The following is a 43,263-nucleotide window of genomic DNA, read 5'->3' on the forward strand; positions in this document are numbered from 1 at the left end:
GTTCGGCGGAGCGTTTCGGCTGCTCGCAGCAACGCGACGGCTTCCTGGTCGGAGGTGGTGCCGGCGGTCGCTGTCACCATTCCGGTGTGTTCGGACAGCGCGTCGAGGACAGTCAGCAGGCCGGGTGCGGCTGACTCCAGATGAACCTGCGTGGTCGCATCCAGCAGTCCCGACCTGACAGGGTGCCCCGCCGGATTCGCGGCATCGGCCGACGCTTCGGGAGGGGAGGCGGCAACGCTGACGCCAGCGCTGGTGCCGAAGTCAGCCGGCGCCTCGGGAGCGGCGTCATTCTCAGGTGCGGCCGGCGCCTCGGGAGCGGCGCTGCCTCCGGGTGGGGTGGGGACATCGTCGGGGATCGGTCTGCTGGGAGGTTCGGCCTTGGCGACCAGCGCGGCCAGAACCTGCTTGACGTTATCGGGATCGATCAGGGTCATGGGGGAACCTCCGATGCTCGTACCCCAACCCTATCAACAATAGAACACGAATAGAACAGTAATGCGGATAAAGTTGTCCCAATTTCCATGCGGCATTCTGTTGGTCGAATCAGCTGAATGATGAGCGGGGCCGGGTGGTAGGGGAAAACCACCCGACCCCGAGTCTTGGTGTCGGTGCTGACTCGTCGTCAGCTCCTATTCAGCAGAAGTTTCAGTCCGGCCGCACGCTTCGGGCCGGACCGCACGCCTCAGTTCGAACGCATTGCGAGGCCAGGCCGGATACCACGTCTCAGCCTCACGCTGCGGCGGAACGGGCTGCTCGCCGGCGTCTGGCGCCGACGAAAGTGAGAATCAGGGGGAGCAGTGAACCGAGCAGAACGATGACTCCGACTGCAATTCCTGCGTCCATCCAGAACTCAGCCGGGAAGAGGCGGATGAGCGCGTCGTCCAGGTAGAACTGCCACGTTCCCTCCTCGAAGAAGAGGGCATGGAAGCCGGTGAAGAACTGGTCCCAGCCGGTGAAAGCGAGCACTCCTGCCGCGATCGCAGCGAGCAGCGTGAGAATGGCTCCGAAGCGGATGCCGTGACGAATGCCCGGACCGGTGCGCCGGGACAGGTAAAGGGCGAACACGATGCCGACGATTGCCGCGATGATCGCGACCAGGTACAGCAGTGTCACGAGCGATTTCACATCAGCCATGTGGGAGATCTCTTCCGGGCCGAACACCGGAACACCGTTGGGCAGCACGACATCGGAGAGGTACCGGCTCGAGTCGAGGTTGTTCAGATAGTCGACGACATAGGAGCCATAGTGGAGGCGGTCCTCCGGAGTGAATCCGTAGTTGTCGGCGGGGAACCCCGGTCTGTAGAAGTACTCGAATTTGAGGAAGAATCCGGACGCCACTGCTCGGACCGCGAGTGCTGCGAGCACGAAGGGCATGGCCAATGTGATCCAGATGGTCCCGATGACGTCGAGGACCCCGAATCCGCGCGACTCCGGCACATCCACGTCCCTCGACTTCTCGGACCGGGAAGGCGCCGAGGTGCGAGCGGCACTGCCGGACGCCGCTGGACTCGCAGCAGGACCGGTGCCGCTGAGCATCGCCCATTCCTCATCGGAGAGCATTGCCGGCTTGGCGCTGGTCTGGGCCGCTGCCGGCGAGGCGCCGGAGGGATGGACCTCGCGCGTCGGCTCGGGTTCGTCATGAAGGGGGTCGAAGGCCTGAGTGTCCTCGAGGTGCGAACCGGAGGCAGAGTCACCGGACCGAGCCGCCGCGTTCGGTTCGGAGCCCGAACTCAAGCGCCGCGACATCAGGTCATCGGTGTTCTTCGGTTCATCAGTAGCCACGCCTCCATTGTTCGCCCCATCCAAGTGCGGGCGGGGGACCGACACGCGGATGCGGCGAACTCGCGGGCGGGGAGCGACGGTCGGAGCAGACCGCGGTCAGCCGTTCGAAGCTCACCCGAACAGCACTGCCACGACGAGAATCGTCGGCACCGACAGCACGGTGGTGATGAAGACAGCATCCCGAGCCAGGCGTTCGGACTGGTTGTATTCCAGCGAGTAGATGTACACGTTCTGAGCCGTCGGCAGGGCGGAGGTGACGACGATCCCCATCAGATCGAGTCCTGAGTACCCCAGCAGCGGACCGCCGACCACCCAGGCGATGAGCGGCTGCGCGATCAGCTTGAGCGTGGTGATCATCGTCAGCTGCGAGCGGGCGCCCGGCACCGGCAGCTGCCAGCCGTCCTTGAGCGAGATGCCGAATGCCAGCAGCGCGCCCGGAACCGCAATCGCGGCGAGCATGCTCACCGGCTCGTGCACCACGCCGGGCAGCCGGATGCCCGTCAGTGAGGATGCGACGCCGATCGCCGCGCCGATCACGATCGGATTGCGCAGCACCACCACGACCGCCTTCCACCATTCGCCGCCCGCTCCTGGCCGGGTCGAGTCGAGGAGCGCCATGCTGACCGGCGCGAGCACGATGAGCTGGAACAGCAGCACGGGAGCGACGTAGCTCAGGTCGCCGAGCACATAGGTGGCGATGGGGATGCCGAGGTTGCCGATGTTGACGTAGCTCACCGACATCGCGCTGATCGTCGATTCGCCCAGGCTGCGCCTGCGCACTGCCTTGGTGAGGACGAATGCCGCGATCCCGACGAGCAGGGCTGAGCCGCCGGTGGCCACCAGCGCCGACGAGAAGATCATTCCGATCTCGGTCTCCGCCAGGGTGATGTAGAGCAGCGCGGGAGTGGCCGCGTAGAACACGAGCTTGGCGATGACCTGCTGCCCGGTAGGACCGAGCACGCCCGTGCGACCGAGGATGAATCCCGTGAGTATGACGACGCTGATGACGCCGAAACCCTCGAGAACTCCGATCACTGTGCCCTGTCCCTTCCCTGCCCCCGCCCCTTCTCTGCCCCGTCCAAGAGTAGACCTGCGACGGCGACCGCCTGCGCCCGCCGTCGCCCTGCCGGTTGCAGAGGCGACCGAGGGCCCCGACTGCAGCGCCCGACCGTCCTCGTGGAAATCCGTGCCCGCCCCTGCCGGTACCCTGGTGGGGACATGAGCGAGCATCGAAAGACCCGGTCATCCTCCCGCCGGAATCCGCGCAGCAGGGGTCGCGACCCGCGCAGGCGTGACACGGCGCAGCGCACGGCCCGCCTGCAGGAGGCACGGCGTTCGGTTCGACCGACGATCACCTACCCGCCGCAGCTGCCGGTCAGCGAGCAGCGGGATGCCATCGCGGAGGCGATCCGCGACAACCAGGTCGTCGTCATCGCCGGTGAGACCGGGTCCGGCAAGACCACTCAGATCCCGAAGATCTGCCTGGAGCTCGGCCTCGGAATCGACGGACTCATCGGCCACACCCAGCCGCGCCGGATCGCGGCCCGCGCTGTTGCCGGCCGGCTGGCCGAGGAACTCGACCAGGAGCTGGGGGAGGGCATCGGCTACCAGGTGCGCTTCACCTCGCAGGTCGCCGACAGCACGCGCGTCAAGGTGATGACCGACGGCATCCTGCTGGCGGAGCTGCAGCACGACAAGTTCCTGAGCGACTACGAAGTCCTCATCATCGACGAGGCTCACGAACGCAGCCTCAACATCGACTTCCTGTTGGGCTTCCTCGCCCGGCTGCTGCGCAAGCGCAGCGATCTCAAGGTGATCATCACCTCGGCGACGATCGATCCGGAATCATTCGCCGCCCACTTCGATGACGCTCCCGTCATCCGCGTCTCCGGGCGGACCTACCCCGTCGAGGTCCGCTACCGCCCACTGGACCCGGACGCAGGGGAGGCAGACGACGACTCGGACGGACCCGGCGACGACGGCGCCTATGAAGCCGGCGCGATGGACCAGACCGAGGGGATCCTCGCAGCATTCGACGAGCTCGCCGCGGAGGAGCCGGGCGACATCCTCGTCTTCCTGTCGGGAGAGCGCGAGATCCGCGACACCGCCGAGGCGCTCACCGGACACCTCAGCAGGCGCGGCGGCCGCCATGCGCAGTGGGAGATCGTGCCGCTGTTCGCCCGGCTCTCGGCAGGCGAACAGCAGCGAGTGTTCGCCCCGCACTCCCGGCCTCGCGTGGTGCTGGCCACCAACGTCGCGGAGACCTCCTTGACGGTGCCGGGCATCAAGTACGTCATCGATGCCGGCACGGCGCGGATCTCCCGCTACTCCAACCGCACCAAGGTCCAGCGGCTGCCCATCGAGCGCATCTCGCAGGCAAGCGCGAACCAGCGCAAGGGCCGTTGCGGACGAACCAGCGACGGCATCTGCATCCGCCTGTACTCGGAGGAGGACTTCGAATCCCGGCCCGAGTACACCGACCCGGAGATCCTGCGGACGAACCTCGCCAGTGTCATCCTGCAGATGAGCGCGCTCGGATTCGCCGAGCGGGAATCCGATATCAGCGCCTTCCCCTTCCTCACTCCGCCCGACCCCAAAGCGGTTCGCGACGGTCGCGTGCTCCTGGGCGAACTCGGCGCGCTGCAGACCGACGAGGGCCGGATCCGGCTGACCGGAATCGGGCGCAAGCTCTCCCGGCTGCCCATCGACCCGCGGCTGGCCCGCATGCTGCTCGCCGGGGCAGAGGCCGGATGCGGCGGAGAGTTGGCGGTCATCGTCGCCGGGCTGTCCATCCAGGATCCCCGGGAGCGCCCCACCGAAGTCCGTGCGGAGGCGGACGCCCAGCACGCGCGCTTCCGGCACGACACGAGTGACTTCCTGGCCCTGCTCAACCTGTGGAACTACCTCAGCGACTCCGCTGCGGCTCTTTCCTCGTCGAAGTTCCGCCGCCAGTGCAAGTCCGAATTCATCAACTTCGTGCGGGTGCGCGAATGGCAGGACCTCGTCGGCCAGCTGCGCTCGCTGCTGGGCAACACCGGCGTCCACATCGAGCGGGCGAGTTGGCGGCCGCTCGATGCGGACACGGAGGCAGCCGGGTCCCGGCGTAGCCAACAGCGCCGCGGACAGGGCGGGAAGAAGGCTGCGCTGTACGACGACGAGGCCGTCCAGATCCACCGGGCTCTGCTGACCGGCCTCCTGTCGATGATCGGCGTGCGCACGGCCGACGGCCGCGAGTACCAGGGAGCTCGCGGGACCCGGTTCGCGATCTTCCCCGGCTCGGGGCTGTTCAAGACCAGGCCCGAGGTCGTGATGTCGGCCGAGCTCGTGGAGACCTCCCGGCTGTGGGCCAGGACCGTGGCTGCAGTCGAGCCCGAGTGGGTCGTCGAGGCCGCAGGACCCCTGGCAGTGCGGCAGCACAGCGAGCCCCACTGGTCGCAGAAGACCGGCTCGGCCATGGCCTACGAGAAGGTCTCCCTCTACGGTGTCGCCCTGATCTCCGACCGTCGGGTGGGCTACGGGAAGATCGACCCCGAAGTCTCCCGCGAACTCTTCATCCGCCATGCGCTGATCGACGGTGAGTGGCGCGACCGGCATGCCTTCCTGGCGCGCAACGCCGCCGCCGTGGCGGAGGCGGAGGACCTCGCATCGCGGATCCGCAACCGCCGGCTGCTGGCCGAGGACGAAGTGCTGTTCGACTTCTACGACTCCCGGCTGCCGGAGACGATCGTCTCCGGGGCCCATTTCAACAGCTGGTGGAAGAAGAAGCGGCAGCACGAGCCCGAGTACCTCGACATCCAGGTCGATGCTCTTCTGAGCGAGGATTCGGCGGAGCTCGCCTCGCAGGCAGCCGAGGACTTCCCGCTGGAATGGCCGCTGCCCGACGGCAGCGCCGCGGTTCTGCGGTACGCCTATGCCCCCGGCTCGAACGCCGACGGCGTGACGGTGGAGATCCCGGCCGAATCGCTGCCCGCGGTGGAGTTCGACGAGTTCACCTGGCAGGTGCCCGGTCTGCGCCATGAGCTCGTCACCGCCCTCATCCGGTCGCTGCCCAAGGCGAAGCGCAGATATTTCGTCCCGGCCCCGGACGTCGCCGCCGAGGTGCTCGCCGGCCTGACGCCGTATGAGGGCAGGCTTCCCGAGGTGCTCGCCGCCGAACTCACCGCGCGTGCCGGGGGAGGGGAGCTCACCGACCTGGTCCCGATCACGATCTCCGCCGACGACTTCGACCTCGGCCGCCTCCCGTCCCATCTGGTCATGGAGTTCGCCGTGCGGCAGGGGAACTCGTTGAGCCGTCCCACGACGGATGTGGGGGCTCTGCTGGAGACGACCCCCGCCCCGAAGCCGGTCGAACGCGCGCAGCGCTCGGGCGGTTTCCAGCCCCGCGAGCGCATCACCAGCTGGGACTTCGTGCTCGACCTCGAACCGGTCGGCACGGGCGGCAGCACGCAGGTGTATCCGGGACTCCGGGACGACGCGGACTCCGTCGCACTCACCGCCTGGCCCGATGAGACTCGAGCACGCCTCGGCACCCGCAACGGCCTGCTGCGGCTGCTCGCGCTGTCGCTTGCCGACCGGACCGACTACGTCGCCGACCACCTGTCGAACTCCGAGAAGCTCGTGATCGCCGGCAACGCGCAGGGCCGACCGGACATCCTCCAGTCGTGTGCACGCGTCGCGGTCGACAGCCTCGTCGGCGCTGAGGTCGAGGTGCGCACTCCGGAGCAGTTCTCCCGGCTGCGCGCTGAGGTGGACGCGCAATTCATCCCCGCATGCACCTCGGCGGTGGGTCTGGCCGTCGGCATCTTCGAACGGGCTGAGAGAGTGCGCAGGTCAGTGTCGAAGGCCTCGTCACTGGTCCTGCTGCAGAATCTCACCGAGCTCAAGGAGTGGCTGGGAGACCTGCTCGCCGCGGATTTCCTGACCACCACTCCCGCTGCCCACCTGCACCGCATCCCGGTCTACCTCGATGCGGCACTGTTTCGAGTCGAGAAGATGCAGGAGTCGCCCACGCGCGACAAGCAGCTGATGGATCGAGTGCACGTGATCAGCGCGAAGGTCGACAAGGCGCTGGAGGCGCGGTTCCGCGAAACCCGCGGGCTGCCGATCGGGCGGCGGTCCATGATCCTGCCCCCGGAGTGGTCAGCGCTGCTGTGGGACATCGAGGAGCTGCGGGTGAGCCTGTTCGCCCAGCACCTGGGAACCAGCCATCCGGTCAGCGAGCAGCGGATCGCGAAAGCACTCGCTCGCCTCTGACGGGGGCTTCCGGTCACGGGCAGGTCCGTCCGGGGCGTGGCACCTCGTCACGGCAGCTCGTCACGGCGGTGCTCATGGCAGCTCGTCACGACGGCGCGTCAGATGGGCGATCTCGGCGGTATTGCCGGCCAGCTCGATGGCACGGTCGTACGCCGCACGCGCTGCCTCGCAGCGGTCCAGCCGACGCAGCAGGTCCGCGCGAGTGGCGTGATAGGCGTGATACCCGCCCAGGGAGTCCTTGAGGCGCTCGACAGCCGCCAACGCCACCGCGGGATCGTCGCGCTCTGCGATGGCGACGGCTCGGTTCAGGGCGATGATCGGCGACGGGTCGAGCCGGACGAGCCGGTCGTAGAGCCCGACGACCAGCGACCAGTCGGTGTCCTCTGCCCTGCGCGCGGAGGTGTGCACCGCGTTGATCGCGGCGAGGAGCTGATAGCGGCCGGGTGCCGTCCCGGTGGCCAGGCGCTCTCTGACCAGTCGGTGCCCCTCGGCGAGCAGCGCTGCGTCCCACGCTCCCCGGTTCTGCTCGTCGAGTGTGATCAGCTCGCCATCGGCGGTGACGCGAGCGGCGCGGCGCGCCTCGGTGAGCAGCATCAGAGCCAGCAGGCCGATGACCTCGCCATCCTCCGGCAGCAGAGTCCGCACCAAGCGGGTGAGCCGGATCGCCTCGGCGGTCAGGTCAGGGCGCACCGGGTCGGCGTCGCACCCGGTGGCCAGGTACCCCTCGTTGAAGACGAGGAACAGCACGGCGAGCACGCCGGAGACGCGGGCCGGGAGATCCGCCGCCGACGGCACCCGATACGGGATGCGGGCCGTCTTGATCTTGGACTTCGCACGGGTGATCCGCTGCCCCATGGTGCTCTCCTGCACCAGGAATGCGCGGGAGATCTCCGGCACGGTCAGGCCGGCGACCAGACGCAGAGTCAGTGCCACCCGCGCCTCCATCGACAGCGCGGAGTGACAGCAGGTGAAGATCAGCCGGAGCCGATCATCATCGATCGCTCCCAACGGCTGGGCGGGAACGTCCTCGAACAGCATCTGGGCCTCCGCCTGCTTGTCGCCGCGCTTGGCCTCGCGCCGGATCCGATCGATGGCCTTCCGGTAGGCCGTGGTGGTCAGCCAGGCTCCCGGATTGGGAGGCACGCTGTCGGCAGGCCACCGTTCGACGGCCGCCGCGAACGCCTCGGCCGCGGAATCCTCGGCGAGATCGAGATCACCGAGGCGTCGCGCCAGAGTGGCAACCACCCGGGCCCATTCGTCATGGAAGACCTGGGTGATCGCCTGCTGGACGTCGCCTCTGCTCACAGGAACGGCCGCACCTCGAGTTTCCGGTTGCAGACCTTCGATCCCTCGGTCGCGAGCGCCAGCGCCTCGTCGAGATCCGCGGCTTCCAGGATCCAGAATCCGGCGAGATGCTCTTTGGATTCGAGGAACGGACCATCGGTGATCAGAGGTTCGTCGCCCCGGTTGTCGACGACGGTGGCCGAGCTCGGATCTGCGAGGCCGCCCGCGAATATCCAGTTCCCCGCCTCCCTCAGCCGATCGTTGAACTCGTGGATGGCTGCCATCTCCTCGTCGGTGGCGAGCCCGGCGGTGTCGTCGATCACGGAAACCAGGTAATGCATCCCACATCATCTCCTGTGGCTGGGGACTCCCGCGGGCGGGCGTCCGCTGTTCTGGTCAAGAACACCCTTCCCCCAATCCGACCTCACCCCCCACTCCTGCCGCAAGACCGGATTCAGCCATGCAAGGCGGGCCGGTAGGCGAGCTCGTGACCGGATTCACCATGCAGGAAGGGCTGGTAGGTGAGCTCCTGGATGTGCCCGTCGAACGTCCGGCTGGCGAGCAGCTCGAGATCGAAGTCGTCCGCACCCCGGAAGATCGGCTCGGTTCCGGTCCGGCCGGAAACCACTGGGAAGATCGTCACCTGGAGGCGGTCGACGAGACCGGCGGCCATCAGCGACCGGTTCATCGACAGGCTGCCGTGCGAACGCAAGGGCACCTCGGACTGCTCCTTGAGCGAAGCGACGACGTCGACGGCGTCGCCATTCGCGCAGGTTGCATTCGGCCACGCGAGCGGTCCGGCAAGTGTGGTCGACACCACCGTTGCCGGCAGATCCAGCATCGCGGTGACCCAGGGATCGCCCGTGCCCGTGTCCTCCGGGTGCGAACCCCGCATCTGCACGAACTTCCGGAAGGTGGCGGATCCGAAGACCATCCGGGTTGCTCCGCCGTACATGGACAGACGGTGGGCGAGCAGTTCGGGGCCCTGCTTGCCCCAGTAGCCGCCCCAACCGCCGCCGCTGTAGGAGCCGAAGCCGTCGAGGGTGGAGAAGACGTCGAAGGTGTAGGTCGCAGTCATGGGAATCTCCTCGTGAAGGTCATGGGGTGTGAAGGTCAAATGGGTGTGTCAGTGCAGGTGGAGGATCTCGAGGCCCTCACCGGCCTTCTTCGCCGGCGTTCGCCTCGGACATGGCAGGCGCGTAGCGGGGACGTCCGTGGGGCCGGAAGACGTGCAGCGCGATGCCGTTCGCGGTGGATCGCGACGCGACGAGGTCGAGCGCCATATCCGGCCCGGTGTCGGGAAACAGGCGGGCGCCCTGTCCGACCACCACCGGGTAGATGAGCAGGGTGATCTCGTCGACCAGCTGGTGGGCGAGCAGCCAGCGCACCACGCTGAGGCTGCCGTGCACCTGCAGCTCGCCCCCCGGCGCGGCTTTCAGCCCTCGGACGGCGGCCAGCGTGTCACCGGACAGGACCGTGGTGCCCTCCCACTGCGGGTGGGCCAGGGTGTTCGATACGACATACTTCGGACGCCTGTTCAGCGCGGAGCTGATCGGGTTGTCGCCCTCGTTCGTTCCCCACGTGCCCGATCCCCAGGAGCCGGCGAACACGTCGTAGGTCCTGCGCCCGAGCAGGAACGCGTCGGCACGCTGGTAGAGCTGTCCGAGGTACGCCTCGGTTTCCTCGTCGAACAGCGGCATCGCCCATCCGCCGCGTTCGAATCCGCCGCGACGGTCTTCGTCCGGGCCGCCGAGGCCCTGCATGACTCCGTCGACAGTGACATTCGTGATGGTCGTGAGCTTCATGATTGGCATCCCCTTCCAGGCGGCATCGTTGATGGCCGCTCTCACCATTGCTACGAATGCTTCACTGCAGATCCGACAAGGTGTCCGGAAAATCTGTTCAGGAGGTTTCCGCATGCAGAAGGTGTACGCAAAGAGACACCACCCGGAGGGGTTCGGGAAGGCGACGAGGGGACCGGTCGGAATCGTCCGGCGAGCGGCGACGTGCTCCGCGCTCCGCCGGTGACTTCCGGAACACGCTCCGGACGGTGACTTCCGGAACACGCTCCGGACGGTGACTTCCGGATCACGCTCCGACGGCTGACTCCCGATTCACGCTCCGCCGGTGAAACCGAACAGCACCCAGCTCAGCGGCAATAGGCCCGCGCAGCCGACCGTGGCCAGCGCCGAGCCGATCCGCCACCGCCAGCCGGATCGCCGGAATCCGATCCACAGACACACGAGCGTGCCGACGAGGCCCACGAACCCGGCGATGGCCATCAGCACGAGACCGATCACTGTCCCGGTGTCGGTCCCCAATGCCACGACGTAGAACCCGATCTGACCGATGAGCAGCGAGAATTCGATCGACAGCCACAGCAGCGGGAGCGCGGCAAGTGCTGCCAGGATGAGCGGCAGACGCCGCAGCCACCGGTCCGCGCGCTTCGGATCGCCGGCAGCCCGCGAGTACTCCTCTTCGTCCTCCATCACGCTCCAGAGTAGCGTCACAGCCCTGCTGGAGAGTCGTTCAGATCACGTCTGAGCCGGGGAATGAACCTCCATGGAGCGGCGTTGTCCGAAGCTGACGCTCATCGAACGCGTGCTTCCCATCCCCGATCCGCTTGCCGCAAATCATGTGTGCCCGCGCGTCTTCGATAGCTCCCACTCTGCCCATCCGGTGGCTGCCTCAGGTCTGAGAGCCGAGCAGCCGCGGCTCGAAGCAGAGCGCTGCTGCCGCGTCGCGGAGCAGATCAACCCATGCCGAGCATCGGCATTCATCAGCTGCGCTTCCGCAGCAGAACTGCACCAGGAAATTGGAGACCACCATGGCCCGAGCACGCTCCAGCGAGGTGATGACCGCTACGTCCGTCGAAGCCCGCACCCCACTCCTCACCGAACTGCCCGTGGATTCCGAGGCGCCCCGACTGCTCGGGGAGACCTCGACGACTGCCGAGTCGCCCGAGCTGGGCGAGCCGACGCCTCGGGCCGCCGATTCCCGGATCACCCCGCGGAAGACGCGGGCCGCCATCGCCAGATCCGTTGTCGCCCGACGGACGGTCGGTGCGATGAGAGCCGCTGTCGGTGCGCCTGCGGCCAGGCGCACGGTCGGCGCGGTCAAGGCCGCGCTGGGCAAGCGCGCCACGGCGACAGCCGGAGAGCCGATGAGCATGCGCGCTGCCGTGCCGGCGATCTTCGCACTGGCGCTCGGCGGCTTCGGGATCGGCGTCGCAGAGTTCGCCACGATGGGGCTGCTGCCCTACATCGCTGACGACTTCGGCGTGTCCATGACCCAGGCGAGCCATTCGGTGACGCTCTACGCGCTCGGCGTGGTCGTCGGCGCACCGCTCATCACCGCTCTGGCAGCAAAGATGGAGCGCAAATCGCTGCTGCTGGGCCTCGCCGCGCTCTTCGTCATCGGCAGCATCGTCTCGACCGCAGCGCCGACGCTCGAGCTGATGCTGGCCGCGCGGTTCCTCAACGGACTGCCGCACGGCGCGTTCCTGGGGATCGCGGGAATCGTCGCTGCAGGACTGGTGCCGGAGAACCGCAGGGCCACCGCGCTGGCAGGGGTGTCGCTCGGACTCCCGGTGGCCAACATCCTCGGCGTTCCCGCGGCCGCTGCGCTGGGTGCGACCATGGGCTGGCGCGCGGCTTTCGCGATGATCGCGGTGGCGGGCGTCATCACCCTGCTCGCGGTATTCGTCCTCGTCCCGAACATCAGCGCTCCCAAGCAGACGGCCTCGACCCGCAGCGAGCTCAGCACCCTCAAACGTCCGCAGGTGGTCATCACCCTCGTTGCCGGTGCCATCGGGTTCGGCGGAGTGTTCGCCGTGTACACCTTCATCGCTCCGACCATGACCGAGGTCGCGGGGCTGTCGGCGACCCTGATCCCGTGGGTGCTGGTGTGCTACGGCGTCGGCCAGACGCTCGGTGCGATCATCGCCGGGCCACTCGTGGACAAGTCGATCGAGAAGTCGGCGCTGGCAGGCATCATCGGCGTCGGGGTCGTGCTGCTGATCCTCGGCTCCTTCACCCACGTCGGGACGATCGCCGTGTGCTGCGTCCTGTTCATGGGACTTGTCGGGTCCATCTTCACCACTGCCCTGCAGGCGCGGCTGCTGCGGGAGAGCCGCGACGCCCCGTCGCTCAGCGCTGCGATGAACCATGGGTCCTTCAACTTCGCCAATGCCTTGGGCGCGTTCCTCGGGGGAGTCGTGATCGAGTCCACGCTGGGCTACCGTGCGCCGGCGCTGCTCGGAGTCGGTCTCACCCTCGTGGGCCTGACAGTGATGAGCATCGGCGTCGTGACCCGCAGGCGCTCGACGACCCGCACCGTCATTCCGCTCGATGGCTGAGGCAGGGGTGCGGAGCCGCGCCGGCCGGCCGCACGGTAGACTGTTTCGGTGACTTCCGGGGCAGACATCAGCGCACAGACCGTTCGAGAAGAGGCAGCGCGCAGGCGCACCTTCGCAGTCATCTCCCATCCCGACGCCGGAAAGTCGACCCTGACCGAGGCGCTCGCGCTCCACGCGCGGGTGATCGGGCAGGCGGGCGCAACTCACGGCAAGGCGGGGCGGCGATCGACTGTCTCCGACTGGATGAAGATGGAGCAGGACCGCGGCATCTCGATCTCCTCGGCGGCCCTCCAGTTCGAGTACCGCGATGCAGTCATCAACCTCCTCGACACCCCCGGTCACGCGGACTTCTCCGAGGACACCTATCGGGTGCTGTCGGCCGTGGACTGCGCCGTCATGCTCGTCGACGCCGCGAAAGGCCTCGAGGTGCAGACCATGAAGCTGTTCGAGGTCTGCCGTCACCGCAAGATCCCGATCATCACCGTCATCAACAAGTGGGACCGCCCGGGCAACGACGCGCTCGCCCTGATGGACGAGGTGTTCGAGCGCACCGGGCTGACCCCGACCCCGCTCACCTGGCCGGTCGGCCAGTCCGGCGATTTCCGCGGCGTGCTCAACCGCGCGGACAGCACCTACACCAAGTTCACCCGCACCGACGGCGGTGCCACCATCGCCGGCGAGGAGACGATGGCCGCCGCTGCCGCCGAGGCGCTCGAGGGCACCGCATGGACCGACGCCGTCGAGGAGAGCGACCTGCTCGACCTCGAGGACCAGAACCATGATCAGGACGCATTCCTCGCCGGCCGGACCACCCCGGTGATGTTCGCCTCGGCAGTCCTCAACTTCGGAGTCCACAAACTCCTCGACACCCTCGTCGACATCGCTCCCGCCGCCGAGGCGCGCCTCGACAAGAATGACCAGCCGCGCCCCGTCGACGCCCCGTTCTCCGGGTTCGTGTTCAAGGTGCAGGCGGGCATGGACGCGAACCACCGCGACCGGCTCGCCTACATCCGGGTGTGCTCGGGCGTGTTCGAGCGCGGCATGGTGGTCACCCACGCAGCCACCGGCAAGCCCTTCGCCACGAAGTACGCGCAGCAGGTCTTCGGTCGCGACCGGGAAGTCATCGACACCGCCTTCCCCGGCGATGTGGTGGGGCTCGTCAACGCCTCGGCGCTGCGCGTCGGGGATTCGCTGTACCTTGACGAGAAGGTGGAGTTCCCGGAGATCCCGACCTTCTCGCCGGAGCATTTCATGGTCATCCGGGCGAAGGACTCCTCGAAGTACAAGCAGTTCAGACGCGGGATCCAGCAGCTCGATCACGAAGGCGTCGTGCAGGTGCTCCGCTCAGATCTGCGCGGCGACCAGGCGCCGGTGCTCGGTGCCGTCGGGCCGATGCAGTTCGAGGTCGCCGAGGATCGGATGGAAGGCGAGTTCAATGCGCCGTGTCGGATGGAACGGCTCGCCTACACGATCGCCCGGCGCACCACCCCGGAATGCGTTCCGACGCTGGCCAGGGAGCGCTCGGTCGAAGTCCTGTCGCGTTCCGACGGGGAGCTGCTGGCGCTGTTCTCCGATCGCTGGCGGTTGCAGGGAGTGCAGCGCGAGCACCCGGACCTCGTGCTCGAGCCGCTCGTGGTGTCGTGAGTCCGAGCCGGGTGCTTTGGCTCCCGGATACTGGCCGGTTTACGATAGGTAGTCGTGCCTGATGCCTTGCCGGAGAAACTGACGTTTCGAGTCCGGCCCTATTGTTCAGGTTCTAGAAGGAGAGATCGACCAAGTGGGAAATAATCCGATCCGCGTCGCCATTGCCGGGCTGGGCAATTGCGCGACGTCGTTGATTCAGGGCGTCGAATACTACAAGGACGCCGCCGTCGATGAGAAGATTCCCGGCCTCATGCACGTGAACTTCGGCGACTACCACGTGGGCGATCTCGACTTCGTCGCCGCATTCGACGTCGACGCCAAGAAGGTCGGGCTCGACATCGCGGACGCTCTCGCCGCAGGGCAGAACAACACCATCACGATCGCCGAGGTGCCCGCCACCGGTGTCGAGGTGCAGCGCGGCCCCACGCTGGACGGCCTCGGCAGGTACTACCGCGAGACGATCGAGGAGTCCGCCGCGGAACCTGTCGATGTGGCAGCGGTGCTGAGCGAGCGCGAGGTCGACGTGCTCGTGTGCTACCTCCCCGTCGGCTCCCAGGAGGCCACGGAATACTACGCGCAGGCCGCACTCGACGCGAAGGTCGCCTTCGTGAACGCGCTTCCCGTCTTCATCGCCGGCACCAAGGAGTGGGACGACAAGTTCCGCGCCGCGGGCGTGCCGATCGTCGGCGACGACATCAAGAGCCAGATCGGCGCGACCATCACCCACCGGGTCATGGCCAAGCTCTTCGAGGACCGCGGAGTCGTTCTCGACCGCACGTATCAGCTCAACGTCGGCGGGAACATGGACTTCAAGAACATGCTCGAGCGGGAACGGCTGGAGTCGAAGAAGATCTCCAAGACGCAGGCTGTCACCTCGAACACCACTGCGCGCCTTGCCGCGCGGGACGTCCACATCGGCCCCAGCGACTACGTCGAATGGCTGGACGACCGCAAATGGGCGTTCGTGCGCCTGGAGGGCCGGAACTTCGGCGATGCCCCGGTCTCGCTCGAGTACAAGCTCGAGGTGTGGGATTCGCCGAACTCGGCGGGCGTCATCATCGACGCCGTCCGGGCGGCCAAGATCGGCCTCGATCGCGGCATCGGGGGAGCGCTGATCTCCGCGTCCTCGTACTTCATGAAGTCCCCGCCGGAGCAGTGCTCCGACGAGTCCGCGCATGAGGCTGTCGAGGCATTCATCCGCGGAAATCTCGAGCGCTGACCTGCGCCGACCCTTCGGGGGCGGGTACACTTCTTCGGCGGTGACCACTCGTGGTCGCCGTGAAGGCTGACCGCTCCCGACCCCCGAAGGATCCCCATGTCCCCCTCGAGCCGGCGCACTGTCACCGCGCCGAAAACCGATGATCTCAACTGGCTGATGCGGGCCCTGGTCTTCATCGAGAAGGCCGGCAACAAGCTCCCGCACCCGTTCTGGCTCTTCCTGGGCCTCGCCGCCCTCGTGATGATCCTGTCCTGGTTCCTCGCCGAGGCCGGGGTGTCGGCGGTGAATCCCGCTGACGGCGACACGGTCACCGTCGTCAACCTCCTCTCCCAGGAGAGCCTGCGGGAGATCGTCTCCAACGTCGTCACGAACTATGTGACCTTCCCTGCCCTCGGCCTCGTGCTCGTCGTGCTGTTCGGCGTCGCCGTCGCCGAGCGCTCGGGCCTGATCCCCACGCTCATGCGCTCGGCGCTGACGAATGTCTCGCCGCGCTGGATCACCCTCATCGTCGCCCTGGTGGGGGCGGCAGGCTCGATGGCCTCCGATGCGGCCTACATGATCGTCATCCCGCTGGGCGGGCTGGCGTTCAAGGCGGTGGGCCGCAACCCGGTGATCGGCATCGCGGTCGCCTACGCCGCCACCTCCGGTGGCTACTCCGCAGCCCCCTTCGTCAATTCTCTCGATGCCATCCTCGGCGGCATCTCCACCGCGGCCGCCCACATCATCGACGAGAGCTACACCGTCACCCCGGTGGCGAATCTCTACTTCAACTTCGTGTCGATGTTCGCGGTTGCGCTGGCCGTCACCCTGGTCACCGAGCTGCTGCTGACCAAGCGCGGAGACCAGCTGGAGCTCACCGAGGAAGATGTGCCCGAGGGGCAGGACGCCGATCTCAGCCAGCGGGTGACGCCGGTGGAGAAGCGCGGCATGATCGTCGCCCTCATCACCCTTCTCGCATGCGTCGCGCTCATCGTCGCCCTGGCCTGGCCCGCGAACTCCTTCCTGCGCGATGCCGAAGGCGGTTTCGGGCCGGAGTCGGGGCTGATGGCCGGCATCGCGGCGATCATCGGCTTCGGCTTCTTCGTCATCGGCATCTCCTACGGTGTGGCCACCGGCTCCATCCGCAGCGCAAACGACATCCCGGAGATGATGGTCAAGGGCGTGGCGCCGTTCGTGACGGTGCTCGTGCTGTTCTTCGCCGCGGCGCAGTTCCTGGCGCTGTTCCGGATGTCCGCCCTCGGTGAGATCCTCGCGATCAAGGGCGCCGAGCTGTTCCAGAGCCTCGGGGCGAGCTCGCTGGTGATCCTGCTCGGCGCCTGGCTGCTGGTCGCCCTCGGCGCCCTCTTCATCACCTCGGGATCGGGACTGTGGACGCTGATGGCGCCGGTGCTGGTGCCGATGCTCATGCTGCTGGGCATCTCGCCCGAGACCACCCAGGCGGTCTACCGGATCGGTGATTCGACGACCAACATCATCTCGCCGATGAGCCCGTACTTCGTCATGGTGCTCGGCTTCCTCCAGCGGTACAAGAAGGACGCGGGAATCGGCACCCTGCTGTCCCTGACGATCCCGCTCTCGATCGGCATGTTCGTCATCTGGGGCATGCTCTTCTTCGCGTGGTGGGCGCTCGGGATCCCCTGGGGTCCCGGTGCCGAGATCAGCTACAGCCTGCCCTGAATCGACAGGCACGGTGGCACCGGGCGGCACGACGGTGGCACCGGGGCGGCGGAGAGATCCGCCGCCCCGGTGCGTGTGCAGGGAGGGACGCGGTGCGAGCCGGACAGCGGCGAAATGGTCGGTAACGGTTCGGAGTCGGGTGCCTCGTGAAGGTGATTTGTCAGCTTCCGCCGATAGGATTGTTCGCAGTCACCACTCCATTCGAAAGGAACTCGATGAGCAACCCGCTTGTCCGCCGAGGTCTCGAGCAGGGGATCCAGGCCGGGCGCTCTCAGCCCCCGACCCCCTCGGCTCAGGAACTCGACCAGATGTACCGGATGCCGGCCGCGCAGCCGCGCATCCCGCAGTCCGAGCGCGTGATGACCTACGACGACGTGCTCATGAAGACGGCGGCATGCTTCGGCGTGCTGCTCGTGGGAGCGCTCGTCGGCTGGTTCGTTCCCGTGCTGGCTCTTCCCGCGGCGCTGGTGGCGCTGGTGCTGGGTCTCGTCAACGCCTTCAAGAAGGAGCCCAGCCCCGGCCTGATCCTGGCCTACGCCGCGATCGAGGGCGTGTTCCTCGGCGGCATCTCCGGCATCTTCGAGGCGTCCTTCCCGGGAATCGTGGTGCAGGCCGTGCTGGCCACGCTGTGTGTATTCGGGCTGATGTTCGCGCTGTTCAAGTTCAAGGTCATCCGGATGAGCGCGCGATTCACCAAGTTCCTCATGCTCGCCGTCGGCGGGTACGCGATCTTCTCGATCGTGAACTTCTTCTTCGCGATGTTCACCGGCTCCGGCGGCGCCCGCAGTGTTGAGATCACCTTGTTCGGGATCACCATGCCGCTGGGTGTCGTCATCGGCATCGTCGCAGTGGTGCTCGCCTCGTTCACGCTGGTCGCCGACTTCCAGATGATCGAGCAGGGAGTGCAGCACCGGATCCCGGAGAGGTACTCCTGGACCTGCGCGTTCTCTCTCATGGTCACGCTCGTGTGGCTCTACATCGAGATCCTGCGACTGCTGTCGTACTTCAGGAACGACTGAGACCATGAATGACACCCTGGCGGCGGATCTCCATGCGGAGGTCCGCCGTCTGCGCATTCGCGTGGCGGGCTTCGACTCCGCCGCCCTCGATCTGCGGACTTCGCGGAGCCGCACGCGGCGCGCGGCGATCCGCAGCGCACTTGCCAGACTCTCGGACGCCGGGGCCGGGAGCAGGCTCGTGCCCGAGCTGGAGGACCGGGTGCTCGCCGACCAGCTCGTCGTCCTCCTCACCGACTGCTCTCCCGAGTACGGAGCGACCGAGGCGATGACGAAGCAGGCACTTGCCATCGCCCGTGACCTGCGGGTGGAGCTGGGCTGAGCTGTGCCGCGGAGGCGGTCCCGGCCCGACGGGTCCCGGCCCGACGGGTGCCGGCCGGACGGGTCCCGACCGGACGGGACCCGGGCCAAGAATTCGAGTGCAAGTCCTCGCCGTTCGGCGTGAGATAGGTCTCACCGACCGAGATAAGCGTCAGCTCTGACTGGTTTGCGAGTACTGTGGGCATGGTCACAGCGAACAGGAGGAGGGGCGGGCGCCGTGCACAACGGGCAGCGACTGTGGTCCAAGGACTTCATCCTCGCGCTCGGCGTGGCCAGCTTCCTCTCGTTCGTCTTCTATCTGCTCATCACCACGATGGCCGAGTATGCAGCGGTCCGCTTCGGCGCCTCCGACATGCTCGCCGGCTTCGCTGCCAGCGCCTTCGTGGTCGGAGCCCTGGCCGCCCGGATCGTCACCGGGGTGTTCCTCGACGTCGTCGGCCGCTATCGGGTCCTCATCGTGGGCGTGGGCGCTTCGGTGGCGGCCACGCTGCTGTACCTTCCGGTGGACGGGCTCTGGACCCTCATCGCGGTGCGCATTCTCCACGGCATCACCTTCGGCACCGGACACACCGCCATCATGGCGTCCGTCCAGAGCATCATCCCGGAAGCGCGGCGCGCGGAGGGCACTGGATACTTCTCGACCTCGACCACGCTGGCGGCCGCGCTGGGGCCGTTCCTCGCTCTCTTCCTCATCCGCGACCACGGTTATGAGTGGCTGTTCATCGCCTCGGCGAGCTTCTCCCTCATCGGCTTCATCGGCCTGCTGTTCCTGCGGATCCCCGAGAGCGCCTCCGGCGTCGGGAGGCGGGTGAGCCGCAGATCCTTCCGGCCGTCCAACCTCCTCGATCCCGCAGGGCTGCGGATCGGGTCGATCATGTTCCTGGCCGGTATCGCCTACTCCTCGATCATGGCGTTCCTCACGGGTTACACAGCCTCGCTCGGGATGGCCGATGCGGCCCCCTACTTCTTCCTCTCCTTCGCAGTCTTCTCGCTGGCTGCGCGCCTGACCCTGGGACGAGTCCAGGACCGATTCGGTGACAACGTCGTGATCTACCCGCTCTTCAGCGCCTTCTTCACGGCGATGATGCTGGTGATGTTCGCCCAGTCGCCCTGGATGATCGCGGCGGCAGGGGTCTTCGCAGGCGTCGGCTTCGGTTCGCTGATGTCGAGCACTCAGGCGATCACGATCTCCGCCGCCGGACCGGCTCGGGTGGGAGTGGCGACCTCGACGTACTTCCTCATGATGGACCTCGGGTTCGGACTCGGGCCGGTGGTCCTGGGCAAGATCGTCGGCCGCTTCTCCTACGAGGCGATGTACGCGTTCGCCGCGAGCGTGGTGGTCATCGCCGGGCTGCTCTACTTCCTCGTCCACGGGAGGTCGGCGGGTCGGCGGCGGTGAGCTGCCGGTAGGATGGTCCGGTCGTGGCGTCCGAACCGGTCGTCCGCACCTGCCCCACACCGTTTGCCGGAGGAAGGACACTGTGGAGACGTCGCGACTGTGGACCAGGGACTTCGTGCTCGCCTTCGGCATCAACCTGGCGATGTCCCTGACCTTCTACCTCCTCATGACCTCGATGGCCGGCTACGCCATCGACCGCTTCGGGGCCGGGGAGACGGTCGCGGGCCTGGCATCGAGCGCCTACATCATCGGCGCCCTCATCGCCCGCATCTTCGCCGGAAAATTCCTCGACTTCGTCGGCCGCAAGCGCATGACCCTGATCTCGCTCGTGGTGTTCGTGCTCGCCGCCATCGCCTACATCCCGCTCGCGGATGTGTGGTCGGTGATCGCGGTTCGATTCATCCACGGACTCGCGTTCGGCGCGGGCAACACGGCGGTCCAGGCCTCGGTGCAGATGCTGATTCCGCAGACCCGCCGCGCAGAGGGCACCGGTTACTTCGGCACCTCGACCTCACTGGCGACGGCCGTCGGCCCGTTCCTGGCGGTCTACCTCACGCAGCACTTCGGCTATTCCGCGATGTTCTGGGCCTCGGCGGCCTTCTCGGTGTTCGGCTTGGTGCTGGCGCTGTTCATCCGGCTGCCGGAGCGCACGCCCAGCGCGGATGAGCAGGCCGCGAAGTGGCAGCTGAAGCTGTCGTCGATCATCGACTATCGGGCGCTGCGGATCTCCTCGATCATGCTGCTGGCCGGACTCGCCTACGCCAATGTCCTGGCCTTTCTGACCACCTGGGCCACCGAGCTGGGGGTCCCGGAGGCGGCGAGCTGGTTCTTCATCCTGTTTGCCGTCGTCATGCTCGCTTCGCGGCTGTTCGTGGGACGGATCCAGGACCGGCGGGGCGACAACGTGGTGATGTACCCGATCTTCTTCCTCTTCGCACTGAGCTTCGTCATCATCGCGCTCGCTGAGAGCGGCTGGGCGATCGTGCTGGCGGCGGTCCCGATGGGTCTGGGATTCGGCTCCCTCTTCCCCTGCACGCAGGCGATCGCAGTCAACGTCACATCTCGCGAGCGGATCGGCCTGGCGATCTCGACCTTCTTCATCATGCTCGACCTCGGCACGGGGCTCGGGCCCGTCCTGCTGGGAGCGATCGTCCCCCTGGTCGGGCTGCAGGGCCTGTACCTGACGTGTGCAGGACTGGTGGTGCTCGCGGGGGCGGTGTACCACGGAGTTCACGGCAGGGTTCAGAGCAGGCCCTGAACCGTACCGCAGCCCTGCCGGCAACTCGGGATGGGCGACAGCGTGACCGGTGGGCGATGCCGGCTCCGGAGCTCAGAGGCGGTGACGCCAGCTGCCGCGCACCGTGCGGCGGTGCGAGCGGGCGGGAGCAGCGAACCGGCGCCTCGGCTGCGCGCTCTGCTGCGAGGCGGACGCCTGGACCAGCCGCAGCGCCACCAGCGCCGCGACGACTGCTGCCCGGGCGAGCTCGCGTTCGCGCTCCGGGCTCAGCGGCTCCGACGCCGAGGTGCTCGTCACCTCGACGTCGAACTCCGGGATCGCTTCCAGGCCCGGTTCCGCCGAGCGGTCCAGCTCCGGCGAGCGGCCCGGTTCCGGCGAGTGGCCCGGCTCCGGCGAGTGGCCCGGCTCCGGAAAGTGGCCCGGTTCCGTCGAGCGGTGCAGCGACGCGGCCCCGTTCTGCGCCGAAGGGGGAGTGCTCTGCTCGGTCACAGCGGGATGTTCCCGTGCTTGCGGGAGGGCGCATCGACGTGCTTGTTCGCCAGCGCGCGCAGTCCGCGCACGATCCGCTCCCGGGTCTCGCTCGGCCTGATCACCGCATCGATGTACCCTTCCTCGGCAGCGAGGTACGGGTTGAGCAGAGCGTCCTCGTACTCCTGGATGAGCTCGTCGCGCAGTGCGTCCACGTCCTCGCCCGCCTCGCCGGCGGCCTTGAGCCTCCGCCGGTAGACGATATTGGCGGCGCCCTGCGCCCCCATCACTGCGATCTGCGCGCTCGGCCACGCGAAGTTGAGATCCGCGCCGAGCTGCTTGGATCCCATCACGCAGTACGCACCGCCGTAGGCCTTGCGGGTGATCACCGTGATGAGCGGGACGGTTGCTTCGCCGTAGGCGTAGATGAGCTTGGCGCCGCGGCGGATGATGCCGCTGAATTCCTGGTCGGTGCCGGGCAGGAAGCCGGGGACATCGACGAAGGTCAGGATCGGCAGGTTGAAGGCGTCGCAGAAGCGGACGAACCGCGCCGCCTTCTCCGAGGCATCGATGTCCAGGGTTCCGGCCAGCTGCATCGGCTGATTGGCGATGATGCCCACCGCGGTGCCCTCGACCCGGCCGAAGCCGGTGATGACGTTGGGGGCGAACAGCTCGGAGGTCTCCAGGAACTCGCCCTCGTCGAGCACCCGGGTGACGACGTCGAGGATGTCGTAGGGCTGGGAGGGGGAGTCCGGCATCAGCGTGTCGAGCGCCTCGTCGTCGTGGTCGACGGTGAGATCGGCGGGCGCATGGACCTGCGGTGCCTCGTCCAGGCTGTTCTGCGGCAGGAAGGAGAGCAGATCGCGCACATAGTTGAGCGCATCGGACTCATCGGCGGCGAGGTAGTGGGCATTGCCGCTGACCGAGTTGTTGGTGCGGCCGCCGCCGAGCTCCTCGTGGCCGACGTCCTCACCGGTGACGGTCTTGATGACGTCGGGACCGGTGATGTACATGTGCGAAGTGCCGTCCACCATGATCGTGAAGTCGGTCAGCGCCGGGGAGTACACGGCACCGCCGGCCGACGGTCCCATGATCAGGCTGATCTGGGGGATCACACCGGACGAGGCGACATTCAGGCGGAAGATCTCCGCGAACAGCGCGATCGAGCCGACGCCCTCCTGGATCCGGGCGCCGCCGGAGTCGTTGATGCCGACGATCGGGCAGCCGAGCCTGAGCGCGAGCTCCTGCACCTTGACGATCTTGCGACCATTGGCCTCCGCCAGCGACCCGCCGAGCACGGTGAAGTCGTGGGCGAAGACGGCGACGGTGCGGCCGTCGATGGTGCCGAGTCCGCACACCACCCCGTCCCCGTCGGGACGGTTGGCCTGCATCCCGAACTGCGTGTTGTGGTGGCGGACGAATTCGTCGATCTCCTGGAAGGAGTCGTCGTCGAGCAGCTGGTCGATCCGCTCGCGGGCGGTCTGCTTGCCTCGGTTGTGCTGATTGGCCACTGCCCGCTCGTTCCCGGCGTGGGCGGCACGCCGGCGCTCCTCGAAGGCGGCGATGCGTTCGGCGGTAGTCCGCGGCACCGCGGGCACAGTCGTATCACTCATGTTCACTAGCGTATCGGCAGGTGGATCGCGTTGTGTGGAGGCGCCAAAACGCACTACGGTGATCTGGTGCACAGCCAACCTGCTCGCCCCGACTTCGACCTCTCCCGCTTCCAGGACGAATCCCGCCGGCGCGGAGTCTCCGTGCCGTCCATCGAGTGGCCTCCGGAGCTCGGGTCGACGAACGACGAACTCGCCGCCAGACTGGAGTCGTCCCCGGGTGAGGTGGCCGAGTACGCGGTGATCGGAACCGACTTCCAATCCGGGGGACACGGACGCCTGGGCAGGCCCTGGACGGTGCCGCCGCGCGCCTCGCTGACCTTCTCCGTGCCGGTGCGCGTCCCACCGGGCTTCCCTGTCGACCGCCTGGGCTGGCTGCCGATCACTGCCGGATGGTGCGTTGCCGAGACGCTCCGCGAGCACGAGATCGCCGCCGGGGTCAAGTGGCCCAACGACGTCCTCGTCGACGGGAAGAAGATCTGCGGCATCCTGACCCGAGCCTGCCCCACTCCCGGTGGACTCGTCGTGATCATCGGAATCGGGGTCAACGTCGCGTTCACCGCAGACGAGCTCCCGGTGCCGACTGCGACCTCCCTGTCGCTGCTCGGCGCCGAGGTGCGCCGCGAAGAGCTCCTCGCATCCCTGCTGAGCCGCCTGCAGCCGGCGATCGCCGAGGTGCTCGCCGCCGGTGATCTCGTCCACACCACGGCCACCGCCCGCCGCGTACGGGAGACGATGGTGACCCTGGGCTCCTCCGTGCGGGTCGAGCTGCCCGGCGGGCAGGAACTCGTGGGCCGCGCCCGTGACCTCGATCCTGCGGGCAACCTCGTGGTCGAGACGGCCGATGGCGAGCATCGCATCACCGCGGGAGATGTCATCCATGCGAGGTCGGCATGACCGACTTCGAGGACTGGCAGCCAGCTGTTCCCGGCGATATGCCGGAGCCTGACCCGGAGCCTGACCCGAAACCCAGGTCGGAACCGGAACCGGAACCGGAGCCGGAGTCTGAACCGGAGCCGGAGCCTGAGCCTGAGCCGGCACCCAGGTCGGAGCCGGACTCGGTGGCGGAACCCGAGCTCGGGCTGGAACCGGTGCCGGTGCTCGAGAAGTCGGCGCCTGGATTCGAGCCGGCACAGGAATCAGAGCCGCCGCGAGCGACTCCGGACCACGCGCCGGCAGCCGACCAGCCTGCGGCTGAGGACGCGGGCGGCCCGGAGTCGGGTATCGACAGCGAAACGGACGCCGGCCTCGCGACCGGCCCGGACGCTGATGTGGACGCCGAGGCGGGCACGGACGCCTCGGACTTCTTCCGCGCGCTGAAGGCGGAGAAGCCGCGGGCCGAGGGTGCGCCGAAGACCGAAGGGGTCCGGTTCCTCGACGAGTACGAGGTCGGCGAACGGGAACGCGCCGAGATCGAGGACACGATCTACGAACTCCGTTCGGCGGCGCAGCGGCTCGAGGAGCGGCTGCTCGGCGGCAAGCGCGTGCTCACCCGCAGGGAGGTCGCCGGACTGGCAGAGGTGTCGACGCTTTCGGCCCGCAAGCTGTGGCGGTCACTCGGATTCCCTCGGGTGCCCGAGGGTGAGGCCGCCTTCACCGTCGCCGACGTCAGGGCGCTGCGCGAGGTCGCCCGCGTGGTGGCCACGGATCTGCTCGACGAGCAGACGGTCCTGTCCCTGATGCGCGCGACCGGCCAGACGACGGATCGCCTGGTGGTCTGGCAGATGGAGACGCTCGTCGAATATCTGGCCGAGGCGCAGGGCCTGGAGGATTCCGACGCCCGGCGCGTGGCGCTCGACCTCTTCGAGCAGATTCTCGACCCACTCGAGGAAGTCCTCGTCTACGCCTGGAAACGCAACCTGGCGGGAGCGCTGGGCCGGCTGAACGTCAATGTCACCAGCGGCCTGGCGATCGAGAACCGGCAGGGCTGGTTCGACTCGTCGATGCCGCTGGCCCGCGCGGTCGGCTTCGTCGACCTTGTGTCCTACACCCGGCTGTCGCAGCAGATGGAGCCCAAGCAGCTGGCCTTCATGGTCAAGCGGTTCCAGGACCTCGCCTACAACATCGTCGCGACCGGGGGCGGTCGGGTGATCAAGACCGTCGGGGACGAGGTGTTCTTCGCCGCGGAGACGCCGCACGCCGGCGCCGAGATCGCACTGACCCTGCAGGAGGAGATCCGAGAGGATGTGCAGCTGCCGAAGGCGCGCGTCGGGTTCGCCTGGGGGAAGGTGCTCTCACGGCTCGGCGACATCTTCGGCTCGACGGTCAACCTCGCGGCCCGGCTGACCGCCGTCGCCGACCCGGGAACAGTGGTCACGGACTCGGAGACTGCGAATGTCATCCAGCGGACCGACGCCTACGAATTCACGGAGCGCCGCACCATCACCCTGCAGGGACTCGGCGAGATCTCCGTGATGGAGATGGACCGCGGCACTGCGGAGCCGCTGCCCCTCGACTTCTCCGACTGAGCCGCGGCCCCTCGACTTCTCCGACTCAGCGACGCCTGTCTCCCGGTCTCCCTGCCTCTCTGCAGCTCCGTCCTCAGAAGAGGGATTCCACCTCGCCGTCGTCGTCCCGGGAGACGATCACTGCGGCGTCCTCGTCGTCGGTGCGGGCCCGCGCGATCGCCTCCTTCTCGGCTTCGAGGTCATCAGCCGTCGCCCGAGGCGCGTGCGCCGGGAGTCCGGTGCCCGCGCCGAACTCCGTCGGCGCCTCGGCGGCCGAGGCGCCGGCCGGCTCCCCTGCGGAGGCAGCGGCTTGGGCTGCTGCCGCCTCGGAGGCGGTGGCGTCGGCGCCGCGGGCGTGGGGGAGCGCGCCGACGGTCTCGATCCTGGCGTCGAGCGGCGTGCCGGTGCCGTCGCGGCGGCCGAACTCCTCGGGCAGCCTGCGGGCCGCTCCGTTCGCGGACGCCGCCTGCGGGCTGGGGCCGGTATGGGCGAGGGTGAGCTCGGTCTCGTCCTTGAGGAATCGATGCGCCCGGACTCCTGCAGTCGCTCGTCCCTTGACGGGGAACTCGCTCAGCGGCGTGAGCTTGATCGAGGATGCGGGGTCGCCGGAGAAGTTCACTCCGCCAGCGATCGTGACCACGGTGTTGTCCTCGCCCGGATCGACGAGATCGAACGCGATGACTCGTGCGTCAGCGCCCAGCTTGATCCCGGCGACGCCGCCGGCTCCCCACCCCTGAGCACGGACGAGGCCGGCGCTGTAGGTGAGGAGCTGCCCGTTGGAGGCCACGAACACGGCCTGCGCCGCATCGATGTCGGGCAGCTGGCCGAGACCCACCACGGTGTCCTTGGGCTTGAGCCTGATGACGTCCCAGGAGTCGCGGTTGGTCGGGGCTTCGGCCCCGGCCACGCGCTTGATGACCCCTTCGGCGGTGCCGAGCACGAATTCGGCACCCGGATCGACGAGGCCGAGCACCTGCTCACCGGCGTCGAGAGTGACGAACTCGCCGATCCGGACTCCGCCCGCGAGTCCGGGTCGGGTGGCCTGGGGCGGCAGTGCGGGCAGCGCCACCACGTCGATCTTGATCATGCGGCCCTTGTTCGTCACGGCGCCCAGCATCCCGCGGGAGGTGGTCGCCACCTGTGAGCGCATGGCGTCGTGCGACACTCGGCGGCCATTCACGGGCAGGACGGACAGGGCATTAGTGCGGGCGATGCGGCCCGAGGTGGACAGCAGCACCCAGCACGGTTCGTCGGCGATCGTGAGCTCGGCCTGGCCTGCCTTCTTCCCGCGGGACGCGAACACCTTGTGCGAGCCCTCGACGAGCGCGGTCCGCCGAGGCGAGTCGAGCGCCTCGGCGGCCTGTCCGAGCTCCTCGGAGACGAGGGCACGCAGCTTCGCCTCGTCCGCGAGGATGCTCTCGAGGTGGGCGATGCGCTCGCGCAGCTCGTCGCGCTCGGCCTCGAGCTCCAGCCGGGAGAACTTCGTCAGCCGCCGCAGCTGGAGGTCGAGGATGTAGGTGGCCTGCACCTCGGTGAGCTCGAAGACGTCCATCAGCCGGGTGCGGGCGGTGGCGGCGTCGTCGGAGGTCCGGATCAGCTGGATGACCTCGTCGATGTCGAGGATCGCCAGCAGCAGGCCCTCGACGAGGTGCAGCCGGTCCTGCGCCTTGCGCAGCTGGAACGCGGTCCGGCGGCGCACCACGTCGAGGCGATGGGCGACGTAGACCTCGAGCAGCTCCTTGAGCCCGAGGGTGCGCGGCTGGCCGTCGACGAGGCACACGTTGTTGATGCCGAACGACTCCTCCATCGGGGTGAGCCGGTAGAGCTCCTCGAGGACCGCCTCGGGGTCGAAGCCGTTCTTGATGCCGATGACCAGGCGCAGCCCGTGCTTGCGGTCGGAGAAATCGTCGATCGAGGCGATTCCGCTGAGCTTCTTCGCCCCGACCATGTCCTTGACCTTCTCGATGACCTTCTCCGGGCCGACGAGGTAGGGCAGTTCGGTGACCACGATGCCCTTGCGGCGGGCAGTGAGGTTCTCGAACTTCACCGTGGCCCGGGTCCGGAAGCTGCCGCGCCCGTTCTGGTAGGCATCGCGGATGCCGGCCAGCCCGATGATGCGCCCACCGGACGGCAGATCCGGGCCGGGCACGAAGCGCATGAGCTCCGAGAGCTCTGCACCCGGGTGCTCGATCAGATGACGAGCAGCGGAGATGACCTCACCCGGGTTGTGCGGGGGCATGTTGGTGGCCATGCCGACGGCGATTCCCGAGGCGCCGTTGATGAGGAGATTCGGAAACGCCGCCGGGAGGACCTCCGGCTGGGTGAGGGTGTTGTCGTAGTTCGGGACGAAGTCGACGACGTCCTCTTCGAGCCCGGCGATCATCGCCATCGACGCGGCCGTGAGCTTGGCCTCCGTGTACCGTGGCGCGGCCGGTCCGTCGTCGAGGCTGCCGAAGTTGCCGTGACCGTCGACGAGCGGGACGCGCATGATGAAGTCCTGGCTCAGCCGGACCAGCGCGTCGTAGATCGCCGTGTCGCCGTGCGGGTGGAGCTTGCCCATCACGTCGCCGACGATGCGGGAGGACTTCACGTGACCGCGCTCGGGTCGCAGGCCCATCTCGCCCATCTGGTGGATGATGCGCCGCTGCACCGGCTTGAGGCCGTCCCTGGCGTCCGGGAGCGCGCGGGCGTAGATCACCGAGTACGCATATTCGAGGAAGGAGGTCTCCATCTCCTCGGAGACGTCGATGTCGACGATCTGACCTGCAACCGGATCTGCCATGGAACTCCTCAAACAGCGAAAACGACAGGCCTATCGTATCGGCAAGTCCGGCCCGCCCCCGGAATTCAGCGGTTCCCGGAGGTGCGAGGCGCGGTTCACGGGAGGTGCGGCGGTGCGGAACGCAGGCTCGTCCCATTGCGTGCGAACAATTCTGCTTGTGTATGACCTGCTGAGGTCGTACTGACCGCAGAAAGTCGCACGGTGCGAGCATACGGAGCGGGCACCGCGTGTCCGGGTTGCGGTCGTCGTGCGACCCGGCCGCGGGCTACGGATGGTCACAGGGCGGGATCGCGGCAGGTGCTGTCCACAGGCACACCGGGGTGACCCCTTCGGCACCGGCGGATCGGCGATCGTAGAGGCGTGTTCAACGTGTTCTCTCGGTCCCAGGTCCTCGCTTCCGGTATTGACGACGCAGCCCTCCAGGCAACTATCGGCTGCTGCATCGAGCGCCTCGCAGCGGGCATCTATGTTGTGATCCGGGTGTGCGGACGGGGACCGCACCGGCGGTTCCAGTACTTCCTCGACGATGATCCGCTCGTGGAAACCGGAGAACTCACCCGATGGGAACGCGATCGCTTCCGGCACCTCGGGTGGCTCACGAGCACCACCCGGCCTCGCGAGACCGACGTCATCAGCCACAGATCTGCCGCGATGGTGCACGGCCTGCCGTTGCTGTCCACCCGGCTTCCTGTGATCGAAGTGAGCAATCCGCAGGCAAAGGGAACCACGGCAGGCCTGCGCAGGCGCCTCCGCGCGATCCCGGAACCCGACAGAGCGCAGTGGTCGATTCGCGAAGCACTTTCCGTGACGACTCCCGCCAGGACCGCTGCTGACCTCATGCGGGATTGCGGCTGGCAGTCCGGCATCATCGCGGCTGAGCATTTCGTCGGCTCACCCGAATCGGGCCCGGCCTCCCGACGCGCGGCGTTCCCTCTGCCCTCTGAGGTGCGTACCGTCCGAAAAGCCCAGCTGGCAGCCGTGATCGACCGGATGCCTGACGGTCGGGGCTCACGACGTATGGCGGCGATTGTCGACTACAGCGACGGACTCTCCGAATCCCCTGCTGAGAGCTTGGCCGTCCTCGGCCTGTGTCATCTGGGAATTCGCGATCTCGAACAGCAAGCGCGCCTGTTCGGACCTGACGGCCGGTTCGTTGCGAGAGTCGATTTCCTGATCGAGCGCTTGGGGCTGGTGCTCGAGGTGGACGGTGACGCGAAGTACCTCGCCGATCACAGCAGCCGATGGGTCGATCGCAGGGTGTTCGACCGCGAGAAGGATCGGGAGAATGCGATTCGCTTCCTCGGCTTCCGGGTGGTGAGGCTGCGGTGGAAGGACGTCGTGGAGCCGGCGAACTTCTCGGCCGCGATGCGCAGGGCGGGAGTGCTGCCCTCCGGCATCCCTCGCTGAACCCGGACGGTGCGAGCTCGTGAAGAGGAGTGCGACTCATTTCGGTCGGACAGACCCGAGAAAGTCGCACACTGGCCGGGTTCGGCCGTGTGCGGGGCCGGACGCTCAGCCCAGGCTCATGCGGCGGCGCTGGGAGTCGATCCGGTCGGGTTCGGCGACGAGCTCGACCTTGACGCTGAGCAGGTGGGCGTCGTCCTCGGTCACCATGATCGGCCGGATCTCGATGTCGCGGACGGACGGGAACGAGTCGACCAGCGTCGACAGTCGCAGGATGACGTCCTCGGCCGGCTCGACGTTCATCACCGGCAGCCCCTTGTACCCGAACAGCCGTGGCGAGGCTCGCAGCGAGCGCACCATCCGCCTGGCATCGACATCGGTCAACGGCGCGACGCGATGGGACACGTCGTCGAGCAGCTCCGAGGTGTCACCTGCAAGCGAGAAGGAGACCATCGGTCCCAGCAGCGGGTCCTCGCCGGCCCGGATCACGCAGGCCAGCCCCGGAGGCGCCATCGGCTGCACATCGATGCCGTGGTCGTCCTCCGGTCCCAGATAGGTGCCGATCACCTCGGCGATGCCCTGCCAGTCCTCGCGGAGCTCGGCCTCGTCGTCGATGTTCAGGCGCACGCCACCGAGCTCCATGCGGTGGCGCAACCGCTTGTGCACGGCTTTGAGAGCCACTGGGTAGCCGAGGCGGTCAGCCGCCGCGAGCGCCTCGTCGACGGTGTGGGAGGTGAGGTAGGGCAGGAAGCGGATGCCGTAGCTCTCCAGCAGCGCGCGCGAGTCGTCCCGGCCCAGCAGGACCCGCTCGCCCGGCGGAACCCCTTCGAGGTTGCGTTCGATGATCTCCCGGGCCCTGCGCGGCTCGACGTCGTCGAACTCCGGGTAGCGGCCGCGGTCGGACCTGCGCCACATGGCGTATTCGGTGGTCCGCGCGAGCGCCCACACCGCATCCTCTGGTCCGACGTAGCTCGGCACCGGGTGGGCGCGGCGACCGCCCTCCTCATCCCTCGTGTAGGCGGTGAGCTCGTCCTTGACGCCGTGCACTCCCAGGAAGCAGGCGACGGTCGTCTTGCCCGACTTCGCCGCCTCCTCGGCGAGGACCGCTGCGATCTCCTGCTCGCCGGCTCCGGCCGAGGGCGTGAAGGTGACGACCACGCTGTCGACCATCGGGTCGGAGTACATCTCCGCCAGCCGGCTCCCGAACTCCTCGGCGGCGACCTCGGGGTGCATGGACACCGGTGCGGTCTCGACACGCAGCCCCTCGGAGCGGGCGCGCTGCACGACCAGGGTCGACAGCGCGGCCGAATTGCCGATGACGCCGAGGCGCCGGCCGGCGGGCATGGGCTGCGAGGAGAACACCTGGGCGACGTCGAAGAGCTGGTGGATGGTGTCGGCCCGGATCACTCCGGCCTGGGTGAGCACCTGGTCCAGCGCGGTGCTCGAGAGGCTGGACACCCTCACCTGGTGACCGGGCGGGAGCTCGCGGCCGGTGAAGGGCGACTTGATGACGATCACCGGCTTGACCGAGGAGACGCGGCGGGCGATCCGGGTGAACTTGCGGGGGTTGCCGATCGACTCCAGATACAGGCCGACGGTCGCTGTCGCCGGGTCCTCCTCCCAGTACTGGAGCAGGTCGTTGCCGGACAGGTCGGCGCGGTTGCCCGCCGACACGAAGGTCGAGATGCCCAGTCCGCGGGTCTTGGCGGCGGCGAGCAGCGCGGTGCCGAGTGCACCCGATTGGCTGAACAGGCCCAAGGTGCCCGCGTCGGGCAGGAACGGGGCGAGCGAGGCGTTGAGGGACACCTCGGGCGCGGTGTTGGCCAGACCGAAGGAGTTCGGACCGACAACCCGCATGCCATTTGCCCGGGCGGTGGCGACCATCTCCCGCTGCAGCTCGAGCCCGTGCTCGCCGGTCTCGGCGAAGCCGGAGGAGATCACCACGACCGATTTCACGCCGTGCGCCGCGCAGTCCCGGACGACGTCGATGCAGGATTCGGCCGGCACCGCGATGACGGCCAGGTCCACCGGCTCGGCGATGTCCTCCAACGATTTCACCGTCGGGAAGCCGGCCACGGCGTCCGCCTCGGGGTGGACCACGGAGATGGTGCCGGCGAACTGCGCGGCGGTGAGATTGCGCAGCAGCAGGTTTCCGGTCGAGCTGCGCTTGCGGCTCGCACCGATCACGACCACGGAGCTCGGGTGGAGGATCGAACGGACGCTCAGCGCCTCTGCGCGGTGCTCGCGGGCCTCCTGCACCTGGATGGACTTCTCGGTCGGATCGATGTCGAAGCGGACTGCGACCACCCCGTCGTCGAACTCGCGGGAGATCTCGTACCCGGCGGCGGCGAAGACCTGAAGCATCGAGCGGTTCTGAGGCAGCACCTCGGCGGTGAAGACGCGGATGCCGCGCTCCCGAGCGGCGGCGGCGAGATGCTCGAGGAAGATCGACCCGATGCCGCGTCCCTGGTGGTCGTCCGCGATGTTGAAGGCGACCTCGGCCGACTCCTCGTCGAGCCGGTCGTAGCGGGCGACGCCGATGATCTCCTCGCCGATCGTCATCACGAACGCGACCCGCGAGTCGTAGTCCACCGTCACGAAGCGGTCGAGGTCCTTCTTCGGGATCACCGGCAGGGGAGCGAAGAACCGCAGATAGATCGACTCCGGGGACTGCTTCTTGTGCATCGTCTGGATGGCGTCGGAATCGGAGGGGAGGATCGGGCGGAGGTGCGCCGTCGCACCATCCCGCAAGACGACGTCGGCTTCCCAGTACGCAGGATAGTGTTCCATGACTCCCAGCATATGGGCTCGGCCCGAGCCGAGTGCGGAGCAGGCGGGTGCGAATCGGCTGTGTCCGCGGTCTGCGGCACAATGGGACCATGTCACTTCCGCATTCACTCGTCACCGATCTGCAGGCTGCCGGCTACTACCCGCAGCTGGCGGGGAGCATGCTCGTCGAGTCGCTGTTCGACGAGGAGGTCGTCTCCCACCTCGTCCACATGGACACCCATGTGGACCTCGACTCGATCCACCGGCACGTCACCGCCTTCATCGTGACTCCGACGCGGCTCCTGCTGACCCACGTGGATGATGAGCCGGACTACGCGCCGGGACAGCGGCCGCGCGGGATGACCTCGACCGAGGACATCCCGCTGGAGCGGCTGCGGACTGTGCTGATCGGCCGCACCTACGAGAACCCGGCGCAGTTCCGCCCCGGCGACCGGCCCGTGGAGGTCTCCATGACGCTCGGCTGGGGCTCGGTGCGCCGGATCGAGGCGTTCCCGGAAACCTGCGGCGACCCGGACTGCGAGGGCGATCACGGCTACGGCGGGAGTCTGTACTCGGAGGACGTCACCCTGCGCGTGTCGGCGCAGGCGGAGGGCCAGAAGGCCGTGGACCAGGCCGAGGAATTCGCGCTGCGGCTGCGGCGGGCAGTGTTCGAGGCCCGCCGTCAGGCGGTGCGCTGATGCACGCGGAAGCCCCCGACTACCGGGAATCGGCCCTGCTGTCGGACCTCGTGCCCGCGGCCGCCCTGAGCCTGGGCGCGGGGCAGATCCTCGACGCCGGTGCCGGCCGGCGGGCCGCCCGACTGGCGTTGGACTCCGAACTCCGCGTGGCGGTCGTGGCGCTCATCGACGGGATGGGCGCACGGCTCCTGCGGGACCGGGCGGCACACGCGCCGTTCCTGCGCTCCCTGCTCCCCGAATCCCTGCCCATGAGCGCAGGCTTCCCCTCGACGACGGCGAATTCGCTGTCCTCACTGGGGACCGGAATGCTGCCCGGCGCCCACGGAGTCGTGGGCTACCGCCTGCTCGACCCGGAACGCAGCATCGTGTTCAACCAGCTGACCGGTGACCCGGATGTGGACCCGGAGGTCTGGGTGCCGGACGCCACCCTGTTCGAGCGCCTGACCGACGCCGGGGTCGACGTCGTCAACCTCGGTGAGCCGAAGTTCGCCGGCCGCGGACTCAATCAGTCTTCTCTGCGCGGCGGGCGCTTCCTGGGGTCGACCACCTTGGAGGAGCGGGTCGGCCACGCGCTCGAGGAGATCCGCTGGCCCGGGCGCAGGCTGATCTATCTGTACTGGGGCAACCTCGACAAGACCGGCCACGTTCGTGGAGTCGACTCCTGGGAGTGGCTGGAGGAGCTCGAACACCTCGACGGCAGGCTCGAATCGCTCGCACAGGCGATCGGCCCCGACACCGGGCTGTTCATCACCGCAGACCACGGAATGGTCGACGTCCCGCACGAGAACCGGCTGGACCTCGCGGAGGAGCCGGCCCTGCGTGCGGGGGTCGCGGCCATCGGCGGTGAGCCGCGCGCCGTCCACGTCTACACGGAACCGGGTGCGGCCGGTGAGGTCGCGACGGCCTACCGCGAGGTGCTCGGCGAGCGTGCGCTCGTGCTGGAGCGGGAGGAGGCGATCCGCAGCGGCTTCTTCGGCCCGGTTCGACAGCGCAATCTGGCGCGCATCGGTGACGTGCTGGCGATCTGCGCCGAGGGGTTCGGCATCGTCGACTCGACCTCGGATTCGCCGGCGGCGCTGTCGCTGCTCGGACACCACGGCGGCATCACCGAGCGGGAGCTCGACATTCCCCTGCTGCGCGTCGGGGGCTGAGGCCGGCACTCGCCGCCGTCGCGCGCCGGCGGCAGTGCGCCGGCGGCAGTGCGCCGGCACGGGGTTGCCCCTCAGCCGCCCAGGTTGATGATCTCGCGGCGCTGCGGCGGCCGTCGGGGAGTGACCCGGTAGATCACCAGGCGGTACATGAAGTACCGGAAGATGTTGCCCAGTCCCACGCCGATGACGTTGGCCGAGATGTTGTCGGCGAGTGCGGAGCGGAATCCGAGCACGTAGTGGGAGAACCACAGGCACCCCATCGCGATGAGGAGGCCGCCGGCGTTGACGAGGAAGAACCACAGAGCTTCTTTTCCGGCCGACTGGTTGCGACCGTCGCGGAACGTCCAGTAGCGAGACCCCAGCCAGGACACGGTCGTCGCGACCGTGACGGAGATGACCTTCGCCCACAGCGGTCCGATGCCGACCACTTCGAGCCGGAGCAGATTGAAGAGCAGGAAGTCGACGATGAAGGCGACGGTGCCGACGGCGGAGAACTTGGCGACTCGCACAGCCTCCTTGCGAACTCCCATGTGTCACCTATCGCCGTCGGACATCGGGGTGGACCGCCGGGTGGATCATCGGGCCGGTCCAGTTGCCAACGGTACCGGAACGCAACTGGATGTCAGCTGGGAGACGGATGACACCGGAATCCTGCTCAGCCCCCGGACCCAAGGCGCGCGCCGCCCGCTCGGCTCGCTAAGGTGAGAGGGTGAGTTTTCCCAGAATCGGCGTCATCGGCGGCGGCCAGCTGGCGCGCATGATGGCCCCCGCAGCCGAAGCCCTCGGTGTCGGCTTCCATGTCCTCGCGGAGACCGCGGACTCCTCCGCCGCACAGGTGGCGGGCGAGGTCACGGTCGGCGACTACACGGACCTGGCCACCCTCGAGGCGTTCGCCCGCACCGTCGACGTCATCACCTTCGACCACGAACACGTGCCACCGGTGCACCTGCGCACCCTGCAGGACGCAGGTCACACAGTCCGGCCGGGTCCCGACGCGCTCATCCACGCCCAGGACAAGCTCGTCATGCGCCGCCGGCTGGACGAGCTGGGCCTGCCGAATCCGCGCTGGGCCGAAGTCCGCTCGAATGCCCAGCTGCAGGAGTTCGGCGACCGGATCGGTTTTCCCGTGATCCTCAAGACCCCGCGCGGGGGCTACGACGGCCACGGTGTGCGCGTCGTCGACCGCAACGAGGACGCCGGCGACTGGCTGGACCAGCACGCCTCGCTGCTCGCCGAGGAGCTCATCGACTTCCGGCGCGAACTCGCCGTCATGGTGGGGCGCTCGCCGATGGGACAGACCGCGGTGTGGCCGGTCGTGGCGACCTATCAGCAGAACGGCGTGTGCAAGGAGGCCGTGGCCCCTGCACCTGATCTGGAACCGGAGCTCGCGAAGCGGATCACGGCCGATGTGCTGACAGTGGCCGGGGCACTCGGCGTCACCGGCGTGATGGCGATGGAGATGTTCGAGACCGCCGACGGCTACGTGGTCAACGAGCTGGCGATGCGACCCCATAACACGGGGCACTGGACCCAGGACGGCTCCATCACCTCTCAGTTCGAACAGCATCTGCGCGCGGTTCTCGATCTGCCGCTGGGCGACCCGGCAGCCCGCACGCCGGCGACGGCGATGGTCAACGTGCTCGGCGCGGACCAGGACGACCTCTATCACCCCTATCTGCACGTGATGGCGCATGATCCGCAGGCCAAAGTCCACATGTACGGCAAGTCGGTGCGTCCGGGCCGGAAGCTCGGCCATGTCAACGTCGCCGGAACGGATGCAGAGGACGTGCTGCGGCGAGCCCGCCATGCCGCCGACTTCATCGCCGGCGTCGACACCGACCCCGAGCCCGACCGAAAGGACCGCTCATGACCACTCCCGTCGTCGGAATCGTGATGGGGTCGGACTCCGACTGGCCGACCATGGAGGCAGCAGCCGAGGTGCTCGACGAGTTCGGCATCGGGTACACCGCCGAGGTGGTCTCCGCCCATCGCATGCCCCACGACATGATCGAGTGGGGCACCACCGCCGCCGACCGCGGTCTGCAGGTCGTCATCGCCGGCGCCGGGGGAGCGGCGCACCTGCCCGGGATGATCGCCTCGGTGACCTCGCTGCCGGTCATCGGGGTGCCGGTGGCGCTGCGCCACCTCGAGGGCATGGACTCCCTGCTCTCGATCGTGCAGATGCCCGGCGGGGTGCCGGTGGCGACGGTCTCGATCGGCGGTGCGAAGAACGCGGGCCTGCTGGCGGCGCGCATTCTGGGAGCGGGCGGAGATTCCGAGGGACAGCGCCTCCGCACGGCGATGGACGACTATCGTGAGAGTCTGCGGTCCGTCGCTGAGGCCAAAGGCCGCGCACTCAGCGAACGACTGCGCGCCGACGAGAGCTGACGGCCGAGGATCTGACCCAGCGAGCGTTGAACAGCGAGCGCTGAACAGCGAGACCCGACACACCCTGCTGGAACATCGAACACGTGCGAAGGAGAACAATGTTCGACCTCTACAAGCCGAGCGAGGACCACGAGGAGCTGCGAGCAGCAGTGCGCGGGGTCGTCGAGGACAAGATCGCGCCGCACGCGGCCAGCGTGGACGCCGAGTCCCGCTACCCGCGGGAGGCCCATGATGCGCTCGTCGCGACGGACTTCTTCGCCGCCCATATCCCGGAGGAGTACGGGGGAGTGGGGGCGGACGCGCTCGCCGTGGCCATCATCATCGAGGAAGTCGCCCGTGGGTGCATGTCGTCCTCGCTGATCCCGGCCGTCAACAAGCTCGGCTCGATGCCGGTGCAGCTCGCCGCCAGCGAGGAGATCAAGCGGAAGTACTTCCCGCGCGTCGCCTCCGGGGAGTGCGGCTTCTCCTACGGACTGTCGGAGCGCGAGGCCGGATCCGACACCGCGGGGATGAAGACGCGAGCGGTCCGCGACGGGGACGACTGGGTGCTCAACGGCGTCAAGACCTGGATCACGAACGCAGGGGAGAGCGAGTTCTACACGGTCATGGCCGTGACGGATCCGGACGGTCCCCGGGGCAACAACATCACCGCCTTCGTCGTCGAGAAGTCCGACGAGGGGTTCAGCTTCGGCGAGAAGGAGCGCAAGCTCGGCGTCAAGGGCAGCCCCACCCGGGAGCTGTTCTTCGAGGACTGCCGGATCCCCGGCGATCGAGTGGTCGGTGAGATCGGCGGCGGACTGAAGCTGGCGCTGCAGACGCTTGATCACACTCGTGTCACGATCGCCGCCCAGGCGGTCGGCGTGGCGCAGGGTGCGCTGGACTATGCGATCGGCTACATCAAGGAGCGCCGCCAGTTCGGCAAGGCGATCGCAGATTTCCAGGCGATCCAGTTCATGGTCGCCGACATGGGGATGAAGCTGGAGGCGGCCCGGCAGCTGACGTACGTCGCGGCCGCGAAGAGCGAGCGCAGTGATCCGGATCTGGGCTACTTCGGTGCGGCGGCCAAGGCCTTCGCCTCGGATGTGGCGATGGAGATCACGACGGACGCGGTCCAGCTGCTCGGCGGTGCCGGGTATGTGCAGGACCATCCGGTCGAGCGGATGATGCGCGATGCCAAGATCACCCAGATCTACGAGGGCACGAACCAGGTCCAGCGCCTCGTGATGGGCCGCAAGCTGCTCGCATGACACGCAGGCCGCTCGCGTGACACGCAGGCCGCTCGCGTGACACGCAGGCGGCTCGCGTGTCGCAGGCCGCTCGGGTGACACCCCTGCCCACGGGCTGGGAAGAATCTGCGGGGATCCTCGGGCCCGGGTGAGTCGCCTCGGGAAGGCCGTTGCCCGGTCGTATCCTGGGGACTCCATCGCCTGAGCAGAAGCACCGGGCGGATGCCGACAGAGAGGCCGAGGTGACCGAGCGCCGTACTCCCAAGTACACCGACCCGATCCGGTATCCGCAGTATGCGAGCCAGCAGACCCGCAACCTCCGCGCGTGGGTGCTGCTCGTCGCGACCGTGCTGCTGCCCGGATCGGTGCAGTCCCTGTTCGGTGTCCGACGGTGGGCCCGCTTCGCCCTGTCACTCACCCTGGTGAGCTGGGGGGCGATCGCGCTCATGGCGGTCGCCGCCCTGCTGCGGCGGCAGGTTGTCTTCACCCTCGCGACGAACCCCATCGTCCTGACGCTGCTCACGCTCTGGCTGCTGGTGTTCACGGTGACGTGGGTGCTGTGCTTCCTCGACACTTTGCGCAGGATCCGGGTTGTCGGCCTGACGCCGCGGACCCGGCTCGGCGTCCTCGGAGCGGGCATGGCGTGCGTGCTGGTGGTCGCCGGGGGGCTGAGCTGGGGGACTGTGACCGCCAACAGCCAGCGGCAGCTCATGAGCGAGCTGTTCGCGGGCGGACTGGCCCAGCGGCCGGCAGACGGCCGATACAACATCGCCCTGCTCGGTTCGGATGCCGGCAAGGGGCGCGAGGGCATCAGGCCCGACAGCATCTCGCTGGTGTCGATCGATGCCCGGACGGGCGAGACGATCATCATCGGCCTGCCCCGCAACCTGCAGAACGTGCCGTTCCCGGAGGACTCACCGCTGCACAGCGAATACCCCAGCGGATTCTCCTGTGGGGACGAATGCCTGATCAACTCGGTGTACCAGCTCGGCGAACAGCACGCCGACGCGTATGACGACGGCGCTCCGGCCGGTGCCCTGGCCATGAAGGATGCCGTCGCGGGAGTGACCGGGATGAAGGTCCACTACTACGCGATGATCGATCTCAAGGGCTTCGAGAGCCTCATCGACGCGATGGGCGGCATCGACATCGTCTCCGGGAAGCGAGTCCCGATCTCCGCTCCGATCGACAAGTCGACCGGCAGGCACGGGCCGGTGCGCGGATGGATCGAACCGGGGGAGCAGCACCTGGACGGGTTCCACGCCCTCTGGTTCGCCCGCTCGCGCGAATTCTCCAGCGACTACGAGCGCATGGTGCGCCAGCGCTGCGTCCAGGAGGCGATGCTCGCGCAGCTGGATCCCGCGACCGTGCTCGTGCGCTATCAGGCGATCGCCAAGGCGGCCCCGGACGTGGTCTCCACCGACATCCCCCAGCTCCAGGTCGACCGCTTCGTCGAGCTCGCGCTCAAGGCGAAATCGCAGCGCATCGAGTCGATGAATCTCACTCCTCCCGAGGTGATCCCGGCCGATCCGGACTACCCCCGGGTCCACGAGCTCATCGACGAGCGGATCACGGCTCTCGAGGAGGAGGACGCCGAGGCGGCGGCCCCCACCCGGCACCTCGACGGCGGGAACTCCTCCCCGCTGCCCGTGCAGCTCCTGGCCGCCCCGGCCCCGGCCCCGGAGCTCGGGCCTGGCGCAGGACAGGCCGATGCGCAGTACAGTCGTGCGCATCCAGCCGTACCGACGCCTGTGCTGCGACCTCTGGCGCAGCCCGCGCCCGAGGAAGTCGAAACCGACCGCGAGATCTGCTACGTGCCGTAGCGGGACCAAGATCGCATACGGGAACATCCGCAATTCAGCAAAACATTTCTATCGGCGTGTCGCCGCGAGAATCCGGGGAACGACATTCGTGTAAGTCTGTTCGTCTTGCGGATGGCCAGCGTGACACGCCGAAATGTGTGTAACAATTCTGAGATGTTGAGGTGATTCGGCATCTTCCCAATGACGAGTTCAACTCATGAAGCCTAACTTCCCTGTCTTCCTCGAAAAGGCTGAAATATGAGATTCGCAATGCCATTAGTGGCGTCATGCGCTGCTGCGGTGATGGTGTCGACCCTCGGGGTCACCATTCCGGCGGCAGCCTCGGGCGCACCAACGGTGACCCCCGACATCGAAGAACGTGACCTGACCTCCGTGGACGAAGACGGTCTGGAAGCTCCGGGCGCGCGCTCCGCGTCGCCTGCCACAGCCCAGACCACCAATCAGAGCACGACCAACCTGCCGAATCTGCTGCGGTCGCCCGATGCGCTCACCGCGCTCGGCACCGCGCCGATCGGGACCTTCGAGAAGGGCTCCAGCGTCCTCAGGCCGCTGAGCCTGGCGGAGACTCCTGATCAGGACGCGGAAGCCGAGCCGGGGGCCAGCGACTCCGCTCCAGGAGAAAGCGAGTCCGCCCCGGCACCCGATGAAGCCGAGTCGACGGAATCTGCGGCTCCGGACATGTCCGGCGGCGTCAAGGAGAAGACCGAGGACGGCATCAATATCGCCGCGATCTCGGACGTGCTCGACGTCCCCGACTCCCGCTCCTCCGTGGTGGGCGTGACCTTCGCGAACAGCGAATCGGTCACCATCGAGGTCCGGACCAAGTCGGCGTCCGGCTGGTCCGACTGGTACCACCTCGAAGAGGACAACCCCGGCGACGGCACGCCGGGCACGGAGCCCTTCGTCGTCAGCAGCGCCACCGATGTCCAGATCCGCGTACTCGGAGACGAAGCTCCCGAGGACACGCGCCTCATGGTCATCGACCCGAAGCACTCGGCGGCGGACGCGAAGGCCGTCGAGGACAACGCTCCTGTCGCCCCGCCGAGCACCGGCGGAGCCGAACCGGTGGGTGCTCAGCCCGCGGCGGCCGGCACCCAGCCGCTCGCCGTACAGCCGACAGGCGCCTCGGCGACCGCGGGATCCGGGTTCGTCCCCGGCTCGGCGAGCGTGGAGAACAGCTCGGTCAAGAAGGTTGCGAAGCCGGCGATCGCCAGCCGCAAGTCCTGGGGCGCGAACGAGAGCCTGCGCAAGGGCTCGCCGGACTACGCCTCGAAGGTCAAGGCGGCAGTCGTGCACCATACGGCCGGCTCGAACAGCTACAGCGCCGGCGACGTGCCGGGCATCCTGCGCGGCATCTACAGCTACCACACCAAGGGCCGCGGCTGGTCAGACATCGGCTACAACGTGCTCGCCGACAAGTTCGGCCGTCTCTGGGAGGGCCGCGCAGGCGGTCTCGACCGGGCAGTGATCGGCGCACACGTCGCCGGCTACAACACCGGTACGTTCGGCATCTCGGTGATGGGCACCTACGAGAAGTCCGCACCGCCGCAGGAGACCATCGACGCGGTCAACCACGCCATCGCCTGGAAGCTGTCGGCCAACGGTGTCTCCGTCAAGGACAGGGCGACCGTCGGCGGCAGGACGATCAACGCGGTGGTCGGCCACCGCGACCTCGGCTCGACGAGCTGCCCGGGTGCCGCGTTCTACTCCAAGATGGGGCAGATGCGCGACGCGATCGGGAAGATGCAGTCCTCGGGGGCGGTCGAGTCCGGCAAGACGGAAGCCCCGAAGCCCGAGCCGAAGCCGAAGACCGCCATCGAGTCCTTCTACGAGGGCAAGGAGGACCTGCTCGGCAAGCCGGTGACCAAGGAATGGGACCACGCCGGCGGCAAGGTAGTGACCTACGAGAAGGGCTACATCACCTGGTCGAAGAAGACTGGCCCGCAGCTGATCCGCGGAGCGATCGGCAGCCTCTACAAGAACGAGGCGATGCGCAACAAGCTCGGACTCGCCACGGCTGCGGAGAAGGGCGGCCTCAAGGGCGGCGGGGCGTTCCAGAAGTTCCAGAACGGCTCCGTCCACTGGTCGAAGGCCACCGGTGCTCAGGCAACGTGGGGAACGCTCCAGAAGTACTGGGGCTCGAAGGGCTATGAGAACGGCCACCTCGGCTACCCGAAGTCCGCGCCGACGTGCACCGACGACCGCTGCGAGCAGCTGTTCGAGGGCGCGCGACTCGTCTGGGCCAACGGCTACGGGGTCACCGAGTTCTCACCTCACGGCAACATCGAAGGCTCGGCGCGTGACCTCAACGTGCCGCAGGCCGGCTCCGCGGATGAAGAATCCGCGGAGCCCGGCTCCGGGCCTGCTGGACCCGGGGAAGGTTCAGCAGGCCCGGAAGCCGACACCGAGGACGGCACCGACGAGGACTCTGCGCCTGCTGGACCCGGGGAAGGTTCAGCAGCCGAGGAGACCGAGGCGCCCGCCGAGGAGACCCCTCGCGAGACCGAGCAGCCGGAGGAGACCGAGGCACCTGCTGAGGAGACCGAGCAGCCGGAGGAGACCGAGGCACCTGCTGAGGAGACTCAGGAGCCGGAGGAGACCGAGGCACCTGCCGAGGAGACTCAGCAGCCGGAGGAGCCGAAGAAGGACGAACCGAAGCCCGAGGAGTCCAAGCAGGAAGAGCCCAAGAAGGAAGAGCCCAAGTCTCCCGCTCAACTCGAGCAGGAGAAGCGGGACGCGGTGCTCGCCACGGCGCGCAAGCACCTCGGCGTTCCCTACCGCTGGGGCGGAAGCTCTCCGCGCAGCGGCTGGGACTGCTCCGGATACGTGCAGTACGTCTACGCGCAGAACGGGATCAAGCTGCCACGGACCACGAGCGCGCAGCGCAATGCCGGCAAGGTGATCAAGGCCTCGGAGGCCAAACCGGGCGACCTCGTCTGGATTCCCGGCCACATCGGCATCATCTCCGAGACCAAGGGCCAGATGTACGACGCGGGCTCGTCCCGGACGAACACGAGCAAGCGCAGCTACTCGTGGATGCTGAGCCGCGGCGCGGTCTTCATCCGAGTCGTCGACTGAACGGCACCGCGAGCGGCACCCGGCAGCACCGCCTGAGCGGCTGAGTCGGGGGTACCGCAGCAGCAGCTGAGCCGGGAATACCGCGTAGCGCTCGTCGCGCGGGGGGCGGCAGGACACCGAGAGGTGACCTGCCGCCCCGCTGCTTTTCGCTTCCTGCACAGCGTGATCTAGGCTTGCGGTCGAGATCGAGACCTGGCCCTGGGCGCGGCGCCCGCCGACGGTCGAGACCG

Annotated in this window: 31 protein-coding genes and 1 pseudogene; 19 read left to right on the forward strand and 13 right to left on the reverse strand. The window is 67.9% G+C overall.

The genetic code is table 11. The features are described 5' to 3' along the window. The 3 genes and pseudogenes from LXN01_RS13180 to LXN01_RS13190 all read right to left on the reverse strand — a co-directional run. Positions 1 to 434, reverse strand: a pseudogene (locus LXN01_RS13180) (hypothetical protein); the annotation flags it as partial. Positions 435 to 729: 295 nt separating this feature from the next. Then, positions 730 to 1,782 carry a TIGR01906 family membrane protein gene (locus LXN01_RS13185; protein WP_236865868.1) on the reverse strand — a complete coding sequence of 351 codons (1,053 nt, stop codon included), beginning with the start codon at positions 1,780 to 1,782 and terminating at the stop codon, positions 730 to 732. Positions 1,783 to 1,893: 111 nt separating this feature from the next. Then, on the reverse strand, positions 1,894 to 2,817 hold the full coding sequence (locus tag LXN01_RS13190; protein ID WP_236865869.1) for an AEC family transporter: 924 nt from the start codon (positions 2,815 to 2,817) through the stop codon (positions 1,894 to 1,896). A 183-nt stretch (positions 2,818 to 3,000) separates the two neighbouring features. On the opposite strand from LXN01_RS13190, the gene hrpA reads away from it, so the two are divergent. Continuing rightward, positions 3,001 to 7,035, forward strand: coding sequence for an ATP-dependent RNA helicase HrpA (gene hrpA, locus LXN01_RS13195; RefSeq protein WP_236865870.1), 4,035 nt, complete (start codon positions 3,001 to 3,003; stop codon positions 7,033 to 7,035). A 72-nt stretch (positions 7,036 to 7,107) separates the two neighbouring features. Here hrpA and LXN01_RS13200 read toward each other — a convergent pair whose 3' ends face one another. The 5 genes from LXN01_RS13200 to LXN01_RS13220 form a co-directional block, all read right to left on the reverse strand. Beyond that, the gene (locus LXN01_RS13200; protein ID WP_236865871.1) at positions 7,108 to 8,340 is read right to left on the reverse strand and encodes an RNA polymerase sigma factor; all 1,233 of its coding nucleotides are present in this window, start codon (positions 8,338 to 8,340) and stop codon (positions 7,108 to 7,110) included. Further along, positions 8,337 to 8,660 carry a YciI family protein gene (locus LXN01_RS13205; RefSeq protein ID WP_236865872.1) on the reverse strand — a complete coding sequence of 108 codons (324 nt, stop codon included), beginning with the start codon at positions 8,658 to 8,660 and terminating at the stop codon, positions 8,337 to 8,339. Before LXN01_RS13205 ends, LXN01_RS13200 begins: the two co-directional genes overlap by 4 nt. A 113-nt stretch (positions 8,661 to 8,773) precedes the next feature. Further along, positions 8,774 to 9,397 carry a dihydrofolate reductase family protein gene (locus LXN01_RS13210; RefSeq protein WP_236865873.1) on the reverse strand — a complete coding sequence of 208 codons (624 nt, stop codon included), beginning with the start codon at positions 9,395 to 9,397 and terminating at the stop codon, positions 8,774 to 8,776. A 76-nt stretch (positions 9,398 to 9,473) separates the two neighbouring features. After that, positions 9,474 to 10,124 carry a dihydrofolate reductase family protein gene (locus LXN01_RS13215; protein ID WP_236865874.1) on the reverse strand — a complete coding sequence of 217 codons (651 nt, stop codon included), beginning with the start codon at positions 10,122 to 10,124 and terminating at the stop codon, positions 9,474 to 9,476. Between the two features lie 309 nt (positions 10,125 to 10,433). Then, the gene (locus LXN01_RS13220) at positions 10,434 to 10,829 is read right to left on the reverse strand and encodes a hypothetical protein (RefSeq protein WP_236865875.1); all 396 of its coding nucleotides are present in this window, start codon (positions 10,827 to 10,829) and stop codon (positions 10,434 to 10,436) included. Between the two features lie 317 nt (positions 10,830 to 11,146). Here LXN01_RS13220 and LXN01_RS13225 point away from each other — a divergent pair, with 317 nt between their 5' ends. The 8 genes from LXN01_RS13225 (at position 11,147) to LXN01_RS13260 (ending at position 21,210) form a co-directional block, all read left to right on the forward strand. Continuing rightward, entirely contained in the window at positions 11,147 to 12,676 is a 1,530-nt protein-coding gene (locus LXN01_RS13225) for an MFS transporter (RefSeq protein ID WP_236865876.1), read from the forward strand. Positions 12,677 to 12,724: 48 nt separating this feature from the next. Next, a complete protein-coding gene (locus LXN01_RS13230; protein WP_236865877.1) occupies positions 12,725 to 14,320 on the forward strand; it encodes a peptide chain release factor 3 in 1,596 nt (531 codons plus the stop codon). Between the two features lie 133 nt (positions 14,321 to 14,453). Beyond that, positions 14,454 to 15,539, forward strand: a complete 1,086-nt coding sequence (locus LXN01_RS13235) for an inositol-3-phosphate synthase (protein WP_236865878.1) — start codon at positions 14,454 to 14,456, stop codon at positions 15,537 to 15,539. Between the two features lie 96 nt (positions 15,540 to 15,635). Then, positions 15,636 to 17,216 carry an AbgT family transporter gene (locus LXN01_RS13240; protein ID WP_236865879.1) on the forward strand — a complete coding sequence of 527 codons (1,581 nt, stop codon included), beginning with the start codon at positions 15,636 to 15,638 and terminating at the stop codon, positions 17,214 to 17,216. 215 nt (positions 17,217 to 17,431) lie between these two features. Further along, on the forward strand, positions 17,432 to 18,235 hold the full coding sequence (locus LXN01_RS13245; RefSeq protein WP_236865880.1) for a Bax inhibitor-1/YccA family protein: 804 nt from the start codon (positions 17,432 to 17,434) through the stop codon (positions 18,233 to 18,235). Positions 18,236 to 18,239: 4 nt separating this feature from the next. Then, on the forward strand, positions 18,240 to 18,554 hold the full coding sequence (locus LXN01_RS13250; protein WP_236865881.1) for a hypothetical protein: 315 nt from the start codon (positions 18,240 to 18,242) through the stop codon (positions 18,552 to 18,554). Positions 18,555 to 18,770: 216 nt separating this feature from the next. Beyond that, a complete protein-coding gene (locus LXN01_RS13255) occupies positions 18,771 to 19,952 on the forward strand; it encodes an MFS transporter (RefSeq protein WP_236865882.1) in 1,182 nt (393 codons plus the stop codon). An 82-nt stretch (positions 19,953 to 20,034) separates the two neighbouring features. After that, positions 20,035 to 21,210, forward strand: coding sequence for an MFS transporter (locus tag LXN01_RS13260; protein WP_236865883.1), 1,176 nt, complete (start codon positions 20,035 to 20,037; stop codon positions 21,208 to 21,210). Between the two features lie 72 nt (positions 21,211 to 21,282). Here LXN01_RS13260 and LXN01_RS13265 read toward each other — a convergent pair whose 3' ends face one another. Then, on the reverse strand, positions 21,283 to 21,678 hold the full coding sequence (locus tag LXN01_RS13265; protein WP_236865884.1) for a hypothetical protein: 396 nt from the start codon (positions 21,676 to 21,678) through the stop codon (positions 21,283 to 21,285). Beyond that, complete coding sequence (locus tag LXN01_RS13270) at positions 21,675 to 23,270, reverse strand: acyl-CoA carboxylase subunit beta (protein WP_236865885.1); 1,596 nt, start codon at positions 23,268 to 23,270, stop codon at positions 21,675 to 21,677. Before LXN01_RS13270 ends, LXN01_RS13265 begins: the two co-directional genes overlap by 4 nt. Before the next feature lie 66 nt (positions 23,271 to 23,336). Here LXN01_RS13270 and LXN01_RS13275 point away from each other — a divergent pair, with 66 nt between their 5' ends. After that, complete coding sequence (locus LXN01_RS13275; protein WP_236865886.1) at positions 23,337 to 24,164, forward strand: biotin--[acetyl-CoA-carboxylase] ligase; 828 nt, start codon at positions 23,337 to 23,339, stop codon at positions 24,162 to 24,164. 164 nt (positions 24,165 to 24,328) lie between these two features. Next, positions 24,329 to 25,735 carry an adenylate/guanylate cyclase domain-containing protein gene (locus LXN01_RS13280; RefSeq protein ID WP_236865887.1) on the forward strand — a complete coding sequence of 469 codons (1,407 nt, stop codon included), beginning with the start codon at positions 24,329 to 24,331 and terminating at the stop codon, positions 25,733 to 25,735. 73 nt (positions 25,736 to 25,808) lie between these two features. Here LXN01_RS13280 and LXN01_RS13285 read toward each other — a convergent pair whose 3' ends face one another. Next, entirely contained in the window at positions 25,809 to 28,496 is a 2,688-nt protein-coding gene (locus tag LXN01_RS13285; protein WP_236865888.1) for a DNA gyrase/topoisomerase IV subunit A, read from the reverse strand. 360 nt (positions 28,497 to 28,856) lie between these two features. On the opposite strand from LXN01_RS13285, the gene LXN01_RS13290 reads away from it, so the two are divergent. After that, positions 28,857 to 29,903, forward strand: coding sequence for a PDDEXK family nuclease (locus tag LXN01_RS13290; RefSeq protein WP_236865889.1), 1,047 nt, complete (start codon positions 28,857 to 28,859; stop codon positions 29,901 to 29,903). Between the two features lie 105 nt (positions 29,904 to 30,008). On the opposite strand, the gene LXN01_RS13295 is transcribed toward LXN01_RS13290, so the two are convergent. Then, on the reverse strand, positions 30,009 to 32,690 hold the full coding sequence (locus LXN01_RS13295; protein ID WP_236865890.1) for a bifunctional acetate--CoA ligase family protein/GNAT family N-acetyltransferase: 2,682 nt from the start codon (positions 32,688 to 32,690) through the stop codon (positions 30,009 to 30,011). Between the two features lie 89 nt (positions 32,691 to 32,779). Between LXN01_RS13295 and LXN01_RS13300 the strand changes: the two genes are divergently transcribed. Then, positions 32,780 to 33,367, forward strand: coding sequence for a DUF5998 family protein (locus tag LXN01_RS13300; protein WP_236865891.1), 588 nt, complete (start codon positions 32,780 to 32,782; stop codon positions 33,365 to 33,367). Beyond that, positions 33,367 to 34,518: an alkaline phosphatase family protein gene (locus LXN01_RS13305; RefSeq protein ID WP_236865892.1), complete on the forward strand. Its 1,152-nt coding sequence runs from the start codon at positions 33,367 to 33,369 to the stop codon at positions 34,516 to 34,518. Before LXN01_RS13300 ends, LXN01_RS13305 begins: the two co-directional genes overlap by 1 nt. Positions 34,519 to 34,589: 71 nt before the next feature. Here LXN01_RS13305 and LXN01_RS13310 read toward each other — a convergent pair whose 3' ends face one another. Next, entirely contained in the window at positions 34,590 to 35,048 is a 459-nt protein-coding gene (locus LXN01_RS13310; protein WP_236865893.1) for a GtrA family protein, read from the reverse strand. 179 nt (positions 35,049 to 35,227) lie between these two features. Between LXN01_RS13310 and LXN01_RS13315 the strand changes: the two genes are divergently transcribed. The 5 genes from LXN01_RS13315 (at position 35,228) to LXN01_RS13335 (ending at position 43,033) form a co-directional block, all read left to right on the forward strand. Then, positions 35,228 to 36,388: a 5-(carboxyamino)imidazole ribonucleotide synthase gene (locus LXN01_RS13315; RefSeq protein ID WP_236865894.1), complete on the forward strand. Its 1,161-nt coding sequence runs from the start codon at positions 35,228 to 35,230 to the stop codon at positions 36,386 to 36,388. After that, complete coding sequence (purE, locus tag LXN01_RS13320; RefSeq protein WP_236865895.1) at positions 36,385 to 36,906, forward strand: 5-(carboxyamino)imidazole ribonucleotide mutase; 522 nt, start codon at positions 36,385 to 36,387, stop codon at positions 36,904 to 36,906. Before LXN01_RS13315 ends, purE begins: the two co-directional genes overlap by 4 nt. A 98-nt stretch (positions 36,907 to 37,004) precedes the next feature. Beyond that, positions 37,005 to 38,153 (forward strand): acyl-CoA dehydrogenase family protein, encoded by a 1,149-nt coding sequence (locus tag LXN01_RS13325; RefSeq protein WP_236865896.1) that lies wholly within the window; start codon positions 37,005 to 37,007, stop codon positions 38,151 to 38,153. Positions 38,154 to 38,374: 221 nt separating this feature from the next. Next, entirely contained in the window at positions 38,375 to 39,955 is a 1,581-nt protein-coding gene (locus tag LXN01_RS13330; protein WP_236865897.1) for an LCP family protein, read from the forward strand. 237 nt (positions 39,956 to 40,192) lie between these two features. Continuing rightward, a complete protein-coding gene (locus tag LXN01_RS13335; protein ID WP_236865898.1) occupies positions 40,193 to 43,033 on the forward strand; it encodes an NlpC/P60 family protein in 2,841 nt (946 codons plus the stop codon). The last annotated feature ends 230 nt before the right edge of the window (positions 43,034 to 43,263 follow it).

Origin of the sequence: Brevibacterium daeguense (assembly GCF_021729135.1) — a bacterium.
GTDB lineage: Bacteria > Actinomycetota > Actinomycetes > Actinomycetales > Brevibacteriaceae > Brevibacterium > Brevibacterium daeguense.

What these genes read in the sequence shown, in the direction of transcription:
- hrpA (WP_236865870.1), top strand. Translation starts at nt 3,001, where the DNA reads ATGAGCGAGCATCGAAAGACCCGGTCATCCTCCCGCCGGAATCCGCGC.
- LXN01_RS13205 (WP_236865872.1), bottom strand. Translation starts at nt 8,660, where the DNA reads ATGCATTACCTGGTTTCCGTGATCGACGACACCGCCGGGCTCGCCACC.
- LXN01_RS13210 (WP_236865873.1), bottom strand. Translation starts at nt 9,397, where the DNA reads ATGACTGCGACCTACACCTTCGACGTCTTCTCCACCCTCGACGGCTTC.
- LXN01_RS13215 (WP_236865874.1), bottom strand. Translation starts at nt 10,124, where the DNA reads ATGAAGCTCACGACCATCACGAATGTCACTGTCGACGGAGTCATGCAG.
- LXN01_RS13225 (WP_236865876.1), top strand. Translation starts at nt 11,147, where the DNA reads ATGGCCCGAGCACGCTCCAGCGAGGTGATGACCGCTACGTCCGTCGAA.
- LXN01_RS13240 (WP_236865879.1), top strand. Translation starts at nt 15,636, where the DNA reads ATGTCCCCCTCGAGCCGGCGCACTGTCACCGCGCCGAAAACCGATGAT.
- LXN01_RS13245 (WP_236865880.1), top strand. Translation starts at nt 17,432, where the DNA reads ATGAGCAACCCGCTTGTCCGCCGAGGTCTCGAGCAGGGGATCCAGGCC.
- LXN01_RS13250 (WP_236865881.1), top strand. Translation starts at nt 18,240, where the DNA reads ATGAATGACACCCTGGCGGCGGATCTCCATGCGGAGGTCCGCCGTCTG.
- LXN01_RS13270 (WP_236865885.1), bottom strand. Translation starts at nt 23,270, where the DNA reads ATGAGTGATACGACTGTGCCCGCGGTGCCGCGGACTACCGCCGAACGC.
- LXN01_RS13285 (WP_236865888.1), bottom strand. Translation starts at nt 28,496, where the DNA reads ATGGCAGATCCGGTTGCAGGTCAGATCGTCGACATCGACGTCTCCGAG.
- LXN01_RS13295 (WP_236865890.1), bottom strand. Translation starts at nt 32,690, where the DNA reads ATGGAACACTATCCTGCGTACTGGGAAGCCGACGTCGTCTTGCGGGAT.
- LXN01_RS13300 (WP_236865891.1), top strand. Translation starts at nt 32,780, where the DNA reads ATGTCACTTCCGCATTCACTCGTCACCGATCTGCAGGCTGCCGGCTAC.
- LXN01_RS13305 (WP_236865892.1), top strand. Translation starts at nt 33,367, where the DNA reads ATGCACGCGGAAGCCCCCGACTACCGGGAATCGGCCCTGCTGTCGGAC.
- LXN01_RS13310 (WP_236865893.1), bottom strand. Translation starts at nt 35,048, where the DNA reads ATGGGAGTTCGCAAGGAGGCTGTGCGAGTCGCCAAGTTCTCCGCCGTC.
- purE (WP_236865895.1), top strand. Translation starts at nt 36,385, where the DNA reads ATGACCACTCCCGTCGTCGGAATCGTGATGGGGTCGGACTCCGACTGG.
- LXN01_RS13325 (WP_236865896.1), top strand. Translation starts at nt 37,005, where the DNA reads ATGTTCGACCTCTACAAGCCGAGCGAGGACCACGAGGAGCTGCGAGCA.
- LXN01_RS13335 (WP_236865898.1), top strand. Translation starts at nt 40,193, where the DNA reads ATGAGATTCGCAATGCCATTAGTGGCGTCATGCGCTGCTGCGGTGATG.